This window comes from Microcoleus sp. Pol12B5 (assembly GCF_036701335.1).
Taxonomy (GTDB): domain Bacteria; phylum Cyanobacteriota; class Cyanobacteriia; order Cyanobacteriales; family Microcoleaceae; genus Microcoleus.
On record NZ_JAUBQQ010000012.1, the window covers coordinates 1 to 57,671 of the forward strand.

43 protein-coding genes and 1 tRNA gene (1 of these 44 running past the window's edge) are annotated in these 57,671 nt (G+C 46.1%); 21 read left to right on the forward strand and 23 right to left on the reverse strand.

Annotated elements, in window-relative coordinates; all coding sequences use genetic code 11:
* Positions 1 to 420: 420 nt before the first annotated feature.
* The 4 genes from dxs (at position 421) to QUA24_RS08890 (ending at position 4,351) form a co-directional block, all read left to right on the forward strand.
* Positions 421 to 2,328: a 1-deoxy-D-xylulose-5-phosphate synthase gene (gene dxs, locus QUA24_RS08875; RefSeq protein ID WP_333228916.1), complete on the forward strand. Its 1,908-nt coding sequence runs from the start codon at positions 421 to 423 to the stop codon at positions 2,326 to 2,328.
* A 73-nt stretch (positions 2,329 to 2,401) separates the two neighbouring features.
* Complete coding sequence (locus tag QUA24_RS08880) at positions 2,402 to 2,758, forward strand: hypothetical protein (RefSeq protein WP_445242589.1); 357 nt, start codon at positions 2,402 to 2,404, stop codon at positions 2,756 to 2,758.
* A complete protein-coding gene (locus tag QUA24_RS08885; RefSeq protein ID WP_333228918.1) occupies positions 2,755 to 3,123 on the forward strand; it encodes an aspartyl protease in 369 nt (122 codons plus the stop codon). Before QUA24_RS08880 ends, QUA24_RS08885 begins: the two co-directional genes overlap by 4 nt.
* A 7-nt stretch (positions 3,124 to 3,130) precedes the next feature.
* Positions 3,131 to 4,351, forward strand: coding sequence for an NAD(P)/FAD-dependent oxidoreductase (locus tag QUA24_RS08890; RefSeq protein WP_333228920.1), 1,221 nt, complete (start codon positions 3,131 to 3,133; stop codon positions 4,349 to 4,351).
* A 58-nt stretch (positions 4,352 to 4,409) separates the two neighbouring features.
* Here the strand turns inward: QUA24_RS08890 and QUA24_RS08895 are convergent, their stop codons facing one another.
* The 7 genes from QUA24_RS08895 to QUA24_RS08925 form a co-directional block, all read right to left on the reverse strand.
* Positions 4,410 to 6,827: a sulfotransferase gene (locus tag QUA24_RS08895; protein WP_333228921.1), complete on the reverse strand. Its 2,418-nt coding sequence runs from the start codon at positions 6,825 to 6,827 to the stop codon at positions 4,410 to 4,412.
* 78 nt (positions 6,828 to 6,905) lie between these two features.
* Positions 6,906 to 8,978, reverse strand: coding sequence for an ATP-binding cassette domain-containing protein (locus tag QUA24_RS08900; RefSeq protein ID WP_333228923.1), 2,073 nt, complete (start codon positions 8,976 to 8,978; stop codon positions 6,906 to 6,908).
* Positions 8,979 to 9,770, reverse strand: coding sequence for an ABC transporter permease (locus tag QUA24_RS08905; protein WP_333208862.1), 792 nt, complete (start codon positions 9,768 to 9,770; stop codon positions 8,979 to 8,981).
* Entirely contained in the window at positions 9,767 to 11,017 is a 1,251-nt protein-coding gene (locus QUA24_RS08910; RefSeq protein ID WP_333228926.1) for a glycosyltransferase, read from the reverse strand. The genes QUA24_RS08905 and QUA24_RS08910 overlap by 4 nt, the downstream gene beginning before the upstream one ends.
* A gap of 257 nt (positions 11,018 to 11,274) precedes the next feature.
* Positions 11,275 to 12,591 carry a glycosyltransferase family 2 protein gene (locus QUA24_RS08915; protein ID WP_333228928.1) on the reverse strand — a complete coding sequence of 439 codons (1,317 nt, stop codon included), beginning with the start codon at positions 12,589 to 12,591 and terminating at the stop codon, positions 11,275 to 11,277.
* A 295-nt stretch (positions 12,592 to 12,886) separates the two neighbouring features.
* A complete protein-coding gene (locus tag QUA24_RS08920) occupies positions 12,887 to 14,083 on the reverse strand; it encodes a glycosyltransferase (protein ID WP_333228930.1) in 1,197 nt (398 codons plus the stop codon).
* Between the two features lie 1,029 nt (positions 14,084 to 15,112).
* On the reverse strand, positions 15,113 to 16,309 hold the full coding sequence (locus QUA24_RS08925; RefSeq protein WP_333228932.1) for a glycosyltransferase: 1,197 nt from the start codon (positions 16,307 to 16,309) through the stop codon (positions 15,113 to 15,115).
* Between the two features lie 1,604 nt (positions 16,310 to 17,913).
* On the opposite strand from QUA24_RS08925, the gene QUA24_RS08930 reads away from it, so the two are divergent.
* Entirely contained in the window at positions 17,914 to 19,551 is a 1,638-nt protein-coding gene (locus tag QUA24_RS08930; RefSeq protein ID WP_333229044.1) for an MBL fold metallo-hydrolase, read from the forward strand.
* Between the two features lie 331 nt (positions 19,552 to 19,882).
* Here QUA24_RS08930 and QUA24_RS08935 read toward each other — a convergent pair whose 3' ends face one another.
* Complete coding sequence (locus QUA24_RS08935) at positions 19,883 to 20,194, reverse strand: DUF6679 family protein (RefSeq protein WP_006633466.1); 312 nt, start codon at positions 20,192 to 20,194, stop codon at positions 19,883 to 19,885.
* Positions 20,195 to 20,819: 625 nt separating this feature from the next.
* On the opposite strand from QUA24_RS08935, the gene QUA24_RS08940 reads away from it, so the two are divergent.
* From QUA24_RS08940 to fba, 5 genes are all read left to right on the forward strand, one after another.
* Positions 20,820 to 20,975 carry a hypothetical protein gene (locus tag QUA24_RS08940; protein WP_333228934.1) on the forward strand — a complete coding sequence of 52 codons (156 nt, stop codon included), beginning with the start codon at positions 20,820 to 20,822 and terminating at the stop codon, positions 20,973 to 20,975.
* 12 nt (positions 20,976 to 20,987) lie between these two features.
* The gene (locus tag QUA24_RS08945) at positions 20,988 to 23,066 is read left to right on the forward strand and encodes a CapA family protein (RefSeq protein ID WP_333228936.1); all 2,079 of its coding nucleotides are present in this window, start codon (positions 20,988 to 20,990) and stop codon (positions 23,064 to 23,066) included.
* A 134-nt stretch (positions 23,067 to 23,200) separates the two neighbouring features.
* Positions 23,201 to 24,070 (forward strand): aldose epimerase family protein, encoded by an 870-nt coding sequence (locus QUA24_RS08950; RefSeq protein ID WP_445242591.1) that lies wholly within the window; start codon positions 23,201 to 23,203, stop codon positions 24,068 to 24,070.
* A 67-nt stretch (positions 24,071 to 24,137) separates the two neighbouring features.
* Positions 24,138 to 24,209 (forward strand) — tRNA-Lys (locus tag QUA24_RS08955).
* A gap of 192 nt (positions 24,210 to 24,401) precedes the next feature.
* Positions 24,402 to 25,481 (forward strand): class II fructose-bisphosphate aldolase, encoded by a 1,080-nt coding sequence (fba, locus tag QUA24_RS08960; RefSeq protein ID WP_006633469.1) that lies wholly within the window; start codon positions 24,402 to 24,404, stop codon positions 25,479 to 25,481.
* 169 nt (positions 25,482 to 25,650) lie between these two features.
* Here fba and QUA24_RS08965 read toward each other — a convergent pair whose 3' ends face one another.
* Positions 25,651 to 27,042, reverse strand: coding sequence for an NB-ARC domain-containing protein (locus tag QUA24_RS08965; protein ID WP_333229046.1), 1,392 nt, complete (start codon positions 27,040 to 27,042; stop codon positions 25,651 to 25,653).
* A gap of 195 nt (positions 27,043 to 27,237) precedes the next feature.
* On the opposite strand from QUA24_RS08965, the gene QUA24_RS08970 reads away from it, so the two are divergent.
* Together QUA24_RS08970 and QUA24_RS08975 are read left to right on the forward strand one after the other, a co-directional pair.
* Positions 27,238 to 27,996, forward strand: coding sequence for a hypothetical protein (locus tag QUA24_RS08970; protein WP_333228940.1), 759 nt, complete (start codon positions 27,238 to 27,240; stop codon positions 27,994 to 27,996).
* Between the two features lie 141 nt (positions 27,997 to 28,137).
* On the forward strand, positions 28,138 to 29,145 hold the full coding sequence (locus tag QUA24_RS08975; RefSeq protein ID WP_333228942.1) for a hypothetical protein: 1,008 nt from the start codon (positions 28,138 to 28,140) through the stop codon (positions 29,143 to 29,145).
* A 49-nt stretch (positions 29,146 to 29,194) separates the two neighbouring features.
* Here QUA24_RS08975 and QUA24_RS08980 read toward each other — a convergent pair whose 3' ends face one another.
* On the reverse strand, positions 29,195 to 29,476 hold the full coding sequence (locus tag QUA24_RS08980; RefSeq protein ID WP_333228944.1) for a hypothetical protein: 282 nt from the start codon (positions 29,474 to 29,476) through the stop codon (positions 29,195 to 29,197).
* A gap of 236 nt (positions 29,477 to 29,712) precedes the next feature.
* On the reverse strand, positions 29,713 to 30,414 hold the full coding sequence (locus tag QUA24_RS08985) for an alpha/beta fold hydrolase (protein WP_333228946.1): 702 nt from the start codon (positions 30,412 to 30,414) through the stop codon (positions 29,713 to 29,715).
* 152 nt (positions 30,415 to 30,566) lie between these two features.
* Between QUA24_RS08985 and QUA24_RS08990 the strand changes: the two genes are divergently transcribed.
* On the forward strand, positions 30,567 to 31,046 hold the full coding sequence (locus tag QUA24_RS08990; protein ID WP_190662957.1) for an NUDIX domain-containing protein: 480 nt from the start codon (positions 30,567 to 30,569) through the stop codon (positions 31,044 to 31,046).
* 657 nt (positions 31,047 to 31,703) lie between these two features.
* Complete coding sequence (locus tag QUA24_RS08995; RefSeq protein WP_333228948.1) at positions 31,704 to 33,404, forward strand: hypothetical protein; 1,701 nt, start codon at positions 31,704 to 31,706, stop codon at positions 33,402 to 33,404.
* 246 nt (positions 33,405 to 33,650) lie between these two features.
* Here the strand turns inward: QUA24_RS08995 and QUA24_RS09000 are convergent, their stop codons facing one another.
* Positions 33,651 to 34,388 carry a class I SAM-dependent methyltransferase gene (locus QUA24_RS09000; protein WP_333228950.1) on the reverse strand — a complete coding sequence of 246 codons (738 nt, stop codon included), beginning with the start codon at positions 34,386 to 34,388 and terminating at the stop codon, positions 33,651 to 33,653.
* A gap of 7 nt (positions 34,389 to 34,395) precedes the next feature.
* Entirely contained in the window at positions 34,396 to 34,593 is a 198-nt protein-coding gene (locus QUA24_RS09005) for a hypothetical protein (protein ID WP_333030091.1), read from the reverse strand.
* Between the two features lie 577 nt (positions 34,594 to 35,170).
* Between QUA24_RS09005 and QUA24_RS09010 the strand changes: the two genes are divergently transcribed.
* Positions 35,171 to 37,714, forward strand: a complete 2,544-nt coding sequence (locus QUA24_RS09010; RefSeq protein WP_333228952.1) for a mannose-1-phosphate guanyltransferase — start codon at positions 35,171 to 35,173, stop codon at positions 37,712 to 37,714.
* 189 nt (positions 37,715 to 37,903) lie between these two features.
* Positions 37,904 to 38,461 (forward strand): single-stranded DNA-binding protein, encoded by a 558-nt coding sequence (locus QUA24_RS09015; protein WP_333208824.1) that lies wholly within the window; start codon positions 37,904 to 37,906, stop codon positions 38,459 to 38,461.
* 192 nt (positions 38,462 to 38,653) lie between these two features.
* On the opposite strand, the gene QUA24_RS09020 is transcribed toward QUA24_RS09015, so the two are convergent.
* Both QUA24_RS09020 and QUA24_RS09025 read right to left on the reverse strand, forming a co-directional pair.
* Entirely contained in the window at positions 38,654 to 38,998 is a 345-nt protein-coding gene (locus tag QUA24_RS09020) for a hypothetical protein (RefSeq protein WP_333228954.1), read from the reverse strand.
* 739 nt (positions 38,999 to 39,737) lie between these two features.
* A complete protein-coding gene (locus QUA24_RS09025; protein WP_333228956.1) occupies positions 39,738 to 39,971 on the reverse strand; it encodes a hypothetical protein in 234 nt (77 codons plus the stop codon).
* A gap of 220 nt (positions 39,972 to 40,191) precedes the next feature.
* On the opposite strand from QUA24_RS09025, the gene QUA24_RS09030 reads away from it, so the two are divergent.
* Positions 40,192 to 40,416: a helix-turn-helix domain-containing protein gene (locus QUA24_RS09030; protein WP_333107432.1), complete on the forward strand. Its 225-nt coding sequence runs from the start codon at positions 40,192 to 40,194 to the stop codon at positions 40,414 to 40,416.
* Positions 40,417 to 40,479: 63 nt separating this feature from the next.
* Here QUA24_RS09030 and lipB read toward each other — a convergent pair whose 3' ends face one another.
* Positions 40,480 to 41,163, reverse strand: a complete 684-nt coding sequence (gene lipB, locus QUA24_RS09035; RefSeq protein WP_333228959.1) for a lipoyl(octanoyl) transferase LipB — start codon at positions 41,161 to 41,163, stop codon at positions 40,480 to 40,482.
* A 151-nt stretch (positions 41,164 to 41,314) separates the two neighbouring features.
* On the opposite strand from lipB, the gene hpf reads away from it, so the two are divergent.
* Complete coding sequence (gene hpf, locus QUA24_RS09040) at positions 41,315 to 41,968, forward strand: ribosome hibernation-promoting factor, HPF/YfiA family (RefSeq protein WP_333208818.1); 654 nt, start codon at positions 41,315 to 41,317, stop codon at positions 41,966 to 41,968.
* Positions 41,969 to 42,422: 454 nt separating this feature from the next.
* Positions 42,423 to 42,854 carry a hypothetical protein gene (locus tag QUA24_RS09045; protein WP_333228961.1) on the forward strand — a complete coding sequence of 144 codons (432 nt, stop codon included), beginning with the start codon at positions 42,423 to 42,425 and terminating at the stop codon, positions 42,852 to 42,854.
* Positions 42,855 to 43,176: 322 nt separating this feature from the next.
* On the opposite strand, the gene QUA24_RS09050 is transcribed toward QUA24_RS09045, so the two are convergent.
* From QUA24_RS09050 to QUA24_RS09060, 3 genes are all read right to left on the reverse strand, one after another.
* A complete protein-coding gene (locus QUA24_RS09050; protein ID WP_333208814.1) occupies positions 43,177 to 43,635 on the reverse strand; it encodes a peroxiredoxin in 459 nt (152 codons plus the stop codon).
* A 421-nt stretch (positions 43,636 to 44,056) separates the two neighbouring features.
* A complete protein-coding gene (locus QUA24_RS09055) occupies positions 44,057 to 44,953 on the reverse strand; it encodes a metal ABC transporter permease (protein WP_333208812.1) in 897 nt (298 codons plus the stop codon).
* A 271-nt stretch (positions 44,954 to 45,224) separates the two neighbouring features.
* Entirely contained in the window at positions 45,225 to 46,034 is an 810-nt protein-coding gene (locus QUA24_RS09060) for a metal ABC transporter ATP-binding protein (RefSeq protein ID WP_333208810.1), read from the reverse strand.
* A gap of 102 nt (positions 46,035 to 46,136) precedes the next feature.
* On the opposite strand from QUA24_RS09060, the gene QUA24_RS09065 reads away from it, so the two are divergent.
* On the forward strand, positions 46,137 to 47,372 hold the full coding sequence (locus QUA24_RS09065) for a metal ABC transporter substrate-binding protein (RefSeq protein ID WP_445242590.1): 1,236 nt from the start codon (positions 46,137 to 46,139) through the stop codon (positions 47,370 to 47,372).
* Positions 47,373 to 47,549: 177 nt separating this feature from the next.
* Here the strand turns inward: QUA24_RS09065 and QUA24_RS09070 are convergent, their stop codons facing one another.
* Genes QUA24_RS09070 through QUA24_RS09080 form a run of 3 tightly spaced genes read right to left on the reverse strand, consistent with a single transcriptional unit; the run spans position 47,550 to position 54,526 of the window.
* Positions 47,550 to 51,215, reverse strand: a complete 3,666-nt coding sequence (locus QUA24_RS09070) for an ATP-binding protein (protein ID WP_333228963.1) — start codon at positions 51,213 to 51,215, stop codon at positions 47,550 to 47,552.
* Entirely contained in the window at positions 51,205 to 54,243 is a 3,039-nt protein-coding gene (locus QUA24_RS09075) for a hypothetical protein (RefSeq protein ID WP_333228966.1), read from the reverse strand. Before QUA24_RS09075 ends, QUA24_RS09070 begins: the two co-directional genes overlap by 11 nt.
* 13 nt (positions 54,244 to 54,256) lie before the next feature.
* The gene (locus tag QUA24_RS09080; protein WP_190741349.1) at positions 54,257 to 54,526 is read right to left on the reverse strand and encodes a YciI family protein; all 270 of its coding nucleotides are present in this window, start codon (positions 54,524 to 54,526) and stop codon (positions 54,257 to 54,259) included.
* A gap of 160 nt (positions 54,527 to 54,686) precedes the next feature.
* Here QUA24_RS09080 and QUA24_RS09085 point away from each other — a divergent pair, with 160 nt between their 5' ends.
* A complete protein-coding gene (locus QUA24_RS09085; RefSeq protein WP_333228968.1) occupies positions 54,687 to 55,259 on the forward strand; it encodes a Uma2 family endonuclease in 573 nt (190 codons plus the stop codon).
* Between the two features lie 65 nt (positions 55,260 to 55,324).
* Here the strand turns inward: QUA24_RS09085 and pheT are convergent, their stop codons facing one another.
* On the reverse strand, positions 55,325 to 57,671 hold the 3' portion of the coding sequence (gene pheT / locus QUA24_RS09090) for a phenylalanine--tRNA ligase subunit beta (RefSeq protein ID WP_333228970.1). The gene runs 98 nt beyond the window's last position; 2,347 of the gene's 2,445 nt are visible here — the last part of the coding sequence; the start codon falls outside the window, past its right edge — the gene reads right to left on this strand; the stop codon is at positions 55,325 to 55,327.

Consider the following 57,671-nt stretch of genomic DNA (forward strand, 5'->3'; position numbering starts at 1 on the left):
GCCGAGAGTTCAGCCTTGTGGCTGGAAACGCTATGTACGGACTGATTACCGTGATTCACGTTTCAACGAATCGCACTGAAATCCTCCATCACAGTTAATGATTTTGTATCATAGTCCGCTTGCAGAAACAAGATGCCTAAAAAGTCAGCCATCGCTACAAAAAGCAGTTTAAAATTCCTAAGAATTCCAGTTCAACTAACAATTAGCGATTAGCAACTAACAACATAAGCTTTTTTTATATTGACGGCGCACAATTTATTAACTATAATTACCAGGTCAAAAATAACAAAAATCTTACGCCTAACAGTTTTTCTCAAATAACCGTTAAACTATTCTAACGTTTGCCCGTACCCAACGTCGCAGGCTCAACCTATATCTGTTAAGGATTCGTCCTGATTCACAGGAGCAAGATTTTAAAATATGCATCTCAGCGAACTGACTCACCCAAACCAATTACACGGCCTCTCGATTCATCAACTCGAACAAATTGCCCGACAAATTCGAGAAAAGCATTTAGAAACTGTAGCCGCTAGCGGCGGCCACCTCGGCCCAGGATTGGGTGTAGTCGAACTGACCTTAGCACTCTACCAAACACTCGACCTCGATCGCGACAAAGTTACTTGGGATGTCGGCCACCAAGCTTATCCTCACAAATTGATAACCGGCCGCTACAACCACTTCCACACCCTGCGCCAAAAAGACGGCGTTGCAGGCTATCTCAAGCGCTGCGAGAGCAAATTCGACCACTTCGGCGCAGGTCACGCTTCCACAAGCATTTCCGCAGCGTTAGGAATGGCGATGGCGCGCGACCTCAAGGGGGAAAACTTTAAAACTGTAGCAGTTATCGGCGACGGCGCATTGACTGGCGGCATGGCACTCGAAGCCATCAACCACGCGGGCCATATGCCGAAAACCAATTTGTTAGTTGTGCTCAACGACAACGAGATGTCAATCTCGCCCAACGTCGGCGCAATTACCCGCTATTTGAACAAGATGCGATTGTCGCCACCAGTGCAGTTTCTCAAAGATAACTTAGAGGAACAATTCAAGCACATTCCCTTTGTCGGCGAAACTTTTACTCCAGAAATGGAACGCCTCAAAGAAGGGATGAAACGCTTAGCAGTCTCGAAAGTTGGAGCAGTAATTGAAGAATTGGGCTTTACTTACATGGGCCCGGTAGATGGACACAATTTGGAAGAGTTAATTACCACTTTCAAACAAGCTCATACTATCCAAGGGCCAGTGTTGGTTCACGTTGTGACGGTGAAGGGCAAAGGATATGCGATCGCCGAAAAAGACCAAGTAGGATATCACGCCCAAAATCCCTTTAACTTAGCTACCGGCAAAGGCATTCCCTCCACTAAACCCAAGCCTCCAGCTTACTCGAAAGTCTTTGCCCACGCCCTGGTCAAGCTAGCAGAAGATAATCCCAAAATTGTCGGCATTACCGCTGCGATGGCAACCGGAACAGGCCTGGATAAACTTCATGAAAAATTGCCGAAACAGTACATTGATGTCGGGATTGCCGAACAGCACGCCGTGACTTTATCCGCTGGTTTAGCCTGCGAAGGAATGCGCCCGGTTGTGGCAATTTACTCGACATTTGTGCAGCGAGGCTATGACCAAATAATTCACGATGTTTGCATCCAAAATTTGCCAGTTTTCTTCTGTTTGGATCGCGCCGGCATTGTCGGTGCTGACGGCCCCACTCACCAAGGAATGTACGACATTGCCTTCTTGCGCTGCCTGCCAAATATGGTAGTTATGGCACCAAAAGATGAGGCAGAATTGCAGCGGATGATAGTCACGGGAATCAACCACACCAGCGGCCCGATCACGATGCGTTACCCGCGTGGCAACGGTTACGGCGTACCTTTGATGGAGGAAGGTTGGGAAGAATTGCCGATCGGCAAAGCGGAAATTCTCCGCAACGGCGACGATGTGCTGATCTTGGGTTACGGTTCAATGGTTTATCCGGCAATGCAAACTGCCGAGATGCTGAGCGAACACGGTATTGAAGCAACTGTGATCAATGCGCGTTTTGTCAAGCCTTTGGACACTGAATTAATCTTGCCTTTAGCACAGCGAATCGGCAAAGTTGTCACAATGGAAGAAGGCTGTTTGATGGGTGGCTTCGGTTCCGCAGTTGCTGAATCTTTGCTCGACAATAATGTTCTCGTGCCACTGATGCGGCTGGGCGTACCGGATACATTAGTAGATCATGCAACGCCAGAGCAATCATTTGCAAGTTTAGGATTAACTCCATCGCAAATGTGCGATCGTATCTTAGCAACATTCAGCCGCAAACAGGCTCCTGTTAGCGTGTAAATAGCTAGAATTGTAGGGTGTGCCTAGCGCACCTTACTCTTCGACATCCGATCTATGACAGTGAAAGAGGAGCATGATTGAAGGAAGATTTGAGGATAAGGGAGAAAAAACAATGACTAACGTGAAACCAAATCGTACCGTGCGGCGGGGAAGATTGTTCCCCGAAATTCAGTGGTCAGAAGAAAAAAAAGCCCAGTGGCGAGCTGAAAGAGAAGCATTTTATCAGCGCTGCAAACCAATTTTCGATCGCCTCAAACCAGAATTGATTAAAACCCACTACAACTGGTACATGGCGGTTGAACCTGATAGCGGGGAATATTTTATCGACAAGGATGATATGCAAGTTGCAAACATAGCCCATGAAAAATACCCGAAAGCTAAATTGCAGGTTTTTCGGATCAATGAAACCGGAGTTTGTGGCACAATATGATTCAAGGAAAATTTGGTGATGAGGACGAGCTATTTTTTGAAATTGAACTGATTGCTGATAACGGCTTAGAATTACCTGTTGATGCTCTGCTTGATACAGGTTTTTCTGGCTGGTTAGCAATGGACAGTCAGGATTTAGATGGACTGGATTGGACATATGTGAAACAAGAAAAAATGCGAACAGCTAAGGGAGAATTTGATTTTGAACTTTATGTAGGAAAAGTGCGTATTGATTACCTAGAATTTGACATTCCCGTTCATGTGGGTGACGGAGTACCGGAAATTTTAATAGGTCGCCAGTGGCTGAAAACTCGGCGGTTAGTAGTTGATATGCCTGCGGGTATTTTGACATTGGAAGCGAGTTAAAAGCAAAATGAATTTAAAAAGTTTTGACATAGTAATAGTCGGAGCAGGCCCAGCAGGCGGTCACTGCGCGAGAATCCTAGCCCAATCCGGTCACAAAGTCTTGCTGGCAGAGCAAAACGACAATTTTTATAAAAATGACTTTTCTAGCGCCGCTACACCTCTAGAAACTCTCTCTAAATTCGATTTACCTGAATCCGTTATCGGCAGTTTTTGGCACAAACTTACTATTGAAACTAGCAAAGTCAGTCAAACTTGGGAGTCTCCCGAAAGCTTGGGAGTTGTTCTCAATTTTGCTAAATTTAGAGCATTTTTGGCCAGCGAAGTTGAGCGATTTGGCAGTGAAGTTTGGCTTGGTTATCGCTACACCAGACATTCACAAAGCAAGAGCGAAACAACAGTCGAGTTTAAACAGTTATCCAACGGTCAACTTATCAAAGTTAGCACTAAAGTATTGGTTGATGCTACTGGCTTTGCTAGGGCGATTATGTACGAAAAAGAGAATGATAAGCCTGATTTTTTGTCGGGAACCGGAATCGAATATTTGATTGAAGTAGAGCCAGAAGTTTACAATAAATACAGCGGTGATTTAATCTTATTTGTGGGCGATAAATGGATGCCTAAAGGTTATTCTTGGATATTTCCCATGGAACGAAATAGGCTGAAAGTTGGTGCTGCCCGCATTTTTTTAGAGCAGAAAACACTGAGGCATTTGTCACCGCTGAAAGAATATATTGATTTACTGATTGATGAATATCTAAAGTCTAAAAATTATAAAATTATTGACAAACACGGTTCCATGCTGAAGTATAGTCGTGGTTTGAAGGATATTTATTGCAAGCATAATATAATTGCGATCGGCGATAGTGTTTCGACAGTAAATTTTTTGGGTGGCGAAGGGATTAGACACGGGATGGATGGTGCCCAAATCGCGGGGAAATATATTCAAAGGTATTTGGAGGGGAAAATCTCAGATTTTCGGGATTATGAGACGGAAATGCACCGCAAGTTTGATCGGAAATGGCATATTTCGGAAAGGTTGGCGGTGAGAAAGTATATCGATGATGTTAATGATGAGCTGACCGATAAAATAATTTATTATTTAAAGTATATGAAAACTGAAGATGTGATGGATATTTTATTTTATTATAAATTTGAGAAAATTTCCAGAGGGTTAGGCGGTTATTTACAGAGAAAAATCAAGGAATTGATTAAGAAATTTCACTTGTAAGGTGCGTCCGGTGAGAGATGTTAGTTGAGGAAAAAATCTCGCTGATTGACGCACATTACTAAGCTAATTTTAAGGCATTTTCGGCGGTAACTTGAATGCGCGGCAGCGACAATAAAGAATCTTCAAAACTGCTCAAGTTTAATGTATATGATACACCAAAAGTATATCCACTCGCTCCAATTAAATGCGCTACAATTGGATCGACATCGCCGTAAGGATAGGCAAAACATTTAACAGGTTTCTCTAATTCCCGTTCCAAGATAGCACGGGATTTGCCTGCCTCCCGCACAATTTCTATCGGCGACAATGCAGTCAAAGGTTGATGAGTGGCAGACATAGAACCGAATTCAATCCCTGCATCCCTCAGTTGCAAAATTTGCGACCATCCCATTAACGGCACTTCTTCAAATTCGGCTTTTTCCCAACTATTGGTCTTTCCTATTGACTCCGCTACGAGAAAAACAGTTGCTGTAAAATCAAACCGTTTTAGCAGAGGCCAAGCATATTGGAAAAAGTCGAGATAGCCGCCGTCAAATGTCATCAATACAGCTTTACCGGGTAAAGGAGTTTTAGCCAGTTTCGCGCTTCGCCAATTTTCCCAACTCGCACTGTAATAACCCAGATTTTTGAGATTGTGTAACTGTTGTTCAAAAACTTGGGGAGTAACTGCGTCTAAACCGTCAGGAGAAATGCGGCGGTAGGAGAGAATCGGGAGTTTTTGTGTAACGCTATGGTTGTCCAAAAGTTGAGGTTTCACGGAGTGAGAAACTTCCCGATAAGAAGATTTTGAGCCAATGATTTCCGGTGCGTAAAATACTTGCTTTGGAAACTTATTTTCTTGGGGAATTTGCATTGTCGGTTCCCCAGCGATTGCTGCGGCTGACTCGATTTCCGGCAGCGCCGCCGCCGGGAGTGAGGCGCGGCGGCTGACACTCGTCCCGATCGCACCCGATCGCCTGCCGAACATCACCGCATTTTGGGGGTAAATGCCCCCAGCACCCGGTGCATTCAACCATTCGGGCAAATTAGACCTTTGTTGAGCACAAGAGGCTAAGCGCGATCTTAGCCATTGCTTGCCGTTGAGTGGTTTTCCCAGCAAAGCTTCTCGCACGGCGGCGATGCACAACTCAAAACCCATATTTCGATTAATTGTCGATCGCAATTTTTGAGCCGAAACAAAATTATTTTCCACCGCAACAGTGACAATACCGACAGCAACGCCGCCTACTTTCACCAGCACATTTATTTCAGAAAGCTCAACTTTTATATTAGCAAATTCCTCGCTAACTTCTACAGAAATCCAATCTTTTTCGAGGGTAATTGTTGGGACTTTCTCAGCTATTTCAGGCTTGTAGAAATCCTCCAAATGCCAATGCGGACGCCCCCATAATTCTTGCATAAATAGCGTCCAGTCATGTTTAGGGTGCAATGGTTCCAGCAAATTTTCCCACAATTTATTGCCTTTTTCGCAGCGATTGCGTTGAAAGAAGCGATCGAGAATTTGCCAAGCAAACTGGGCTGCAACCGCATCCGCCAAAACCGCAGCCGCCACCATGCCATCGCAAATAGGCAATTCAATAATACCGAGTTGAATTCCTTCTAGTTGGATCGTACAGCACAGGCGATCGCATATTTGCAAAGCGTAAATATCCGAAATTGGTTCGCTCACTTCCACCGTAACTTTCCAGGCAATTTCACCCTGGACTCGCTGAATTTTATCTAAAATATATCTAATTTCATTTCGAGTGAAAATTTTATGATATTTATGAACGTTACTACTTTTGACATCTCTCTCAATTCCTTTATGCCAAGGTAGATTTAAACTAAGATTCGCGGCTTTTTCTTGATAATTAACGAGCATTGTGTCGTCATATTCAATGCCCATAAAATGACAAATTTTTCCTAGGACTTGTATTTTGTTATCTAAAAGCTCCTCATATTTAACTAATATATGATTGGATTTATTAATGTATTTGTGGCTAGTTAACATCGCGTGTTCCCAGCGATAGATACAGTGGTTTAAATCCCAACCAGCGCCCCACAATTCGTTAAAACTCCTAGTAGCATCATACATAGAAGCTATTGTATCCATACCGTTTCGCAAAATATGTATAAATTTCGCATCCGGCAAAAAGCGCTCTATGTCATCAATAAAATATATGTGTTCCGGCGTTTTTTCCAACCAAATGCTTTTTTTTTGTTCAGCAGCCAAACCATCCAAAACTCTCACAAACCAACTAGCTTTAGCTTCCACAGTTTGGCTGTCATCAAAATCTTTCAAAAGTTCAGGACGTTTAATCTCATCCTTAAAAAAAGCTTCCATTCTACCTGGCAACTTTCCCGCAAACTGATCGTATAGCAAATAGTGAAAAAACTTAGATTCTGGAAAAGAAATAACTTCGGGATGAGCAGCTAATAAGCTTTGAAGAATTGTCGTGCCACTGCGAGGCGAGCCTAGGAGAAATATGCGTTTCATAACATTTTGCAATTATTATAATTAACTCTAGATTTTGAGGTGGGTTGGGTTTCGTTCTCGGAACCCAACCTGCCAATTCTAACTCCAAGTAAAATCCTGTTTTAACAAATCAGATAGTTCCTGATTATAAGGCTTGAAATAATCTGTCAGTTGTTGTTCGATTGCTGCTGGTATTTTGCTGTACTCCTCGATCGCATTAATCTCATATTGTTTACTTGCGATCGCACTAATATCCAAGAAATCTAACACTTCCGAAAAAACTTTATCGGTATTTGCCTCAAAATCTTCGCTTTTGAGAATTAGCAACTGTTCCCTCGGAAAATAATCAAGCCAATTCCTGATTTGTTCAACATAAATTCCTCGCGACAAATACGAATAATGTTGGTGGTTGAAACTGTAATAACTTTGATCGGTTTTAATTTTTTCAATTTCACCTTTTAGGCGATCGGGTTCGGAAGCGATCGCCTTTTCAAAATCCAGCTTTTCGCAGCCGATCGCCACTTCTAAATGATAGTGCAGCCAAGCTCGTTTGACCGGGTTTCGCAGCATTACAATCAGCTTAACATCCGGGAAACATTTGTAAACCCGCTCTGCCACCAACGGATGATAAATATAGTAAGGAGTCATTTCCCATAGCAACACCTTTTCATCCGCCACAGTGCGCGTCAACTGCTTGCTGTACCAATCAACGCCCCGCTCAAAATTCAAATCAAAAAAGTGAATGTTGCGGGAACCATCTTTGATAATTTGCAAGTGATTTGCGAGATAGCCGGATAGAGGTTCCGTGCCGCACTTTTGAGCGCCAATAATTAAAAAGTCTGGTTCCTGCTTATTTTTCAACTGAGTTGAAATCTTGGCATAGGCGGGATTATCCTTATTCAATGCGTGAACTTTCTCGGCTGGTTCTGGTAAATCCGCAACCTGCATTTTGCCATCAAATTCCCAGCGGTAGGGCGGACAAAGAATCGTTTTTTGGTTGACAGTCGATCGCACGTACAGCGGATAAGTGTGCCAATGATAATCGTAGGCATAAGCCAAACTCTTCTCGTAAACCCCAGGATTCACGTAATACTGACCGTTTCCTAAATCAAGCCTGTCTACGTGCAGGCGGATTGTGCCTTTCCCTTCCGCCAGTGGCAGCAATCTGCCCATTTGATTAGTATTAGTTTCAAAACAACTTTGACCGTCTTCCCGGCTAATTGTCACGCCAAAAATAGCAGCCGAAATTGGCTTCGGTACAGAATAATGAATTTCCACAGTAATAGAATCGCCACTGTTTATCTCATCATCCGGCAACACTTTAACATCCGTAATTTCTACTTCCAAAGAACCGAAGCGATTGTCATTTATTCGCAGTTGTGAACCCATACTCGTCACTTCAGGAGGACGCATGGGAGTGCGTTGTTCGGTTGCTGGGCGCATTTCCGACAAATACTGACCGACTACCACTTCCGGTTCCCCGTAAGCCACGATTTCACCTGATTTCAGCCACAAAGCCCGATCGCACAGTTTATGAATTTGCGCCGCGTTGTGAGAAATCAAAACAATCGCACATCCTTGATTCTTAAACTCGGTGATTCTGTTCAAACATTTATTTTGAAAAGCCACATCACCAACCGACAAATGTTCATCAACTAACAGCACTTCTGGATCGGTGTGAACCGCCACCGAAAAAGCCAGCCGCATTTGCATCCCGGTACTGTAAGTCCGCATCGGACTATCAATAAACTGTTGCAATTCCGCAAATTCAACAATATCATCAAACCGGCGCGCAGCTTCCCGACGAGTCAAACCGGCCACCACTGCACCCACAAACACATTTTCTCTGCCCGTTAAATCCGAGTGAAAACCCGCACCCAAATCCAACAAACCGCCAATTCTGCCATTAACTTCAATAGTTCCTTCTTGAGCATGGCCGATACCGCCAACAAGTTGCAGCAGCGTCGATTTTCCCGCGCCATTCTTGCCGAGAATTCCCAGCATTTCGCCGGGAGAAACAGTGAAATTGATATCCCGCAGTGCCCAAAAACGCGCCTGCGGTTTCATCTGCCGAAAACCCGCCAAAGCGGCCTGCATAATCGTATAAGGTCGATCGGCAGAGTAGCGGTTGAAACGTTTCCCCAAACCCTTGACAACAATAGCTTGACGCATTTACAATTCCTCCACAAAAGTATTGCTTTGCCGTCTAAAAATTCCCAGTCCGATCGGCAAAAGAGCAGCCACAACCAAGCTAACAATTAACAGCGCCAGCCAATCCGGCTGCGTACCTTTGAGCAGTATGGCGCGGTAAGCTCCAAGCAGTGGCACCATAGGATTTAACTGATACAAAGGCTGAAATTGTTTCGGGACGCTGTTGAGGTCGTAGAAAATCGGAGTCAGGTAAAACAGCATCTGCAAAACTACACCCAAAGTATGCTGAGTATCGCGAAAAGTGACATTCAAAGCGGCGAGGGGATAAGCCAAACTGACTGTCAAAATAAACTGAATAACCATCAGCAGCGGCAACACAAACAGCACAGCACTCGGCTGAACGCCATCAATTGCCAGAAAGATAATTAACACCGGCAAAGCTAACAGAAAGTGAATTAGCCCAGTCATAGTAGTGACTACCGGCAAAATTGCCGTGGGAAAATTAGGCTGTCTGATTAGCGCTTTATTGTTGGTAATTAATCCCGTTGCTTGAAATAATGCGGTTTGAGACCAACTCCAGATTAACAAACCGCTGAAAGCAAAGGAAGAAAATTGCGGAATGTTAATCGGTATAACAGAACGAAACACAAAGGAAAATACAGCTAACTGCAACAGCGGATTGATTAAAGTCCAAGCAATCCCCAAAGCCGATCGCTTGTAAAGTAATTTCATATCGCGATCGACCAACACCCGCAGCAAATCGAAGAAATGAGCAATTTTGCGCCTGTCAATCAGCTTTGGAACACTTCTCATCGCACACCTCCGGCAACTTCCTGCGGTTCAGATTGTAGTTGCTCTTCCGGCTCAATCTCAGCTAACTGCTGCGCCTGCAACTGCGCTTTTCTGTAAGCAAAAGGACTGTCGAGAGCTCCCAGCAACTCGCTGACTACCAACTTGCGCGGCAGCCAACCCGGAGACCCCAAGCGGCGCACCAGCCACCAACCAAGCCACTGAAACATAGCAAATTTCCAAATTTCCCAGCGTGGCACAGTGCGGTTGCGATAGCACGTGAGTACATAAGCCCCAAAACCGCGCCCGTTATCCTGCAACTGTCGGCTCAAAGCCTCGGCGCTGCGTCGGTGCAAGTGCCACACAAAAGCTCTCGGCTCATAAAAAGTCGAGTATCCCTTAGCCAAAACGCGATGAAACATCTCAATATCCCCACCACCGCGAGTCGCAGTCCCCACATCGAGAGCAACATCAAAATTGCCCACAGCCTCGAAAACTTGCCGCCGGAAAGCCATATTCGCCCCCACCCCGTATTTGCTCGCCCACAGCAACTCCCGCACAGAAAGTTTGCTACCGTCGGTTTTGTGGTGGTCGAGGTGTTGCAGCATTCCGCCATATATCAGTTCAAATTGCTGTTGCGGCAAGGTTTCCAGTTCGGCTGCAGCCACTAAACCGCTCACGGCCATAATTTCTGGGTCAGCAAACGCCGAAGCAATACCCCGCAGCCAACCGCGATCGGGCCGCACGTCGTCGTCAGTAAAAGCAATAATCTCATGTCGCGCTTCCGCGATCCCGCGATTGCGTGCCCAGTCCAATCCTGGCCGTTCTTCCTTGACGTAGCGTACCGGCAATCGCGCGACTAATTCAGCGGTGCTGCTGCTTGCAGGAGCGTTGTCTATAACGATAATTTCGCGGTGCGGATAGTCGAGGGCGAGCAGAGCTTCCAGAGCGCCTTTGAGCAAATCTGTGCGATCGCGCGTGCAGATGACAACGCTAATTGGCGGCAGGTCGCGATCCGCCACTGCTTCAGAAACAGCGCCGAACTGCTCTCCTAAAGTCGATCGCACCAACTCTTTTCCTAACTGATCCACAATTGTTTGTCGCACTCGCTCAGCGGAAATTGTTTGTTCCCAGGGATTGTTACTAACATAAGCCCAGCCCAGAGGCCGTCCCCGGTAGCGAACTAAAATCCGAACTCCTTCGTATTGTTCGAGTTGCCTAATCGGATTAATCTGTTCGGCAAACTCAATCTCCATAACTTTTATTGCCATAACTTGCTCCTAAAAATTTTGCAGCGGGCACTAGATAGAAAAGTTTTGACTTGGGGCTTTTAAGTTTGGGGTGGCAATTTTCCAATTTCCCAGCTTTTGAGGTTTGAGTTTTTGGTTTAACTTCCCCGAATTCAGTAGATATGCACGAAAAAAAATATCTTCTAGGGGCTAGTTTAGCTAAGCATAACGAGATATAAGCGAGAAGATGAAGGCACTCACCTGCCCAAATCCTGTAATCTTTATTTGCACCTATTTACTTAGCTATTAATGGCTAACTCGTAAGTTTCAAAAGCAACTAAAGGCTTTTCTTCAAGCGTTTCAGCACTGTGGGGTAAACCGTTAACCGCGATCGCCCCAGCCAGCGGTTGAGCAAAGTGAAGCGCCAGAATCGATCGCAAGTGAGCGCCCCGCAGCGGTTCCGCCCCCGCTTCCGGAAAAATATGCCCGATTGCCAGTTGGTCGTAATACAGGTAAACCCCAGCCGGTCGTTCCGCGTCCAGCAGACTTTCTGCCGCTTCCCAACCTTGCTGCAAATCAATGTTAATTTCATGTCCGCCCAAATCAGAACGGGCCGGGCCCCCTTGCATAAAACTAGAAATAGCAGAGCGACTTTTTAGCTCATCAATCACACCCCGCAAATACCAATAACCGCGCAATTTTGCCCGCAACCACCGCCAAGTTTCCCGCATCCCCAAGCTTTCGAGCAAATCCAGAGATTTCCTGCCTCCCACAGCCAGCCAATCCATAACCGCCGGCCAGAAAAACGTGAGCGTCACCACAATCTTGTCTACCAAAAAATAAGGAGTTTCGTAGTCTTTTATGTGCAGCGTCGGTCTGAGTTCCGGGTGTCGGCGGCCGATCAAAACATCCGATCGCCCTTCTTGACGAGACCGGCGAAAAGAGCGATCGAGATTGTTTGTTTCGTGTTCGTAATGATAGCCCACAGCATCCTCCGCTAAAGCAAAAGGTACATCAGCTTTCAGCAAACGCAGTCCAAACTCGTAATCTTCCCCGCCGCAGTTCCCGAAAGCCGAATCAAAGCCTTCGAGACGAGCAAACAGTTCTGCATCCAAAGAAATGTTGCCGCTGAGCAAATCTTGATAAGTAAATCGGTGATCGGGTTGACTCATCTGGTAAAACTTCTCTTCCCACCACGAGCGCACTTCCACGTCAAAAAACCTAGTTCCTCCGTGCAACTTAGGCGGATAGGGCCCCATGACAGCCGCTCCCGGACGCTCTCGGTGAACCCGCGCGTGGCTTTCCACCAAAGGTGGCAGCGCTTCAATGTCGTCGTCGAGAAACAGCAGCAATTTCCCGGTAGCCGAAGCCGCTCCTGTATTGCGGGCGATGGCAGCACTTCGGCAATTTACCTCGATCACCTGCAGTTTAAACGGAGGTTTGTAGTCTTGTAGCATTGCCAAAGTATCGTCAATGCAGCTATCTGCCACTACAATAACTTCCAGCAGGTCGAGCGGATAAGTCTGCGAGTGCACAGCATCAAGAGCGCGCCGCAGCGAAGAACTGCGATTGTGGCTCGGAATAATTATGCTAATTGTTGGATTTTCCCTATTCATATCAGATTGGTATTTGGTAATTGGTAGTTGTTATTTGGGATTGGGAAATTAATATTTGGCATTGGGTATTTGGGGATTTATAAGTGGCAATTAAAAGTTTCAACACTTTTACTTCTTCGCTGTCCCCTCAATATCCACCTGTTAAATCCCTTAAATCCCTTACACCATCCGTTGCCGAACTTCCCTGTTCCTCCTGACTAATGACTAATGACTCATGACTAATGACTAATCCAAAAAGCTTAGACCTTAGTTTCATTTCCCAGATTCATTTGTGAGTAAATCTAAAATCTAAAATCTAAAATCGATTAACTTCCCCTTTAACTTCCTGCAACCGCTTGCGAGAAGAAAAATAAGCCCTCGGCCCGCTAATGCACCCCCGCATTTGAGCCAAAAGTAAATCACTAGGAATACAGCCCGGTTGCTTTCGCAAAGAAGCAAATAATTCAGGAATTTGCTTGTAATACAGCCATCCCCAAGCTAATAGAGGCACACTAAATTCTTTGTTGATTACAAACATCCGCGTCCAGAAAGCATAGACTCCGATGCCGTAGCATCGCAGCAAGTTGCGTAGTTCTTCCCACGTGCGTCGATGGCGGTGCCAACTCAAGGCCCTCGGTTCGTAGACAATGCGGTAGCCCGATCGCAAAATGCGGGCAAACTGTGCGCTGTCTGAACCGGCCTTAGCAGGCGTACCCACGCCCAAAGCTTCGTCAAACAGCCCGATGCAGTCGATCAAACTTTTCCGCAAAGCCATACTCCCCGAAACCCCCAGTGGAGCTACAATCAGCGGATTGCAGTGCGCCCCGTCAAAAACTCGGCGCTCGAAGCCCTGCCCGTAGGGGCTGTAGAACTCAAACAATTCTTGCGCTTCGGTTTCCAGTTCTAGGGGCATCAGTAGCCCCGTGACACACATAACTCGCGGATCTCTGAAATTTCGCAACAGCGATCGCAGCCAGTTCGGATCGGGCGCAGCATCGTCATCTGTAAATGCTACGAATTCATGTTTAGCTTCGCGTAAAGCTCGGTTGCGGGCGGCGCTTTCGCCTGCTACATCTTCGCGCACATAGCGGATTTTTGGGTAATTTTTGACCAATTCACTGCTGGCCTCCGTGGCGGGACAATTGTCAATTACCAGGTATTCCTGACCATCATCAGGCAGCAGCATCAGCGCGTCTAGACAGCGGCGCAAATCTTCCGGGCGATCGCGCGTGCAAACTGCTACTGTGGCCAGTGGCAATGTCTCCACCGGCCCCCGCTCATCCCATTCTAGAGTGTCGTAGAGCCAGTTTTTCCACAAGTTGTCACCCGCAGCATTCATCAGTTTTTCCCGTAATTCGTCACCGCCAAAGCGGCCTCCGACTACGGGCAAAAGAGCTTGGCCGATCGGTTTTCCGTGCAGTCGAATTAAAATCAAGGCTTTACTGTAACGCTCCTCAACCGTAATTTCTGGCGGGAGTTTGGATATTTCCAGGTCAAGAATAGCTGTTGCCATTTTAGATTTTAGATTTTAGATTGGGAAAAAATCCTAGATACTCCCTATATTACCGGAGGTATTTTAGCAGAAATTGTTTTAGGGGATAGCAACTTCTCAATGCCCTACTTGCCGATTGCTGATCGCGAATCACAGATAAAGCCTCATTGTTTTTATTGCTTTTATTTATTTTTACTTTCAATTACCCGCTGATGTCAAGTTTTTTCCGAACACAACTTTTACCACCGGCAACGATCTCTCATAGAGGCTTGTGTCAATTGCAGGTGTTATTGGCAGCATACCGCCACCAAGCCTCGCCATTATTAATGCCACCTCTAAAAATCAGATTTTTTGACAAAACCCGGTTTGTGCGATCGTTCCTCATTTCCGCTTTAATTGCGATCGGGTACTATTCAAGGGAAATATACCAAACCATTAAGCACTCTCGCAATTCCAACTTTTGCAATTAGGTAGTTATACAGCAATCCCAAACCCCTTGTGAGAATAGAGACCAAGCCCATGAAATACTCTTTTTTGACAATCAAGCCCAATGCTAAGTATAACGGCACAAAAAACCATAATATCTTGTAGGGTCTTGTAGGGGCCACTTGAGCTAAGAATCACTCCTATAAGTAACCCCACAAAATTAATTACATAAAGATTCCTTGCTAGGTAATGGTTTCAGTAGAAATATTGTGTAATTAATTCTGAACTACTACTTACAACCCACTTTATGAGTGATCTCACCCGCCTGACCCACATTTTCGCGATTGCCCAAATCAGCACGCGCCAGGCCTCCGTGCATAAAATTGAGATGCACCCTTGCTATTTGGTATTTGGTAATTTATAACGGGTGATTAAAATTTCAAACACTCTTACTTCTTCCTTGTCCCCTCAATATCCATCTGTTAAATCCATTAAATTTATTACACCATCCGTTGCCGAACCTCTTTGTTCCTCCTGACTAATGACTAATCCAAGAAGCTTTAGACCTTAGTTTAATTTCCTCGATTCATCTGTGGAGTAAATCTAAAATCTAAAATCTAAAATCTAAAATCTATTGACTTCCCCCTTAACTTCCCGCAACCGCTTGCGAGAAGAAAAATAAGCCATCGGCCCGCTAATGCACCCCCGCAGTTGAGCCAAAAGTAAATCACTAGGAATACAGCCCGGTTGCTTTCGCCAAGAAGCAATTAATTCAGGAATTTGCTTATACCGCAGCCATCCCCAAGCTAATAGAGGCACACTGAATTCTCTGTTGATTACAAACATCCGCGTCCAGAAAGCATAGACTCCGATGCCGTAGCCTTGGAGCGTTTTTCGCAATTCTTCCCAAGTGCGCCGATGGCGGTGCCAGCTCAATGCTCTCGGCTCGTAGACAATGCAGTAGCCCGCGCGCAAAATGCGGGCAAATAGTTCACAGTCTTCGCCGCCCACCGTGGGTGTTCCCGCCCCCAAAGCTTCATCAAACAGGCCAATGTAGTCGATCGAACTTTTCCGCAAAGCCATACTCGCCGAAACTCCCACCAGATGCACAATCAGGGGATTGCAGTGCGCCCCGTCAACAACTCGGCGCTCAAATCCCCGCCCGTGGGGGCTGTAACACTCAAACCATTCTTGCGCTTCGGTTTCCAGTTCCAAGGGCATCACCAGCCCTGTAACGCACATCACTCGGGGATCGCTGAAATTTCGCAAGAGCGATCGCAGCCAGTTCGGATCGGGCGCAGCATCGTCATCTGTAAACGCTACGAATTCATGTTTAGCTTCGCATAAAGCTCGGTTACGGGCAGCGCTGGAGCCTGCTAAGTCTTCGCGCACATAGCGGACTTGTGGATAATTTTTGACCAGTTCCTTGGTAGCGCCCGTGGCGGGACAATTGTCAATTACTAAGTATTCCTGACCATCATCAGGCAGCAGCATCAGCGCGTCTAGACAGCGCCGCAAATCTTCCGGGCGATCGCGCGTGCAAACGGCTACTGTGGCGAGTGGCAATACCTCAACCGACCCCCGCTCATCCCATTCTAGAGTGTCGTAGAGCAAGTTTTTCCACAAGTTGTCACCAGCACAATTCCTCAGTGTTTTCCGTAATTCGTCACCGCCAATGTGCCCTCCGACTACGTGAAAAAGAGCTTGACCGATCGGTTTTCCGTGCAGTCGAATTAAAATCAAGGCTTTGCTGTAACGCTCCTCAACCGTAATTTCTGGCGGGAGTTTGGATATTTCCAGCTCAAGAATAGCTGTTGCCATTTTAGATTTTAGATTTTAGATTGGGAAAAAATCCTAGATACTCCGTATATTACCGGATGTATTTTAGCAGAAATTGTTTTAGGGGGTAGCAACTTTTCAATGCCATACTTGCCGAGCGCGAATCAAACATAAAGCCTCATTTTGTTAGGGCTATTATTTATTTTTACTTTCAATTACGTGCTGATGTCAAGTTTTTTTGCTACATCATAATATTTTTTATCAAAAACCTTCGCACCTCCAGGCAGGTGTCAATTGCAGGTGTTATTGGCGGTCGGCGCGCTCCCCAGTCTCCCCCTTAATACCAAATCTAAAAACCAGATTTTTTGATCAAACCGGGTTTGTGCGATCGCTCCTCATTTCAGCTTTAATTGCGCTCTGATAATATTCAAGGGCAACATACCAAACAATTAAACGCTCTCGCCCTTCAAACTTTCGCGATTAAGCCGCGCACGGATTATGTGAAAAACACTCCCAAACTCAACCCTAAATCAGACCTAGCAATGATAAAAAAACAGGAGATTACAGGCTGGTTGGAGACTCATCGAGCTAAGATTACTTCTGGCAAGTTAGTGGTATTTTTACAGGATGAATATCATCTATTGTCTGGGAATTTATGTGACTATGTTTGAGGTTCAACAAAAAAACGCATCGTTTTGCCCCCTAGTCAATGAGGGGAGTAAACAGACCTATTATGGGGCAGTCAGTCGATTTGAGATTTGAGACTTCGGCGAGCTCTCAGCCGAGCCGTCTCGCCGCGCTCAGGCGTTTGGCGAGCACTCAGCCGAGTCGGGTTGAGTCGAACGATTTGAGATTTACTTCATAGATGAATCTGGAGCTTGAACAAGAGTCTAAAACTTTAGGCGGCAGGCGATGTTTGTCGGAAACTTATATCCGTTTTTGGGTGGGGTCAAAAAGCCATTGACACTCTCTCCTCGATAGCCACAAAGTTTGCTTAGAAGAATGTATCAAACTTTTACAAAGAAACCGAGCAAACTCATAAAGTCTCTCTCTGCCCTGACAAAAGCAGTTAGCTAGCACGATGCTGGTTCTCCGTTTTTCAGATTGGACTATACACGACCCTCAAAACCCTAAAAATGAAGAATTGTAAAGTTTTATCAAGATGTTGGGTCATCTGAATTAAAATCTCCTCATAAAAAAGATTACCTTTTAGCAGGCGCAAATTGTGGAAAAAGATTTAAAACTCAGAATATGAGATCGAGCTCGCTGCTCTTACACGGTGCAATAAAATGTAACTTTTGATGCAAGAACCAGTAGCCTGAACTTTGTCCAAGACCGAATGCCCGTCAGGCCAATGCCTTCGGAAAATCGCTTTCTGGGCGCTGCATCAAATCTTAAGTGCAATTACTTTTTTTGCACGAGAGCCGGAGCCTTCGAGCAAACATTTAACTCCAGGGCTTACGCACCACAACTTTAGATAAACCGGGTTTTTTTACCGGGATCGAGGACGGCAACAAACTGTTTTCGTCCATCAAATCCGGTTTCTGCGTCCGAGACTGAACTTGATCGAATGAATGCAGTCGCAACCAATGTTTAAATGTGGCGATACTGCAAGTTGCGTGCAAAGCAGGGAGCTAACCGCAGTGATGGATCTCGATTGTTTACCTTACGGCGCAGGCCACGCACAGGAAGGGGTCTGTCTGCTAGTCCGAATGGGGCCGCACCGCATTTTACTCGACTGCGGTATAGAGGATATTGAACCGCTGTCAGCAACACTAAATCGATCGCTGCCAGCCGATTTTGTGGTGTGTACCCACGCCCACTCTGATCATGCCAGAGGTTTGCTAGCACTCCATCAATCTTTCCCCCACTTGCCAATTTATGCCAGCGAAGTGACAGCCCGACTGCTACCGCTCAACTGGCCACAACTGGCTCAGCAGCCAGAGTCACGGTTCTGTCATGGACTGCCCTGGCAGTCGCCGCTCGAAGTGCGCCCAGGACTGAGCGTGCAGTTGTTCCCGTCGGGTCATTTGCCCGGAGCAGCGACTGTGCTGCTGACTTATGCAGCCCCGCACCGCACCTACACCGTGGTTTACACCGGCGACTTTTTCCTGTCTAATTCTCGTTTGGTGGAAGGTTTGCCCCTGGGAGAACTCAGGGGCATGAAGCCGGATGTATTAATTTTGGAAGGCAGTTACGGCACGGCGCGCCACCCTCACCGCCGACAACTAGAAAATCAGTTAGCCGATCGCATCCACCGCGCCATCGCCGACGGTTACTCGGTACTGCTGCCCTCGCCGGCCCTTGGTTTGGGGCAAGAAATGCTGATGCTGCTCCGCAGTCACCACTACTTTACTGGCCGCGACTTGGATATTTGGGTAGACGGCACTGTCGCCGACGGATGCGACGCTTATCTGGAACTGTTACCCCAATTTCCCACCGCCGTCCAAAATTTTGCTCTGCACCAACCTTTGTTTTGGGACGAAAGGGTGAAACCCCGCGTCCGCCGGCTGTCTGCAGAACAACGCCCCGGATTGGGAGCCACGCCCTGTATTGTAATTACAGACAAGTTAGCTGATTTGGCTTTGTATGTTGCCGATGGCACACATCCTTGGATTTTGCTCGCCCCTCAAAAACCAGGATATCCCGTCAGTGACTGGCTGGGCAACAGGCCCGAATCAGGAGTCACAAGTGTCGAAACTTATCTGCTAGCCGAACACTGCGACGGGCCCGGGACTACCCAACTCATCCACAATTTGCGTCCCCAGCACGTAATTTTGATCCACGGTTCCCCTGCATATTTGGCTGACTTGGCTAACTTGGACGAGCTGCGAAACCGCTACCAGTTGCACACTCCGGCGGCCGGAACACTTGTCGAACTGCCGATCGGGGAAATGTTTTTGCAGCCCGCTATCCCGGAAACTAACTATGAGGGAGAACTCAGCGAATTGGGGACAGAGGTAGCAATTAGCTTGCCGAGTCCGATTACAGCCGATCCCCGGTGGGCCAATTTTGCCGATACCGGTTTGGTAGAAGCGCGCTGGCAAGGCGAAGAACTGGTACTGCGCGGCATCTCCCAGCGGGAACTCCTTTTTCAAGGCAGCGCCGTTCAGGCCAACCTTGAATGCTGTGGCAATTGCCAGCACTACCGCAGCCAGCGCTGTTGGAACCAATCCAGTGCTTTGTTTGGCTTTAAAGTAACCCCCGACGGTTTCTGTCCGGTGTTTAAAGCGATACCGGAGTCCGAACTTTTCCTAGAAGATGGGGAAACAGACGGCGAATAAGCTGTCGGGAACCTCGAAACCAGCCCGCAGGCAAAGAAAACAAAAGAACATTCCTGGACGCACCCAGACAAAAAACCCGGTTTCAGCAGGGGTAAGCTGTCGCGTATTGAATTTTTAAACTACTGTGTACTTACGCTGTTGTGGGGAGTAGGGGTTGGGCAGGAGAGCCCGCCATCAAGCTTAAATTTAAAGGCAAAATAGCTTATGTGGTCACAAACCAGAATATTTTTGGCCTCAACCGGGTTTTTTGCATAATTTCTCCACAAAAAAGGGAGAAAAGTCGTTTTCTTTTCCCCCAAGTTTTCCTTCTGCCTCAAGCGCGAGCTCAAAACTATTCCAAATTCGAGTCTGGGTAGTGATTGCGAATTTGTTCGGCTTCGGGACAATCATCAGAAACTAGGGGTTCGCAGTTAGTTCGGGATACCGAAGCCAACTTCTGGGACACAGCTCCAATACTTTCGAGACGCACCATTTCTTCCCAGGAGCTGATTTCGTCTTCTTCGTCGGTTTCGTAGCGCAGCGTGACTAGATCCCCTTCAATATCTAGGATACGAGCGCGCTCTATCCAACGTTGCTGATCTCGAAGAAAAATAGAAACCTCACGACCATCACAACAGAGTTGATAGATTTTGCGCTGTAGCATTTGTCAGTTCTCCTGCGCAGTGTAACTTGCTTAAAATATGGTCTGTTTACCGTAACGTACTTTGGGTTTTACATCGGAAGGCACAGCCGTATGGACTGGCCAGTTTCACGTTTTCCGCAACTTTGGTACCGATGGGAGTTACCAAATTTGATTTTACCACCAAATCTATCTAGTACGCCATTTATCCAATTACAGGTTGTGCAGCCGGTGGCATCCCTCGTGAGAGGCATTTGCCAGCATAGATCGAAGCATTAGGACTGGACAACGGCACGCGATTAACAGCGACAATAACAACAGACTCTGCCTCAAAAATCTCGCTCTCTTTTGCCTCAAGTCCCCCAGAAACCTCTTGTTTCGACGTTTGTTTGATCGCCCACTAACGCCGTCAAGGCTCAATCTCAAATCTCAAATCTCAAAGCCAAAGCTCTAAAGCGACACTCAAACAGCGACAATAAAAACAGACTCTGCCTCAGAAATCTTCCTCTCTTCTGTTTCAAGTCCCCCAGAAACCTCTGGTTTCGACTTTTGTTCGATCGCCCACAGTACCGCCTCTTTCCTCAATCTAAAACCTAAAACCTAAAATCTAAAATCTAAAATCTAAAATCTAAAATCGATTGACTGGAGTGTGATAAAAATCACTGACAGCAGGCAGCCCCTAAATGTAGAAAATGGTGGCGACCAACAACTAGCTTCAAAACGGGCAGCGGAACCTGTGGCGGTTAAGCTAAAAGAATTGCGGTTCCGTTCAACACAAATTGGAGTCATTGCTCGTGCGTATTAAGGAGGCTAATTGATGGTGTACGCAGAAAATTGGTCGCAGCCGTCTATCTTGGAGCTAGCGCGATCGGGCAACTTTCAAGCCCTGAATTACTGGATTGACAGCTTGCTGCGCCCCGAAGGGATTTATGCCCGCGTCGAACAGGCTCAGGCCGGCTGCGTCCAAATCCTCGTAGAATTCCAGCGCGAATTTGCGTCAGATACTACATTACTCGGGAGCACTCTCCGGGAAGGCTTAGTCAAATTTATTTGCCACCAACTCTGGAGACTCAACTCGCCAGCAGTAGAAGGAGTGCGAATTCACGCGCGCTTGGCTGGGGATGCAGACATTCTCTGGAAACAGTCAGTGCGAATTGTCACTCCGGCAAACCGCCAGCGACGGCGTTACCGTTCCCTACCGATCGTCGATTGGGTTAAATTTAAAACGTATCGTTCTCTGCTGCTAGTGGGATCGGCACTTGCCTCATTTATTTTAGGGTGTTGGGTCAGCTACCACGAGGCTGTGACCTTGCAGTTAGGCTCTCCAGTATCCCGCTACCAGCAAGCTGCTCTAATTTCGGGGCCGCCTCCAAAACGTGCGGATACGGTGCAAGCGGCATTAGAAGTGGTACCAGTAGTACAGCAAAAGCAAGTTGCTAATCCTTACGACCCAACAGTAACGCTGATGTTCGGAGGAAATGTGAATCTATCGGATGCGCTCGGAGCATCTGCTGCCAACGATCACCAATGGGCTTTCGCCAATATGGACGAGTATCGGCAAGCAGATGTGGCGATGGTTAACCTAGAAAACTCTTTGACTCGCTCTACATTGGGCTCTGCTAAAAAACAATTAAATTTTAAAGCCGATCCAGAATCGGTGAAAGTATTAACAGCCGGAGGAGTGGATATTGTCAATCTGGCAAATAGCCGCGCTATGGATTACGAGGAACCGGGGCTGGTGGAGACTATGAATACTCTAGATAATAGTGGGATTCAACACCTGGGAGCCGGCAGAGATATTAAAGAAGCGAGGCGTCCAGATATTATTGAAGTTAAGGGTCAGCGAATTGCCTACCTCGGTTATTACGATGCCGAGCTTAACATCGCCGACCAAGGGAAAGCCGGAACTAACCCCCGCCGCAACAATCGCGTGGCGGAGGATATTCGAGCTCTTAGGGGTAAGGTAGACTGGATTATTGTTAATTACCACTGGGGAGTTGAATTGGCAGATTATCCAGGGGACTGGCAGATTGATTTGGCTCGGTTCACGATCGACCAAGGAGCTGATTTGGTAGTGGGACACCATCCCCAGGTACTGCAAGGTGCAGAAATTTACAAGGGCCGCCCGATAGTTTACTCGCTGGGTAATTTTATATTCGGCGGGAATGCTCGCAGGGATTACGATACCGCAGTCCTGAAAGTATCGCTCAAAGACAGGAATATGAAGGTAGAGTTTCTGCCTGTGGAGGTGAAAAAGTTGCAGCCGAAGGTGGTGAAGGGAGCCTCAGCCGATCGCATCCTCAAACGCGTCGAGCAAATTTCTAGTATTTTCGATCGACCGATGGGATCTTCTGTAGTTCTCGATTCCCTAGTCCAGCCAGGAGCGACATCAAAAACTCCAAATTATCCATTGCCCGGAGCAGCAAAGAGCGGTACATACCAGCCGGGGCGAGGTTCCGGGGGAACCTCCGGTGAAAGCAATCAGCAAGGCCCCGGACAACCCAAACCTACTTTGATTTTGCCGGCTTTGCCGGCTGCGCCCCAACAGCCGGACAACTCCTCATTTTTCCCGAACGGGACAGGGCCTGCAATTGAATCAAACCCATCTCCGAATCAAAATTTGCCGCCGCGCATCTACCCCACTCAACCTCAAAATCCCAGCCGGGAACCAGAGCCGTTTACAAAAGAGCCATTCATCAAAGAGCCGTTTATTTCGCCCCCGTCTCCCAATCAAGGAGCAGTGCCGAGTCCCCAAAGCTATCTTCCACGCACTCGGGGTGTATCTTTTGAAGTCGCACTCAAAGAGCAGCCGGCCTCCGCGATCGTTCCAGCTAACAGCAGCAACCGCTCCAAGCACCGGATCGCCCTGCCTCCTATAGCTAGAAGCATTGGTTAGCCGGTGGGGGCCGGAGCGAGGATGCAGGGGGAGGATAGGGGCGGTAATGGGTGAACATCAAGATAATAGCGACCAATTATTAACGATCAATTTACTGACAACCAATGATCAATGACCTACTACCGATGACAAATGTGTTTGCGATCGCGCTCAAGCAAAAGCAGTACAAAACCTATATCCTCTCCGACGAAACGGCTAACTCTACTCTAGAAGTTGTGCCGGAACGGGGCGGTATTGCCACTAGCTGGCTGGTTGAAGGCAAAGAAATCTTCTATTTGGACGCGGAACGGTTCGCCAATCCCGATCTAACTGTACGTGGCGGGATTCCCATCCTGTTTCCCATCTGCAGCAATCTCCCCGACAATACTTACACGCACAAGGGAGTGGAGCGTCAGCTCAAACAGCACGGCTTTGCTCGATACTTGCCTTGGACAGTAGGCGAACAAGTTACGGAGGGTTGCGCGGCTCTTACGCTAATTCTCAATAGCTGCGACAAGACGCTGGCTGTTTATCCCTTTGATTTCCAACTAGCCTTCACTTATCAGATTAAAGGCAATTCTTTGGAAATTTTTCAGCGATACACCAATCTGTCTGCTGAACCCATGCCGTTTTCTAGTGGTTTGCACCCCTACTTTTTGGCTACGGACAAATCTAAGCTCCGCTTTGAGATTCCGGGGATGCAGTACAGAGATCAGAACACCCACCAAAAGGGTTACTTCACAGGGGTTTTTGACGAGACGCTGGATGAAATTGATGTTTCCTTTGACGAGCTCACTGGTCTTGCTGCTACTGTCACTGACGCGGCGAGCGGCTTGCGGCTCACCCTCAGTTACAACTCCAGCTATGGGAAGTTGGTTTTCTGGATGGTGAAGGGCAAGGATTTTTATTGTTTAGAACCTTGGACTGCTCCTCGAAATGCCCTCAACACTGGCGAACACTTGATTTATTTGCAGCCGGGAGCGACTTGCGAGATGCTGGTTCGGATGACTGCAAATTTTATTTAAAAAACACTTGCTATTTCAAATGAGGGGTGCTACTATTAGAAATTGTGTGCGGTAACAATGTTTTCGCGGGTCGCTAGCTCAGCGGTAGAGCATTCGGCTTTTAACCGATTGGTCTCGGGTTCAAATCCCGGGCGACCCATAAAAATTTGTGAGTTAAGAATTTTGAGTTTTGAGCTGAATGCTCGGAACTCAAAATTTTGTTTTTTGAACTTTTAAGTAAATCTGGAAAGATAGTGCGCGATCGGTGGCAAATTGTCTTAATATTATCGTAAGAATTGAGCTTGTTCAAAATTCACTGCCCAAAAATCACAAATAATTAGGAGGAATATCTATGGCGCTTGTACCTATGCGATTGCTGCTCGACCACGCGGCTGAAAATGGTTACGGCCTACCGGCTTACAACGTCAACAATATGGAGCAAATCCAAGCGATCATGCGCGCTGCTGACGAAACCAACAGCCCTGTGATTCTGCAAGCTTCTCGCGGCGCTCGCTCCTACGCTGGCGAAAATTTCCTGCGCCACTTGATTTTGGCAGCAGTTGAAACCTATCCTCACATTCCCATTTCCATGCACCAAGACCACGGCAATGCCCCCGGCACTTGCTATTCTGCCATGCGCCAAGGTTTCACCAGCGTGATGATGGACGGTTCTCTGGAAGCAGATGCTAAGACTCCCGCCAGCTACGAGTACAATGTTCAAGTTACTCGCGACGTGGTGAATGTTGCTCATTCGATCGGCGTTAGCGTTGAAGGCGAACTGGGTTGCTTGGGTTCTCTGGAAACAGGAATGGGCGAAGCAGAAGATGGCCACGGCTTTGAAGGTGCGCTTTCTCACGATCAGTTGCTGACAGATCCTGAACAAGCTGTGGATTTCGTTGAGCAAACCGGCGTTGATGCTCTAGCAGTCGCGATCGGCACTTCTCACGGCGCTTACAAGTTCACTCGCAAGCCGACTGGCGAAATTTTGGCAATCAGCCGCATTGAAGAAATTCACCGCCGCTTGCCGAATACTCACTTGGTAATGCACGGTTCTTCTTCTGTGCCCCAAGAATTGCTGGAAATCATCAACAGCAACGGCGGCAAAATCCGCGAAACCTACGGCGTACCTGTGGAAGAAATCCAAAAGGGCATCAAGTGCGGCGTTCGCAAGATCAATATCGATACTGACAACCGTTTGGCGATTACCGCTGCGGTGCGCGAAGCTTTGTTTGCCAAGCCCGACGAGTTTGACCCCCGCCACTTCTTGAAGCCGTCGATCAAGTATATGCAGAAGGTTTGTAGCGATCGTTACAACTCTTTCGGTTGCGCCGGTCACGGTACAAAGATTAAGCAAGTGTCTTTGGACGATTTTGCAGCTAAGTATGCTAAGGGCGAATTGAGCTCCTCTGCTAAGAAGACTGTCGCTGTTTAAGAATTTTAGGTTTTAGATTTTAGATTTGTCTGAAGTCTAAAGTTAGGATTGCCGGGTAGCTTTGAAGTTGCCCGGTTTTTGTTTGTGCGATTTTATTTATTTAGTTACTGGGCGATTGAAATCGCTACTATACAAACTAAGTCTGCCTCCGCAGACTAAGAGATATCAATTACACCGCAGAGGCGATCGCATATTGCCTCAGCACAGGTGAAATCGTGTAAAAATTTGTTTGTTGTTCTATCAAGCAGCGCCGCGATAGAGATTGCAGGGCATTTAGCAAATCTGAAGCCGGAATTATGTCATTTTCTAGCAATTTTGCCCGGTTGATTGGCTGGCTTTCTTTGGCTAACAAGGAGATTACTTGTTTTTCTAGTTCGGATAGGCGATCGAACTGCTGCTGTAAAACATCTTTCAAATCTTCCGGCAACAATATAGTATCATTTGGTAATAACTCTGTCACGCCTCCACCCAAGTCTTGAATCAGATTCGCCACGCTTTTTAACCATAGGGGGTTGCCTTGGTAACGATGAATGAGTGCTTCACTGTTCTCGCTTTCTTCTAACCCATAATCTCTGAGAATTTCCCGTGCGGCGGCGATGCCTAAACCTTTGAGTTGCAAGGTACGAATAGAAGTATTTTGGCTTTTAACTTGAGTCACTTCTCTCGGTTGTTCCCAACCGATTAACAGAAAGCAGCTTTGATGGGATAATTTTTCTATTTGTTTGAATAAAGAGCGATATTCTTCGGATTCTGGTTTATATTTTCCTGCCAATTTGCCGCTACAGAAAAGGTTGTGAACGTCATCTAAGACGATTAAACAGCGATGGTTTTGTAAATACTTAATCAGCGGTAAGCGTTTTTGGTTTGTTGGGGATGAATCTTGTTTTTCGGAATGGGAAAAAAGCTGTATTAGGTTAGATTGAAATTTATCTATGGTGGGGAATTCGTCTAGAGTGTACCAAACTGCGTACTCAAACTCGTCTTTAATTTGTTGTACGAGTTGTACTGCAAGGGTGGTTTTGCCGATACCGCTGATGCCGGTGAGGGTGATGAGGCGACAGCGTTGTTGTAGAATCCAGGTGGTGAGGGTTTGGAGTTCAGGAGTGCGATCGAAGAAATCACCCAACTCCGGCATTTCGCTTAAATCTTGATGTGAGATTGGAGATTGTTTTCTGTTAGATGTTTCTTGATTGGGTGGGTGTGAGTTTGGGATATTTGGTGGGTGTCTTCCTTCTGCACAGATGTTGAAACTACCACTGATGTATTGTTCGCTGACGTTTTGTGCAAAGTTTGAAGAATTAGAGACTTGGAACCTCTCCATTGTGGAGCGAAAATTTGTTTTACTGACATCTTCCCCTAACTCCTCTGAAAGTATCTGCCATAATTCCGATCCGATTTCCCTGATGCGACTTTCAGAACAGTCAAAATCTTTCGCTATTGCTTTGTATGTCTCGCGTTGTAGAGTTCCCCGCAGTACCGCTGCTTGTAAATCGTTAAGGTGCTGACCCGTTTTGGCAAATACTATCTCATCAGCAAATTTTAACATTTCTTTAAGATTTATCGGGGCTGGGAGAGGCGATCGTTTTGTGTATTGTATCATATTTTCCAGCATTTTCGTACATTTTCGTACAAAAGTAGATAAAATGGAGCGAAAACATGAGAAAGTTTTTGGCAAAATAGAACATTTTTTGACTAGACAAAGCTTTGTTTTCTAAGGAATGATTGGAGAAGTATCACAGCAAAAGGATAATTTTTTGTGATTAAAAATATTGCGTTTGAAGCGAGACTTTCCGCTCTTGATTTGACACCGATTATCAATAAATTGACTGATGAAAGAGAAGACATCTGCTGGAGTAGCGAGCGTGTGCTCCGTGTAGCGGAATCATATCGTCAATACTTGAGTTTAAAATTCTACTTTCCCTCGGAAACAATTGTTCCAACAAAAGAAGTTGATACTTTTTGGCACACTCATATCTTGGATACCAGAAAATATGCCAAAGATTGCGACTCCCTGTTCGGATCTTTCTTGCACCACTTTCCCTATTTTGGTAGCAGAGGAGTTGAGGACAGACGTAATCTAGAGCAGGCGTTTTCACAAACTCGTGAGCTGTATCGGTTGTGCTTTAACTCCGATCCAGGACTCCTCAGAAATGATCTAGATTCTTGGGCTGCTGGCTGCAATCCTGACGAAATTCGGGCTGCTGGCTGCAATCCTGACGAAATTCGGGCTGCTGGCTGCAATCCTGACGAAATTCGGGCTGCTGGCTGCAATCCTGACGAAATTCGGGCTGCTGGCTGCAATCCTGACGAAATTCGGGCTGCTGGCTGCAATCCTGACGAAATTCGGGCCGCTGGCTGCAATCCTGACGAGATTCGGGCTGCTGGCTGCAATCCTGACGAAATTCGGGCTGCTGGCTGCAATCCTGACGAGATTAAGTTCCAGCCAAATTCTTTTGGCATGAATTTAAAAATTCTGAATCTTGTCTGTCGCAAAGTTACGGAATGTGCAAATTAAAGTCTACCCTTATTGCCTAACCTCTTCTCCCAGAGAAGAAGGGGTTAGGCAACCGAGCCTAGCTTTAGCCCTTCTCCCAGAACGGGAGAGGGATTAGGGTGAGGATAGTTCAGGAAAGTTCACATCCCGTAAAGTTTTAGTATGACAGACACCCATAACTTTATTAGATATATAAACAGCGAGGCTTTGATTGAGTGTGGTGTCTATGAAATAGATTTAGCTGTAGAGTCTACAAAATATTCGTTCTTGATGCATGGTCACCAAGAGTGTGTGTTGCCACCGAAAACAATATTTGCACTTCCGCTAAGTCAAAGCCCAATTGATCGCATGGCAGTGCTGCCTGCTTATGTTGGCGGCACTGTTAATTTTTGTGGAGTTAAGTGGTTGGGCAGTAGTTCGCGCAACGAAAATTTAGGTCTTCCAAGAGCAAGTGCAACTATATTGTTAAACTGCCCTCTAACTGGTCGGCTAATTGCAATACTTGAAGGTAGTACAATTAGTGCTATGCGTACTGCTGCTGTTGCCTGTATAGCAGTAGAGTATACTCGTCCAAATCCATATTCTCTTGGCTGTATTGGAATAGGAAAGATAGGACAATTGACTGTTGACTCTCTTCTTTGTAAATTTCCGACCATAAAAGATGTGAACATATACGGCAGAAGTAAAGAGAAGCTTAACGCTGTAACCAAGATACTTAGAGAAAAACATCCCCGTTGTGTATTTAGTCAATCCACAGAGATTAAAAGCATTACACTTCAATCCGAAGTCTTAATACTTTCCAGCACTTCCGCCAAGCCAATTATTAAGATAGATTCAATCCCTGACGATGTTTTGATATTGAATCTATCTTTAAGGGATGCGGATGAGTCAGTATTTCTAAATTGCGATTACATCATTATTGATGACTGGCAAGAGTGCTGCCGGAGAGGAAAGGTAATTTACGCACTGGTGAAAAATGGGTTGCTCTCCAAATCCGACATATATTCAGATTTAGGAAGATTGGTTGCTGGTATTGATGCAATTCCTTCTAAAAGACCTTCTCGTACTATGGTTTTTGCGGCAGGACTATCAATCCATGACATTGCATTTGCTTCGCTGCTTTACCAGCGTTCTATTGATAAGAATATTGGAACTTTGCTTGAGTTATAATGATTGTCTTAAAAGTTAATATCCTGTTTGGAAAAAAGTAATCAGCTTGTCAGGTAATGATTGCCCAATTACTGTGATGAAAAGCCTCAGACGGGGTTGGAGCGGAGAGCCGAGAGATTTTGGTGCTGAGTTCAGCAGTGCGATACTTGCACAGATAGCGATCGCCCCTCGCACCAAATACCAAACACTGCGATGATTGTACACAGTGCGATCGCACATAATCATCATCCCTAATTTGCGATCGACCTCCAGCACCAATTCTCCACAAAGCATCCGGCTGAAATTCATTATCAGCGTCCAAGCGCAAAGTAGCATTGTCGCCCAATTCCACCCCAGCCAACCTCTAATTTGATTGTGTGGTTCGCCGTGACTTCGGAATCTTACCGATAATGCCACATAAAATATTTTTCAATCTATTCAGTTAGCTATAAAAATTCAAGCAAACATAGCATCGCGGGGGCGAGTTTTGCCGCACTAAACTCGCTCCTAATATAAATATTTAACTAAATCCTTCCCTTAAACCTTCTGCTTCTTCCTTCGCGTCCTTCGCGTCTTCGCGGTTCGTTTCTAACACAAATACCCAATCCAAGCCGGCAAAACCTCCGGCGAACCGTACCACTTCCCCGGAGAACGAGGCGAATGCCAAACTCCCTCCAACACCAGATTTTCGGCCCCGTCCAAAAGAGCAGCTTCCACCGGCGTAATTCCATCTCCCCAAGTTTCGCCCTTCCCCACAGTCAACTCGTAACTTTTATAAGCCAGCCAAGTTCCTAAACCGCGCTTGCCAAAAACAGCCTTCCCAGCAGCGCACACGTAGCGCACCTGTGGGTGAAAAGCCCCCGGATAGTGAATTTTGACAAAATCTAGATTTTTGCGCGTCCAGCGCTCTTGAGAGACGTGCGGCGTGCCTAAAGTAATTAAAGTATTCACATAAGGGTGAGCTTCCCACAAACCCGCGTCCTCAAGCACGTCGCCGTGAATCGTGTAAGGCTTTTCGCCCAAATAGATGCGAGAAATCCAGCCGCCGGCGGAATGACCGACGAGATTGATCTGGGGAACGCCGTATTGCTGTAACATTTGTTTGACTGTGCGATCGAGCTGTCGCAAAATTGGCACCATCGACCGCCCACCAAAAGTCGGCAACCAATCTCCCTTGCCCAGAGGCACTGTTACTGTTGGGAAACCTCGATCGACCAGAGATTTTTCTAATTCGCGATAGTCGGAAGCAGCAGCAAAATATCCTGGTAAAATCACGGTTGGTAATGGCATTGTCAATTTTAGATTTTAAATTTTAGATTTTAGATTTTGCAGCCGGAGTGCTACGATCTGTTTTTCAAGTTCAAAGACACTTGCCAAAGCATCCTTTGGATTGCTAACATCTGCCGCTCGTTAAACCTTTTGCTTAGGGAATATCTACTTCTATGGCTCGCGAGCCGATTCAAACATGGTATTTTACCCTAGTTGTCGTTCACTTAGAAGACCGTTTTCTACTGGTACAAGAGCGCAAGTACGAGCAGCAGTGGTATCTCCCAGCAGGGCGAGTGGAAAAAGGGGAGACTTTGCTCGAAGCTGCTATGCGTAATACCCTTGAGGAAGCGGGCATTTCCATCATCATTGAGGGAATTCTCCGGGTAGAGCACACAGTGATGCCTAAGGGTAATGTGCGCCTCCGAGTCATTTTTGTGGCTCGTCCACAAGATAAGACGCCACCCAAGAGTAAGCCGGATGAGCATACTTTGTGCGCGGGCTGGTATTCTCTCAAGGAATTAGACCAGTTGTCGTTGCGGGGAGAGGAAGTTCGAGAAATGTTTCAATATATGGCAAGCGGCGCTCCAATTTATCCCATCGACTTGCTCACCATCGAGGGAGCTCCTTTTAAAAATTACCGCTATCGCTGGTGAATCCATCGATTTGGGATTTGGGATTTTCGATTGAATAATTACTTCCACGGATGAATCCGGTTGTGTAACCGAATTGGAAACAGGGGTCGATCGAACGGATCGATCGTGTTTAATGAATAAGTGGCGCTCCAGATCCCGGAGAAAGACGGTATAGCAGCGGTGCAGTCTGTTTTTTAGATCGCGCCAGTCCTGCCCGCCTGAGGCCCGCTGACCATTCTCAACAATACCTGAGAAACCGTGTATAGGATTTGGCTAAAGGCATTCGGCAAGGAAAACAATGGTTTGAGCAATTAACAACCTCCCCACCCTATTTGCGGTTGCTATACAAGCGTGGAAGCAGGCAAAAAACCGGGTTTCTAGGCTTGAGTGCTGGATGTGAGGATCGCGAAATCTCAATAAAAGTCGATCGGGCAATTTCGAGGGCGATCGTGCTAAAATTATACCTTTAAATTCCCAACCTCTCCTCATTAAAACGAATTCACACTCAATCACAACCACAACAATATAAATTACCAATCCCCCAATCACTCAATCCCCCAATCCCCCAATCTAAAATCTAAAATCTAACCATCTCCCACTCCCCCAATCTAAAATCTAAAATCTAACCATCTCCCACTCCCCCAATCTAAAATCTAAAATCTAAAATCTAAAATTTAAATGACTGACTCTTCCTCCCTCGCCAACACCCTTTCCGAACCGCTGCGCCAGCCTTATTGGTGGGCAGCCCTAGCTTCTGTCAGCCTTCACGGAGTGTTCGGAGTCACTGCCCCGACGCTCTCAAACATAATTTATGGTGGGAATTCCTCAAAAAATATCCCCGGTTCTGTCGGCTTAGTAGAACTAACTCCCGCAGAAGCCGGCCGCCTGCCACAAACCCTACCACCGAGACCGTCTAATACGCGATTTACGCCATTTTCGATCGCACCAGTTCCCCTTCGGCCAGCGCCAAAGTTAGCCCCGCCCTTGCCCCCCCCACCTGATACCATCAACTTGCCCGCCATGCCACCGGGAATGCCCCCTCCTGGATTCTTTTCCCCTCTGCCTCCTTCCCCTCTCCCGCCCTTCACTGCCCCAACAGCCCCGCCACCTCCCAAGACTCCATCCCCAACAGTCAGAGCCCCCTCCCAGCCAATACCCACTTTCGTCCCACCCGTACCTCCCAGCGGTTTCCTTTTCCCTCCCTTACCAGGTAATTTTGATCGCAATATCCCGCCACCACCATCGCTGCCAGAAGCGCCGCAGTTTCCCGGCGGCGGCTCGGAAGATGAAGCAGAGGCGCTCAAAAAGATCATAGCCAGTAGAGGCGGACTTCCACTATTTCCAGACGGAGCTCCAGTCTTTACCCCAGAATTCCCAATTGCCGGCAGGAATGTGGGGCCCGATGGAGTACCAAAATTGACTCAAAAAGATCCCAATAAAAGGAATCTCATCGCAGAAACTCCCGAAGAAAGAATCAGGAGGCAACAATTTGAAGAAGGACAGCGACAGCTAGGACAGCTCGGACAACCCGGTTCAAACTCATCCACCGACACAGGGGCACAGCAAACTGCGTTTGTAACTAACTATCGTGCTTTGTTTGACAGATTCCAAAAGGCTTATCCTGACTTGCAAATGACGGGATCGACTCCTGTGAATGTCCCTTATCCCGTAACAGCTTGCTCGCAAAAACTCCAAGGAACTGCAGTTTTTGGAGCAGTTGTCAGCCCTCAAGGCTTGCTCAAGGCAGAGCCTCAGCCGATCGTCCCCACGGGTTACGGTATTCTCGATAATGCGGCTAAAATTGCGATTATTAGCCCTTCTCTAACATTTGAAGCAGCCACCACGCACAAGCTTTACCAACTGGCTGTCGAGTTTAAGTACGACGAAAAAGTTTGCAGTGGCATTCCTGTCACCCCAACCAGGCCCAACCCACCAGGCCAGCAGCAGCCAGCGCCCGCCCCCACAGCGCCCAGCAGACCAACAGGCCAGCCGCCCTCCCCGGCGCCTACAGAAGTGAAACCGCAGTTTGAGAAGCCGCCGGCCCCCTCAAACAAACCGCAGCCAGGGGCTCAACCGTCGCCGCCCGCACCCAAGCCTGCGGCTCAACCTTCGCCCTCGCCTGAACCGAAGCCAGCCGCGGAACAGTCGCCTTCTCCTCAACCGCAGCCCGCCGAAGAGTCCCCGCAGCCCGAAGCAGCGCCATCTCCCGCCGCCGAAGAGTCTCCGCAGCCCGAAGCAGCGCCATCTCCCGCCGAAGAGTCCCCGCAGCCGGAATCTGCACCATCTCCGGCCCCGGAAGTGTCGCCATCTCCTGCAGCCGAAGTGTCGCCGTCACCATCGCCGGAAGCTGCGCCATCTCCTGCGGCTACCGAAAATTAATTGGGCGTCGGTAATTGGTAATCCGGTATGGGAATAGGTAATATCCAATCTGCTTGCTTCACTATTGTGAGTTAGTAGTTAGTAGGGTGCGTTAGCTTGAATATTTGTTGCTTTTCAAACTAATCTGTACTTGCTGACTTACCCTACTTTCTCCACTAAGAATGAAGTAGTTTTTTGTCCGGCAGAGCAAGCTTTGGATGATTGAATTTTTGAGTAAAAAGCTAATTACCTCTTCCCCTTAACCTCTCAATTGTATTGAACTTTATACATTTGAAATAAGTCGCCACTTTGCTTTTTTATTACCTTAGCGCCCGCAGCTTTAATCATTTTTTCCCAATCTTCTATTGTCTCTAAAAATACTTCGCCGGCTCGATAAGTTTCCAAAATTGCCCAATCTTCTGCTAGAGGAGCATTGGGGTTGAGGACATCAAAAACAAAATGACCGCCCGGTTTTAGTACCCGCTTTACTTCTCCCATGACAATACTCCAATAGTCTATGGGATAGTAACAGCTAAAGCCTGTAGCAAGGCATAAATCGAACAGAGCCTCCTCGTAATTTAATTGGTGAGCGGGAGCCCATTCTACCCCTTTGAACAGCTTAGAATTGAGCTGAGGGCCGCGAGCGTTTAAGGCGTCTCGCGCTGCGCTGCTGATTTCTTGACCGTAAAAATATGCCTCCCAATCCCGCCAAGGGTAGATCAGAAAGCTGACTCCGCAGCCAATGTCTAAACAGCGCTGATTTTTTTGAGGTTTGGCAATTTTCCAGAAGGGAGAAACTGTTTTTGCTTGGAGAGTTCCTGCAACAGATTCTAGGAAAATCGGCATTGCTTCGACTTCTTCGGGTAAAGCGAAACCTTCTCCTCGGTATTCGCGATCGAACCGAGAAGCCACTTGCGACAGTAAAACTTGCCAGCTATCTGATTTTCCTTTAGCAAACCAAGTTTGCTCCTGACCCGCTACTGGGCGCTCGGACTTTTTAGACATTCTTGAATTACCTTTTAGAAGCTTTGAGAGCTTTTGTAAAGTTTTGGCGGTAAGGCTTATTAAAAATTAACGCCGGCCAGAGCAGCGACAGCTTCAGGCGATTTGCAAAACTTCTGTCGAAGTTAGTGCGATCGAAACCATTCCAAAATTTCCAAATACCGCCGCCGTAAGCGATCAGCAATGCCAAGCTAATTAATGTACTCATTTAAAAAACCCCTAAGCAATGGATAGGATTTTGGGTCAGCTAGTCAAAGCGTTACCCTTAATCTATCATTTATCAGATGCCAAAGCGCCCCGATAGCCCTAGCAATTCCACCTTCAGAAAGAGACTTAAAAATCCCCGTTGGCCACAAACTTAAAAATAACACCCCCGAAATAGCTTTCACCGAGTAAGCAAGAAGGGACTTCTGTCAAAAGTCGAGGATTCTGAAGAATTATACCATTTTAGATGCAAGAATTGAAGAATTAAAGCATTGGTAATGACTGATGACAGAAGGGTTTCGAGTACGGGCATACAGTTGCATTCTGTTTTTTAACTGGTATCACCCAACATCCCCTACAAATCCGAGTTCGACCGGGGGATTGGTGTGATGCCGGAAGTTCTAATTCGGTTGAAATCGGTTGCTGCTGGGGGACAGCGTAGCCGAACGGGATTGCCCTGATGTGTAACTACTCGAAGATATTTTACTAAGAACTGATTGCTGGTGGCCAACGAATTACAGCAGGCAAACTTTTTCTAGCGGACAATAGCGGTAGAGAGCTTTCTAAGCAAGGAGGATTTTATGCGTGCAGTGCTGATGGCTGGGGGGTCGGGAACGAGGCTCAGACCCCTGACGTGCGATTTGCCCAAACCGATGGTGCCGATTCTCAATCGCCCGATCGCAGAACACATTATTAATTTGCTAAAAAGACATCAGATCACGGAAATTATTGCAACGCTGCACTACCTTCCCGATGTCATGCGCGAATATTTTACTGACGGGGCAGAGTTTGGCGTTCAAATGACTTACGCTGTGGAGGAAGACCAACCGCTGGGTACGGCTGGTTGCGTCAAAAATATTGCTGAACTGCTCGATCGAACTTTTCTGGTCATCAGCGGCGACAGCATCACAGACTTCGACTTAACCGCAGCGATCAAATTTCACCGCAGTCAGCAATCCAAAGCCACGTTAATTTTAACTCGCGTTCCCAACCCGATGGAATTCGGGGTCGTGATTACTGAGGAAAATTACCGCATCAGTCGCTTTCTGGAAAAGCCTTCTAGCAGCGAAATTTTCTCCGATACTATCAATACCGGCATTTATATTTTAGAACCCGAAGTCTTGGATTACCTGCCGGTAAATCAGGAGTGCGACTTCTCGAAAGACTTGTTTCCCCTGCTACTGGAAAAAAACGAGCCGATGTACGGCTACATCGCCGAGGGTTACTGGTGCGATGTCGGCCAGCTAGATGTTTACCGGGAATCTCAGTACGACGCACTGCGGGGAAAGGTAAAACTGGATTTGAGCTATTATAACCAAGTTCGATCGGGACTTTGGGTAGGTCAGAATACTTTTATTGACGATAGCGCGATCATCGAAGTACCGGCGATGATCGGCAACAATTGCCGAATTGGAGCCCGAGTTAAAATCGATGCCGGTACAGTGCTCGGAGATAACGTGACTGTCGGGGCGGACGCCAATCTCAAACGTCCCATCGTGTGGAACGGAGCAATTGTCGGTGAAGACGCTCATCTTAGGGCCTGCGTGATTTGCCGGAGCACCCGCGTAGACAGGCGCGCTCACGTCCTCGAAGGTGCTGTCGTCGGTTCAATGTCCATCGTGGGAGAAGAAGCACAAGTGGGGCCAAGCGTGCGCGTCTGGCCGAGCAAAAATATTGAATCCGGCGCTCTGTTAAATCAAAATTTAATTTGGGGAGAACAAGCTAAGCGGAATTTGTTCGGTCAGCGTGGCGTTCAAGGACTGGCAAATGTGGATGTTACTCCGGAATTTGCAGTGAAATTGGGCGCGGCTTATGGCTCGACTTTGAAACCGGGGACTGCGGTATCGGTTTCTCGTGACCAGCGGAGCATTTCGCGGATGGTTTCGAGGTCTTTGATTGCGGGTTTGATGTCGGTGGGAATTAATGTGGTCAATTTGGAATCGACGGCAATTCCGATCGCGCGCACGGTTTCGTCTACGCTGTCGATTGCTGGCGGCATTCACGTTCGCATTTCGCCCGATCGCTCCGACCACATTTTAATTGAATTCTTCGATATCAAAGGCATCAATATTACTAAAGGAGCTGAGAAAAAAATCGAGGGGGCTTATTTTAAGGAAGATTTGCGGCGAGCTCTAATTCCCGAAATTGGAGAGATGACGTACTTTAACCAAGCTCTCGATGTTTACAACCGCATTTTTGAGCGGCAGATGAATGTTGAGGCAATACGCTACAGCAATTCTAAGGTGGTAATCGATTACGTTTACGCGGTTTCTGGAGCAATTCTGCCCCAAATGCTTGCCAAGTTCGGTTGCGATGCGGTGGTGCTCAATGCCAGTCTCAAGCAGACTTCTCTAAGCAACGGGGAACGGGAATATTTGCTCGACCAACTCGGCCGTGTGGTGAAAGCACTCAGCGCTAATTTTGGAGTGCAGGTATCGGCTAACGGCGAACAGCTCATTTTGGTAGATGAGTCTGGGATAGCGATTCGTGGGGAAATGCTGACGGCGTTGATGGTAAATTTGATGCTGACTTCTCATCCCAAAGGTACAGTAGTAGTGCCGGTGCACGCGTCTTCTGCGGTGGAGGCGATCGCCCGACGCTATCAAAGCAAGGTAATCCGCACGAAGGCGAACCCAACTGCTTTGATGGAAGCCGCTAACAGGAACCCGAATGTGGTTTTGGGCGGCAGCGGCCTTATGGGTTTTATTTTCCCGCAGTTGCATCCCGGATTTGACGGAATGTTCTGCATTGCTAAAGTGATAGAAATGATGACGATTCAGGAGCGATCGCTCGGACAGATCAAGGCGGAGCTTCCCCGCATCACCCACCGCAGTTACAGCGTCCGCTGTCCTTGGACTATCAAGGGTTCGCTGATGCGACATTTAGTAGAAACTCATTCGCCCGATCGTTTAGAATTATTAGATGGAGTGAAGATTTTTAACTACAGCGACGACAATTGGGTATTAGTTTTACCCGATGCTAGTGAACCGACGGTTCATATCTTCGCCAACAGTGAGGATCGAGATTGGGTATCTGAAACGTTGAAGGAGTACCGTGCCCTCGTTCACGATTTTGTCACTCAAGCCGAGGCGGCGGTTCTCCAAGATAAATTTGGTAACGTGTAATCCGTAATCGGTGACAAGTAATAGCGAATAGCGCCTAAAAATCAGTAATCACCAATTACCAATTTGCAGGCAATTCCCAAAAGCAAGACGCACAAGTCATCGGTACACGGATAGCTATTTTTTCCTTCTTCCTTCTTCTTTCTTCCTTCTTTCTTCAACATCCAATTCCCAATTACGCACAGATAACAGATGAATAGCTGCATTTTGATGGCGGAAATAATTCAACAACCGCAACTACGTTATACTCCTGACAATCAACTTCAAATCGCTGAGATGTTGGTGCAGTTTCCCGGCCCAAAACCCGAAGATCCACCCGAACATTTGAAAGTGATAGGATGGGGAAATTTTGCTCAAGAAATTCACGAGAAATATCACGAGGGCGATCGCGTGATTATTGAAGGACGGCTGAGCATGAATACGATCGAAAGAGATGGTATTAAAGAAAAGCGCGCTGAACTGACAGCTCAAAGGATTTACAGTGTCGGCGCCGATGCCATGAGTTCGGCTCCCGCAGGTAGAACCGCCCCCGAACCTGCTCAAATTCGCGACAGCGCCCCGGCTAATGTGCCTAGCAATGTAGTACCTTTAGGCTCGCGGAACCGCAGTTCTAACAGCGCTCCAAGCGGCCCTAACCGCACGTCTAGTTCGGATTGGAACTCGCATCAGTCTTCAAGTTCTGAGTCCGATCGCCCGTCGGGTTCGTCTAACGAACCGGAAAATCCCGATTACGATCCGATTCCATTTTAAAAATTAGGGTGCATCACTTTACGAGCGATCGCAAAACTGCGCCGTTCGATCAAAAGTGACGCACCTTCATTTAAGAGCGATTCCCTACGGGATAACTTCGCACGCGCGTACTTCATTCAGGAAAAAAAGGGCGATCCTCTTCGAGGGCTGCGCTAACGAATTTGGCCCAACTACGAGCTCTCATTGCAAATTTTACAGCTTGATCGTCACAACTTTTTTCTTGCTTTTTTCGTCGCGCAGCACGACGGTATTGTAGGGTGATGTATCCGTCCCCAGCGGAATTGGCAGCTTAAAGCTGCTGCTTTTATGCTTAACTTCGCCTAAATCAATGCTTTTCGTTATATTGCCATCTGTTGCCAGATAAGCGGTAAGTTCGCCTTTATAATCTTCAATCAAAAAGTCTCTGAAGAAAACGACTTCCCCAGCCTCGGCATCGATAGCAAGGATGACCGTACCGCTAAACGTTGCGCCTTTTTCTTCTTCATCAACCGTCGCCATTTTAATTTCCGAGGGGTCTTGACCGGACATATCTGGCATAAATTTTTTCTCCTGAGCAAAGCGCAATAATTACAGCGGATTCCAGGTTTATGAAGTACACCCCAGAAACCCGGTTTCTTCTGGATTTCTCGCCAGAAATCGGTTTTATTCAAGAAACCTGGTTTCTCTGTACTTCACTTACCTGGAAAGTGCTGTAACAAGAAGCTTACCTCACGCTAGGGGCGATCGCAAAACTCTTAGGACGTATTTGTGCATCGGTCTTGCTTCTCTCTAAGGTTAGAGAAGCCCGCGATCGCGCATTAAGCTGTGGAGCATTTAAACCAGTAACGAGGCTAGTAGGGTGCGTCAGCTAGAACCCTTACGCTGAAACGGAAAACCTTAGATGCTGACGCACCTTACGCAAGTCCTTTAAATGCCGAACAGCTTATACCACCAATTATCTCAATTCTTGAATCAGTAAGGAATGAGAATTAAATAACTTCCACTCTTGAAAGTGGGATGGGCCTAAGATCCCGTCCTTTTTGGACGGGATCTTAGGCCCATCCCACAATAACAATTAAAATTGTAAGTTATTTAATTCGCGCTTCTAAGTACAGACTGTTAAAATTATCTCTAGAATACCCCCAAGTCTCGCAGACACCGCCGCGTTAATTCGATTCGATATTTAGCATCCTTACGGTTGAGTTTTTAAGTGATTGGGTGGAGAATTAAGCCTGATGTTTTTGAGAATTTAAGAGCGATCGCACTTTGCTCAATAAAGGGCGATCGCCCTAAAAAATTATTCTTTCCAGTAACGGGTTAAAATCCGCATTACTTCACCTGCTAGAGGGGACTGTAAAGGCGGGCTCCATTCACCAAATTCTGCAAAACCCAAAACGTGCAGCAGATTGATGATGCTTTCTACTCCTTTGGGAATCCCGCAAATCAACAATCGGATCGGTTGCTTTCCGATGGGTGCGTCGGGAATGTCTTCGCGAAGGATTTCGGGAACTGACTTTGGCTGTGATATCATGAGTTTTAACTACAAAATAGTCGGATAGCGATCGCCCTTGAGTTTTCGAGGCAAAGGGGCGATCGCTTTTCCGTTTGTACATCCTCAGCATAGTTCATTTTCTGAATTAGTCAACTGCCAAGCTCAAATAATTTACCGTAGCGGTTAATTAAAGGATAGTGAAGGTTGCGGGATGGTAACATCAGCTTGCAAAGTCCAGGCTATTAATTGAGCATCAACAGTGGTCATCCGTTGGAAATTGGCAGTTGTAATGGCCGAGCGAAATATCAGCAACAAAGAGTTGGCTGCTTTGGTGGGGATGCACCCAACTTCGTTTTCGAGACTCAAAACCCGCCGTCGCCTCACGAGAATTGACGAATCCACTCTCAATGCTCTGTGCAAAGCGCTAAACTGCCAACCGGGCGATTTAATGGTGTATGAGGAAGACGAGCCCGATCGCACTTAAAAAACCGACTGCGATAGTTAGTAGTGTTGACAGCGACGCACCCTACACATTCGTGAAGCGAAGCTATCCCGTAGGGAATCGCACAATTTCCACTGCAAAAACGCGAGCAAACTCAGCGACAAGGATCGATCGCACTCGATCGACCTCAATTCCGGGAATAAACTGCTCTAAACTGCCAACAGGTCGATCGGGAATCCCGCAAGGTACAATTTGGCCAAAACCGGCGAGATCCGGACAAACATTTAAAGCAAAACCGTGCATCGTAATCCAGCGGCTGACTTTAATGCCGATCGCACCTAGCTTGCACCCATCCACCCAAACCCCAGTCATACCGGGAACCCGCGAACCCTTCAACCCCAAAACTTCCAGCACCCCCAGCAGCACTTCCTCCAACTGCCGCAAATACCAGTGCAAATCTTGTTGGTGACGGCGCAAATTTAAAATCGGATAGCCAACCAATTGACCCGGACAGTGGTAAGTCACCTCGCCGCCCCGCTCAACTCGGTGCAGTTCTGGCTGAGTTTGGCTTGGGTCAAATTTCAGAAATTCCAGCTTTGATCCCAGTCCCAAAGTGTAAACCGGCGGATGTTCCAGCAAAATCAGGACATCTGGCAAATCTGGCCTGTCGCGCCGTTCTTGCACGAGTTTTTGCTGGATTTCCCAAGCTTGGGAGTAGGGAACTTGTCCCCAATCGAGGAGCAAGCAGGGTTGTGCATTTAGTGGTTGATGGATTAGAGGAGAAACCATGCAAAAAATCAATAGTATTTTTACGGAATATTGGCCCAGCTTAAATCAAGAATTGTCAACATATAATAAAAGATTTGGAAGATAAGTGTTTTCGAGAATACATAGTGCTACTGTATAAAATATACCGAAGTTACAGAAGGGAGGGAGCTCTATGAAGCTTGTTATCCAGGGTAAAAATATAGAAATCACCGATGCGATTCGCGAGTACGTCAATCAAAAGGTGGAAAAGGCAGTTAGCCATTTTCAAACTTTGACGACTGAAGTGGACATACATCTATCGGTGGCTCGTAACCCCAGGATCAATCCTAAGCAGACTGCTGAGGTGACAATTTATGCTAACGGCAGCGTGATTCGGGCTGAGGAAAGCACGGAAAGCCTATATGCAAGCATAGATTTGGTTGCCGACAAGATAGCTCGTCAACTGCGGAAATTTAAGGAAAAACGTCACGACAACAAAATCCAGAGTAGTGCCAAAACGGTTACGGTAGTTGATGAACATCCTGTAGTAGCGGATCTGATTGGCGATCGAACTCCCGAACTTCCTGCTGAGGTTGTACGGACTAAGTATTTTGCTATGCCTCCAATGACTGTGCAACAAGCTTTGGAACAATTGCAGATTATCGATCACGATTTCTATATGTTCCGTAATGCGGAAACAGACGAAATTAACGTACTCTACGAACGCAAGACTCACGGTGGCTATGGAGTTATCCAACCCCGCCACAGCAACGGTAACGGTAATAGCAAAAATGGCAAAACTGCCGAAAGCGCTACATCTGAAAAATCGAGTGTTGCAAAAAGCTAGATAATTGCTGAGTGCTAATTGTTAATGGCTGCAAGTCGTTAGCAAAAAAGGACTAAAGTCCTTACTACGAACCACGAGTTTTTAGTAAGGACTTTAGTCCTTTCTTGGTTTTTTAGAGAATCATGACTGAGGTGTTCACTACCAACAACTGGTAAAATCTGTCTTTACCAGCTAGCTGTATCTCGCGACTAAATCTTTCGCTGCTTGTCGGTGTTTTTCTACCAAACTCGGCGGGGAAAGCACTTGGGGGCTATCCATATATCTTTGCACCCACACACTGAATTCGTTCAGGGAGGGATGGGGCAAATTTATCTAATAATTAACATACAGCAGCTTGCCAAAACTGTCCCTCGGCCCTTCCTTAATTTTTTGTCGCGGGTGTCGCCGATCTCCCTCTAGACTCCTTGCGCTGTCTGGGGTGTAGAATGGAGGTGAAACTAATTGAATGGAATGTATGCGGAAGTTAGTTTTCTCAGATACAGAAATGTTTTATCGTGAGCTAAAGACAGCCTTGGAGCAAAGTGAGCAAGTTGAAGTTATTACAGACTACGAGCGATATTCAGACCTTCCAGAGAAGTTAAAAACCATTTTTGAGTTACACAAGAACAAATCGGGAGAGTGGGTAAATATAGCTACAGGTGCATTCATCCCTTCTTCTGCTGGGGTTACTACAATTAACTACTCTGCCCTCTATATTTTTGCTGGTGCAGGTGCAGGTGCTATTCTTGGATTTATAGTTGGTGGCCCTGTTGGAGCAGCAGTTGGCGGTGGTATCGGAGCCATAGTTGGAACTCTTGCTGTTGTGACATCAAGCGGAAGGCATCATGTAGATATAGAAATTGATGCGAAGGGTAAACTCCGGCTTAAGATTAGCCCAATCCATTGAACAACGCGACACTCCCCACTGGCTGGGGAAACTAATTGAATGGGAAGTTTGTTAACTCTGGGGTCAAGTTTGATAATCTGTGTTGGTGCTCCCCACTGGCTGGGGAAACTAATTGAATGGAAACTGACCTGCATCGGCGCAAGGGTCGCACCAAATTTGTTGGCCCAACTCCCCACTCGCTGGCGAAACTAATTGAATGGAAACGCGCGGCCTGCACTGCGATTTTCGCGCCAATATCACAGAAACCGGGTTTTTTAGCTAATCTGCTAGATAGCAAATCATTTTCGTAAAAAACCCCGGTTTCTGGCCACCCGCGCGCCATCTAACTTTTGATGGTTTCTAAAGTTTTGAGTGCTTCTGCAACGTGTGCTTTAAAGTCTAACATGGAGTCAAAAATATGCTTGACAACGCCTTCTTTGTCAATGACATAAGTTACTCTACCGGGCATAATCCACAGGGTAGCTGGAACTCCATATAATTGCCGAACTTTGTTGCCAGTATCGCTCAGCAGTGTAAAGGGTAGCTGATATTTGGTGGCAAATTGTTGGTGCGATTGTTGGGTATCTTCGCTAATTCCTATGACTTCTGCGCCTGCGTCTTTGAAGACTTCGTAGCTATCTCGAAAAGCGCAAGCTTGGGTGGTGCATCCGGGTGTGTCGTCTTTGGGGTAAAAGTAGACTATGACGTTTTTTTTACCTTTAAAATCTTTGAGGCTGACTGATGTGCCAGTTTGAGATGGTAAGGTAAAATCGGGGGCGGTGTCTCCTACTTTGACGGTCATGTTTTTTTAACTTAGTAGATGTGTTGGCGTGAAATTTTAACTTTTGTTATTGTACAGTTTTTTGTGACCAATAGTTCGTAGTTGCGATCGCCCGATTCGGTATCATCCCATTTTTGCTTTCTCGCAATCCTAAAAACAACCGTTTTTACCAAATCTCGATGCAGCCGACCATTCGCAGTTATGGGTATTAATTGAAGAGGCTTGTTTGAACCGCACATCCACGGGGATTAACGAAGATTCTGATTAACAATGGGAGGCGCGGCGCAGAAGCCTTGCTACTGAGATGTTGCACCATTCTCTATAAGCCTTTTATGAACAGGCTTTCCGGCCTGTTCCACAAGAAAATTCACTCTGTGTGGAACAGGCCGGAAAGCCTGTTCTTGAGAATGGTGCAAGATGTGAGTTACTACAAACTTAATTGTTATCGGCCTTTAGTTAAATTTTTTAATTCCCGCCATATTGGAGGAATTTGACCGGAGTGTGTGCGGGGCTGGGTGAGGATTCCTTGAGTGGGACTGAAGAGCAATGATAGCACAAATAACCCCGATGCAACTAAAACTATTGCGGGGCCGGATGGCAAGTTATAGAAGTAGCTGAGATACATTCCGCTAATGCTGGAAATAACTCCGATTATTGCGCCTAAAATCATTACTTGGTGCAGGCGAGTTACTAGGAGATAGGCGGTACTTGCGGGTGTAATTAATAGGGACAAGACTAGCACTACGCCAACGGCTTTGAGGCTGGCAACTATTGTGAGGGCGATGAGTACCATCAGTCCGAAGTTGAGCAGGTTTACTGGTAAACCTGTGGCTTGCGCTCCTAATGGATCGAATGTATAAAATAGCAGTTCTTTGTAAAAGACTACTACAACTAATAAGACTACGGCGACTATGACGGCTGTGTCGATCGCATCTTCGACAGTAACCCCCAGGATGTTGCCGAAAAGAAAGTGGTTGAGGTCGATTTTGTTGTCTTTTTGGACGATCGTAATTAGGGTGATGCCGAGGGCGAAGAATGCCGAAAATACGATGCCCATTGCCGCGTCTTCTTTAATTGTCGATCGAGCTTTGATCCAAGCTATGATTACTGTACTCAAAACTCCGGCAATGAAAGCGCCGATAAAAATGTTTGCTCCGAGGATAAATGCGATCGCCAATCCGGGCAAAACCGAGTGGCTGATGGCGTCTCCGAGCAAGGCCAGCCGCTGTACCATTAAGTAGCTGCCGACGATCGCGCAGACGATGCCGACGAGAATGGCAATTATGAGCGATCGCTGCATGAATCCGTACTGCAACGGCTCAATTAAGGTTTGGATCATAAAATTATCAAATCACAGTTAACTAATGACTAACAACCAAAGCAACCCGGTTTTATCTGAGATGTTGTACCATTCTCAATAAGCTTTTTAGGAACAGGCTTTCCGGCCTGTTCCACAAACAGTGAATTTTATTGTGGAACAGGCCGGAAAGCCTGTTCTTGAGAATGGTGCAAGATGTGAGTTCGATCCGAGATTTATCGTTGCCCAATTCAATATTATCCAAGAAACCGGGTTCAAGAGTGTAACTCCTAGATTAATGACTGCTGGCTAATTAAGCTGCTTGTCCGGCAAAGAACATTACTTGTCCGCCGTAGGCGCGGTAAAGGTTTTCTTGGGTTAGCACTTCTTGGCGGGAACCAGCGGCAATCAATTCTGTATTCAGCAAAATTAAATCATCAAAATTGGTGATTGATTCGCCTAAGTCGTGGTTGACTACTAAGACGATTTTTCCGGCATTTGCTAGCTCGTGGAAGATGTCAAAAATGATATTTTGAGTTTTTTGGTCAACGCCTACAAATGGCTCGTCAAAGCAGAAAATAGCGGCTTCTTGGGCTAATGCTCTAGCTAGAAATACTCGCTGTTGCTGTCCGCCGGAAAGTTGTCCGATCGGTCTGTCTTTGTAAGCACTCATACCTACTCTTTCTAAGGCATCGGCAGCGGTGCGGCGGCTAGCTGCCGAAAAGCGGCGAAACCATCCGGCTTTTCTGACTCTTCCCATCATCACGACATCCCAAACGGTGGCGGGATAGTTCCAGTCAATTTGCGATCGCTGGGGCACGTAGGCTACTGTTTCGAGTCGATCGGCGATCGCTTCTTCGCCCCAGGTAACAGTGCCGCGATTTGCCGGAATTAAGCCCAACATTGCTTTGATCAGCGTGCTTTTGCCGGCACCGTTGGGGCCAATAATACCCGTCAGCCTTCCCGGTTTGACGGAAAGATTGATATCTCTGAGTGCCTCTACCGTGCGGTAGTTTACTGCTAAGTGCTTAACAGCGATAATTTCAGTGTCGGTAGCGCTGTCTTTGAGGTGGCAAACCATTTCAGACCAAGGATTCTCGTTGGGGAAGGCGGCGGTATTCATTGCGGTGACTCTATCTCCTTTTTATTAAGTTTACTGTAAAAATGAAAAGAATATGAAATCATCGGTAAATAGGAATAATCGGGAACGCACCAGAGGTAGATAATGCGACAGTCCAAGCTGGAAACCCCTCAAACTATAGGTTTGGCGGCGAAAATCTCAAGTCGGTTAAAACTCATATCTTCCACAATTCTCAATAACAGGCAAGATGCCTGTTCCACAAAGAGTGAGTTTTCTGGTGGGGTGGGCATCCTGCCCGCCCAGACAAGGGTTATTGAGAATGGTGTCAGATGTGAATTAAAAGCGAGAGCAATTGTGAAGCAATCCTATAAAGGGGAGTTTAGCAGTGAGTCGGCGATTGAAACCTCCCGCCATGGATTGAACAAGTCCAAAGTATTTTTTATCAGAACTATTGCCTGCGGCATTTTGACTTTGGGCTTATTTAGTTGTACTCAAACCCAGGGTGATCGCCTCTCTCCAGAGGCAGATGCTAAACCCAAGGTAGTTGCTACCAGCACAATTATTGAGGATTTGACCGATCGAGTAGCGGGTGGCGAAATTCAGCTAACAGGAATTTTGCAGCCGGGAACCGATCCTCACGTTTACGAACCTGTGCCAAAAGATTCTCAAGCTTTAGAACAAGCTAACTTAATTTTGTATAACGGTTACAATTTGGAACCGGGATTAATTAGGATGATGAATGCGGCCGGAATTAAGGCGCGGAAATTAGCAGTGGGGGAAGTTGTCAAGCCTTTGCTACTGAATAAAGAAGGCAATACAGTACCCGATCCGCACGTTTGGGGAAATGTGGAAAATGTAGTTCAAATGGTGGAAGCAATTCGGGATGCGCTAATTGACCTGTCGCCGGAAGATCGGGAGAAGTTTACGCAGAATGCTGTGAAACTTACTGCAGAGTTAAAACGTTTGGATAGTTGGATCGAACAAGAGATTAAAACTATTCCCGAAAATAAGCGCGAATTAGTAACAACCCACGATGCTTTTCAATATTACAGCCGCGCCTACGGATTGGGAAGTGCTGGCAGTTTGATCGGGATTAGTACGGAGGAACAGCCCAGCGCTCAAACGGTGCAAAAGTTAGTAGAATCCGTGAAAGCTGCGGGAGTTCCTGCTATTTTTGCCGAGACTACAATTAACCCGCAACTGATTAGAACAGTGGCGGAGGAAGCGGGGGTGAAATTGGCGGCGCAGCAACTTTATTCGGATTCGATTGGGGCGCCCGGAAGCGAGGGCGATTCTTATGTGAAAATGATGTCTGCTAATACTCGCGCCATCGTCGAAGCTTTGGGGGGGAAATACACGCCGTTTGAAGTTAGCAAGTAGCAAGTATGGTGCGTCAGAATAGTTTTATTTTCTGTGCGGATAGGGTGACAGCTAACTGATAGCCGTTTCCAACAAGAATGCAACCGTAGGTAATATCTAAACCCCAATAGTCATCCTTGATTCCCAATCTAAAATCTAAAATCTAAAATCTAAAATAGTCTGACGCACCTACAAGTTTCAGTTTACCTGCTTCGACAAAATTAAATTGAGCACGTTCAATTCGTTGGAACTTAAAAGATATTTATCTGTAAAAATCTTTTCTCGGCTTTGTTCTAAACTGTAGCTTCTAAACACGATAAATGGAAAGTCTTGATACTTGTGCCCGATCGGCATTACACTATCTACAGGGTAGATCGATCGCACATAAGCCGACAAAATATCCCGAAACCTCCTGTCTTCCGGTTCTTCCAGCCTGCTGTCAGCAAAATACTCTTTCATTTCCTCAGCGCTGACAAAAGCAAACAAGGGTATAGCATAATAGCGATCGAACTGCTGACTCTGCTCTTCAAAATACTGAGTTTTCTCCAAATCGCCGTTAAGAAACTGCAAAAGCTCGATCGCACCTCCTCTTATAGCCGATATTACATTCTCCGGGGACGAATCGCTATCCCTAATTAGACGCATTTTGTGCAGCAACTTCTTCTCTAGACATTCCTTAATTTCTCGATGCAGCGACATCTGGTATGTTTCTACCAAATTTTGCTTAGCTAGAGGTACGAGCAACAAACTACCGCAAACATGACCGAGTTCTAAATTATCATAGCTCAACAAACCATCAAGAGGATTGCACTTTTCCAAAAATTTACGATTAAAATCGTCCCGCATTTCCAGATAGGAATCGCCCTTTTGACGCGACTTATCAGAATTTGTCAAAACAAACTCCCCGCGACCCAAAAGCTGTTCCAGGCTCGTATAAACCTCCTTAAACAACATATTTCCTCGCTGGCTCTCGCTCTTTAATGTCTTAATTAGAGCCGCCATTTTGCTGCTAAAAGTATCCCCGACTGCGGAAACCGACTTACCGCCAATCGGAATCATCAAAAACTTATCCCTACCCAAATATCCATATCCCACAATCCGCGTCATCACCGCAGTCTTGAGAATTAGCAGTAAATTCAACAAACTCAACTTGCTTTCTTGTAAAGAAAGTTCCGCATCATCAGCGTAATAAACTGCTGTATCAGACAGATAAAAAACCAATTCCTTATCTTCACCATCAAGGGTTTTACCGTTGTCATATTCTCCGCGTCCCCGATAAATTACCTGTATCACTTCCATGAGATTTTTCTCAATCTGAAAGCGGGGAATATCTACTAAAATATGCTTAGTTTTTGGGAAAGATAAGCCGCGACTTCCCGATGCAGTCATAAAAATTACTTTAGCTGTATTTTTGCACTTTTGTATTTGCTCCTTCTCCTCTTCCGAGATATTCGCGTGGACTTCCAGATAATCGGTATAGCGATTAAATTCTCGCTCATTTTGGATTTTATCAATTAACTCCGCCAATCTTCGCTTATCCTGAATGTAGACGATAATTTGTTCAACTCCCGGTATTGCTAACCGCTGATTGATATCCTCAATTATTTGAGACTGTACCCGTTTTACCAAATCATAATTTATTTTTAAAGAAATATCTTCAGTGAATTTAACAGCTTCTACAAACACCTTGTAAGTTATCTCTAAACTGCTAGCCGGATAGGAATTCGTATTGATAAGTTTAGCAGCTAATCGTTTAAATTCAAAAGGAATAACTTGTAAAGACGGGATTTGCTCAGAAGTTTTTGGGAGCTTTTTGAAATAGATTTTATCCGGTTCCGGCGAGGTATCATCGAGGTGTTGTTTAATCACGTCCGGGTCAACAATCGAAGCATCGGCTACAATAATTTTAGTATTAAAACCGTGTTTTGGGGTGTGCAAGTCATATTTGTTAAGCAGCCTACCAATTCCATGCAAAAACTCAACGCCGCCGTCGTCTCCAGTAATTTCATCTATCATAATAAAAATGTGTTTTATGCGGCTGGAGATTTCTTGCATTCTAGGAGAAATGACTGCTTTTTCCCCCTTGTTGTAAGCATCTTGAAATATTTTCTCTAAATGCTGGAGAGTATTTTTTCCGGTTTCTGTCACCTTTAAAGACTGAATGGAAACGGTAGCCACGATATTGTTCGATGTTTTACGATTGACGAGCGAATATATTCCCTCACAAATGCTATTTAGCACTCCATGCTTTTTGCCTATCCTAGGTTTGATTACTGTTTCTCCCTTCCTTTCAAGTTGCGGCTGGTGATATTCCTTCCGCTGCATTTCGGCCCTGTTGTTGATGAAGTGGACACTTTTTTCTTGAAAATTTTCGTGATGATTATTTGCGACGTAGTTGACGGTACATTGTCCAAAATTGCTGTCTATAGTATCGGAACTTGAGTTAATGCAAAATAAGCGATTGTCGCACAGCAAACCAGTCTTTTTGTCTCGAAATTTATCGATGATATCTAAGTTGACTTGCTTGCGGGGACTGACGTACAGGAATAAGAAACCGTCCTCGATATGGCTTTTGAGAAAATTGGCGATCGCAGTTGTTTTCCCAATTCCCGGATTCCCCGTCAAAAAGATATAAGTTTCATCAGATTGCAGTGCTTTGACAATCAATTGAGCGTGAGCATTTCTCAGATGTAATCCGCGATCGATTTGCAAATCATCGGCCAGTTTATCTGATATAATATCTATGGAATTAACAAAATTATCGATCCGCTCTGTATTACGTACAGGTGTAGAATTTTTGCCAAGCGTCAACAAATCGCTGACAAACTTTTTGCCATTTTGAAAACTGCGAGCTGCGTTGAGTTGAATCGTATCTAAAACATCGCCGCGAGCATCGTTAATCTCTTTATTTTTCGCTTCCTGCTGGTAGATTTTGGCACAATTCGCCAAGATGTCAATTTTATCACTGCGGAGGGAAATTGCGCTAATTGTGCGATCGCTATAACCGACAACATTCAACAACACCTCAGCACCATCAGGAATCATACCAGTCGTTTGCAGAAAACCGTAGAAGCTGTGAGCGTAGCTACCAGCCTGAATCAACTTAGCGCTTTCCTTATCCTTATACTTAAAAGCCGTAAAATAGCGGTTTAAACCCTCCGAAAAGTCAATACCTAAAGTGCTAGTATCGATTCGCAGATTAGAAAAAACACTTTTCGATCGCAAATAGCTAATTTCTCTGAGCAAAGACTTCCGCATCACCTCTATTTCGTTGAGATTATCGACTTTTTCCGAAGTCAACGGAGGAGTAAACACAGACAAATCAACGCACAGAATTCTAAAATCCTTACCATTTTGCAACAAAATCAGGGTATCAGCTTGCAAAAACTCGCCTTTTTTCTTGTAGCGGCGGATGTAGGAGTTAATCTCATCGTCTGATAAATTTGGTGGCGCTGTTTCAAACTGAGATAATACCTTCTTAAATGCTTTAAAAACTTCTGTCTCATCGTCATTCTGGGTTCTAATACTGTTAGCACAACTCAAACTGCACTGAAAATACAAGATTTGCGATAACCTTAAAGTCCATCCCGTAGATGTGAGGTACTCCCGGAAGAAATTCAACCCACCAATAAAGCCTTTTTGGACAAAAAATAGACTCCACTTCTCAACAATTTTAGCATCCAAACTACCGAGGAGATTAGCTTCCCTAGTTATTTCCGCCATCATCTTTGGCAATTCTAGTTTCTGCAAATCGAGACGGTAGGAATCTCCGAAATTGTGAGCTATATTTTCACGCTGAATATACGCCAGAATCCCAATATTAAATCCCACCTCAAACAGCCGTCCAAAATCTTCACCAATCATGATTAATACCTCCCTCATCCACATTCAAGACTTCTCTTACCTTATTCAAAAATGCCAGGGAATTAAAATCCGCACTACCGCCAGCATGACTAAATACAGACAAAGCACCCACCGATTCATCGCCAATAATGCGCTCGTAGGGGTCAAGTTTTAAACTAATATTGTGACGAGCTTCATACCGAGAAAAGTGGAATATTGTTAGATAATGTAGCAAAGTATTTTTGATTGCACCATCATAAATCAAACCTTCACGAATATCTTGATCGTCTAGGATACCTTGATAGATATTCAACAGTGTCGAGTAGGAAATCACACCGTTATAAAAGTTTTTTTCCTCCCTGACTCTAATTCCGTTAAACAAGTTGAAAAACATCACAGCTTGCTGACTGATATCTGCAAACAAGCTTTCAAGCTCCATTGCATCCTGAATGTAAAAGGATTTTCCCCTATCGCCTAGGAAACTGCGGACATAGTATTTATCAAAGAATATCGGATAAATTTTGATATCCCGCCTCTCTCCTTTCAAAGTTCGGAGCAATTTTTTTGACATGAAAGACAATTCCTCATCTTCCTCAGTCTGAGTAATATGCAGCGTACTCATGTAAGGTGCTTGCGAAATATATGCGAAATTCCGATATCCTTGCTGATAAAGCTGACTCATTGCATCTTCAAGGATTAACGGCTCAGAATAAAGACGGCTGACACTGTAATTCTCGGAAAGTGTTTTCAGCATTTCGACTTGAATTGTACTGTCATCTAGACGATTGATTCCGACAATTTCTCCGATTAAGCAGGCTTGTCTTTGGAAGCGGTTTTGATTGCTTCTTTTCGCATCACTATCCCGGCTGGAAACGACAATAATTGCCAATTTATCCAACTCAGGGGCTAGCTGTACATTATCATCGAATCGAAACTTTTTAGGAAGAATTGAATACAGGGAACTCAAACCGTTACGAATTGTGTAACCATTGGGCGTTTTTCTAATCCGAAATCCTTGAGAAGTTGAGCGTTGTTTTTCACTCAAAATATGAGACAATGTTTTAGAAAGGTTAGCCATAAATTTTTCTGATGGCGAAGGGTGTTTGTCGTCACCTTCGTGGAGCCTCACCATCGGAATAAACAAGTTGTCCGCAGTGTTTTCGAGCAATATCCTCAGACAGATATAGGACAGCAGCAACATGGTAAACTTATACACAAAAATTGCTGCGGGTTGTAAACCTTTATCGCCGCAGTCTAGTCGTCTATCGTCATAGGGAAACACAACTAATTTGGTCTGAAAATGTTTTTCGTAGATTTCTCTAGAGCGAGGGGCTTTAGGTGCAGAAAGTACAGGCAAAACATCGACACCTTTGATATTGTATTCCATGCTAAAATTTTGGCGTTCATCAGTTGGGAAATACCGGACATCTTCGATGCTGATATTGACGGGTAGCTGACAAATAGATTTTTCATCCACACTAGGTTCTTTGACTGTAATATAATGAAGCGTTTGCTTGTAATTTCGCTCCATAATGTCATTAAAAAATTTACCATTCGTCAAAATATTGTCAATATCTTCTACCAGACCTATTTTGAGGTTTACGTGTCGCGTTTCTGTGCGGGTTGGTAAAATTGTTTGACGCTCCAGAAAGCCTTTTAGCATTCTTCTCAGATGCGTAATTTTGTGTTTTATGTTAAACTGATTAAGCCCTTTAATAAAGTTGCGAAAAAGCTCTTTTTTTTGCTCATCGTTAGAACCTTGCAAAACGGGCAAGACTCTTTGTTCAAATAGGATTCTAGGCTGATGATTTAGTTCAGATTCCGGGTCGTAATTTTGTGCTAGTGGGTCATTGCGGGAAGCCAGCACAAAATAGTAGAGCAATGCTATTTTTAACAGTTTGCGGACGAAGGTTTCGGGATTAGAATCCTCATCAAATTCTGCTTGATGTTCTTCACTGTCGGGATTTAGCAGGTTCAGATAATACTCAAATACATCTTTTCCGCCGCGCGCTTGAACTGAGTTATCAAATTTGATTTTGAGGCCAAAGATAAACTTACGCTCGTTACGATAATTGTCCGTACTTTCTCCCAAGTAACCTGATACAATAGGAATAATGGGCAGTGCATCTAAAAATTCTGATCGGGCAAATATCTCTCTGTAATTAACTCGAACTCCAGCATAATTAACTTCGTAGTCACCATCAGAGTTCCCTGGATCGTTGATGTATTCTTCTATTAATCTGAGGCGGCGAATTAAGTCTTCTAAATAGATGATGCCTACAGTATCTGTGTTGCTCGCGCGGATGTGTTCTAGCAGATACTCTAAGTAAGTAATCTTAGCTTCTTTTTGAATTTTGCCGAGAGTTTCTTTGTCTACCAGTCGGATTAATTTGTGGAAATCCGAGTCAAGATTTTTAACCATCTCATCAAGACCGTGGTTAAGGTCTTCTTTCTCACTGCTAGTCTCGGCATTTTCATTGATATAGTTTTGCAAACCCTGCTTGAGTTCTTGTTCAAAAATATCAGTATTTCGGACGGTAACGGTCAATTTATGCAATTTTAAAGCTGCATGGCTTCCAGTACCTCGGCTTTCCAAAGTTAGCCTTTCTTTTTCTAAAGAAGGGTGGCGGATGCCAAAATCGTATTTAAAGCCTAACTCTTGGCCGCTTCCCCGAAAAGAGGGTGAGCATAAGGGACTAATCAAACTAGCGACAAAGCTTTCAATAGAAGTATTTTGTGGCAGTTTAAATTCTAATTGCTGCAGCAAAAACTGTTGAATCTGTCTAACTTGACTGCCAAAACGCTCCTCAATTTCCGGCGGTAAGTTAACAGTAGCAGAATGTGCTTGACGTTCCCCGGAACCCAGGGGTTGCCGCACTTGCTTGTTGGAAACATCCGCAGCAATGGTGTCAATATCAATTAGCAAGCGGCGGTTGTCTTCTGATACGCTAAACGGATTTTTCCCCTGCAAAACTTCTAAAATCTTGTCCAGCAAATCGCCATAATCTACTGGAACTAAATCGCTGTCATCCAATCTTAAGAGATTCACCCTGTTAACTCCTTCAAAAAGCTTGAATCCACTCTTTCACATCGTACTCAGTCCAAACCCCATTTACCCAATAAGGATCGGCTTCCACCAATTGTCGCACGGCCGCCTCATCTTCAGCTTCGTAAATTGCAAAAACTTTTGTTAAATCTTTCGTTGGCCCGATCGTACTTAACACACCCGATTCCTTCTGCTTAGCCAATCCGGCTAAATGAGCGTCTCGAAACGGAGCGCGTTTTTCAAGAACGTCTTCGCAGTAACTTCCCCACATCACATATTTGGTCACGGTTTTGAGCCTTAGATAAATTTGTTTAAAAGTTATTGTACAATAAGAGTAAGTGGATTTAACGAAAATTTTAACGATAAGATTAATGAACCGCAGAGGGCGCAGAGGGCGCAGAGAAAGAGGGGAAAAAGAGAGGTTTGTTAGATAGGAGAAGATTGCTATGACTTTATTAGACATTCGTTTGTTGACGGTTCAAGAGTATCATCGCATGGTCGAAATTGGGATTATTGACGAAGATGAACGAGTAGAATTACTGGCAGGACAAATAGTAAAGATGGCAGCCAAAGGAACAGCACACGGTGCAGCGTTGAAACGGACTGTAGAGCTATTACAGAACCTTTTATGGGGCTTGGTATTGCTAAGCATACAAGATCCTGTTCGCTTAAATAATTTCTCGGAACCGGAACCTAACATTGCTTTACTTGTGCGAGATCCACTTTACTATGAAGACCGCCATCCAACTCCGTCTGAAGTTTATCTGATTATTGAAGTTTCCGATACTACGCTGAGAACAGATTTGGGGATTAAAGCGACTATTTATGCTCAGTCTGGAATTGCAGATTATTGGGTTTTGGATGTTAATAATCGGCAACTTCACGTTTTTCGAGAACCGAGTCAGGATGGTTATCTAAGTCAAGTGATTCTGGCGGAGGATGGGAGTATTTGTCCTTTGCGATTTCCTGATATTTCCTTCGCTGTGCGGGATATGTTGCGGCCGTTGGTGTCAATTTAACGCTTTTCTCTGAGTCCGCCAGGGAATTCATTCCCTGGCGGTTTATTAGTGAGTAGGAGCCTATTTTAGCTTCTCAAACTAACGCCGAATTTCTCAACTAAAACATCGCGCACTTTTTGTTGGGCCGGTTCGACATCGGTTTCGCTTAATGTTCGATCGCCCGCGCGGTAAATTAACCGAAAAGCCAAACTCCGCTGTCCCGCCGGCACGTTGTCGCCCCGATATTCGTCGAACAATTCGACGGAATCCAGCAAACTACCGGCCGCCTTTTTCATCGCACTCTGCATCTCAACAACCGGAACTTCAACCGGTGCGAAAAATGCAATGTCTCTGTCAGAAGCGGGGAAACTCGAATAACCCGCGAATTTGCGAGTTAAGCTGCTCGATCGCCCTAATTCACCCAACAGCACCGCCAAATCTAATTGAAACACGTAAACCTGCTCAGGCAAATCCTTTTCCTGCTGCAATTGCGGGTGCAACTGTCCGAAAACTCCTAAATGTTTCCCGTTTAACGATAACGCAGCGGTGCGGCCCGGATGCAAGCGTGTATTCGAGGAATCGCTTTGATATTGCACCGCCAAACCCAACTCCTGAAACACGCTTTCCAAAACCCCCTTAGCCTCAAACCAAGTCAAAGGTCGATCGCGCCCTCCCTGCTGCCACTTCCACACAGTTGGATCGCCGCCGATAATCCCCGCAACTGCATCGGCTTCCTTCATTGCATCCCCATCTTTCCAGAAAATGCGGCCGACTTCAAAACCGTTTAGCGCCCCATTTCCCTGTTCCAAATTGTACTGGAAAGCATCAATCAAACCCGACAGCATTTCTGTCCGCAAAGCCGAATACTCCACAAACAGCGGATTCGCCAGCACCACCTGATTGTCTCCCTCAGTTTTCACTAAAGAATAGTGCATCAACTCCGTCAACCCTGCCGCCCGAAAAGCCGATCGCACATTCCGAATTGCCGCATATTCCGGCGACAGATAACCGGGTTCCGTTTTGCTGGGCAAAGTATCGCAGAAATTGTCATAACCGTGGAGTCTGGCAACTTCTTCAATTAAGTCAATTTCCCTTTCTAAATCGCGGTAACGGTAAGGAGGAACAGTTATCGCAAACACCCGTTCTTTTTCCGTCGCAACAACTTCGCATCCCAAGGCTATGAGAATATTTTTTACCTCTTCCGGTTCCAGATATTTAGAACCGCCGGTTTGTCCTCTTTTCAACTGCCCCAAAACCAGATTTACTCTGTCTAAACGCAATTCGAGCGATCGCGAAAAACTCAAATCATCGCCCGAACTCGCCGTTTTCTGTACCGTCGCAGCGCCTCCAGCTAACTCCAAAATTAGAGCTACAGCGCGGTTGCAAGCCGTCGTCAATGCCGCCTGATTCACCCCCCGTTCGTAGCGGATCGATGCCTCGCTCCGCAGGCCTTGAGCGCGGGCAGAACGGCGAATCGTTGCCTGGTCAAAAATCGCTGCTTCCAAGACTAAATTTTGCGTTCCTTCGTGAACTTCCGTATCTTCACCACCCATTACCCCAGCTAAGGCAACAGGTTTGTCGCTAGCAGTAATTAACAGATTTTGAGCTTGCAAATTGCGGTTTTGTCCGTCCAAAGTTTTGAAGGATTCGCCTGTTTTGGCAAAACGGACGCCGATGCTAATATCTTGAGTACCCGTGAAAGATTGCAGGCGATCGCGATCGAAAGCGTGCAGCGGCTGGCCCCATTCCAATAAAATGTAATTAGTCACGTCAACCACATTATTAATCGGCCGCACTCCCGCCGCCTTCAACCGCTGCTGCAACCAAGCTGGAGAAGCAGCAATTTTGACACCTTCAATTGCCGTGCCGATGTAAATCGGGCATCCTTGCGGTTCCGATATTTCTACTGCCAAACCAGGACTTTCTTTGCCCTCAATCGCCACACCATTCGCTTCGGGAATTCTCAAACTCGCCCCAGTCAGCGCCGCCACTTCCCGCGCCACGCCCACCATGCTCAAAGCGTCAGCACGGTTGGCAGTTGCTGTCAAATCTAAAATCACATCGTCTAAGCCCAAAAGTGGGCGAATATCGCTGCCCAATTCGGGATTTTCTAACTCAAAAATGTGAATGCCTGCTGACTCTTTAGATAGTCCCAATTCCGCCAGAGAGCAAATCATTCCTTCGGAAGGAACGCCCCGCAATTTAGCAGGTTTAATCTTTAAATCAATAGTCGATAAATAAGTGCCGACAACAGCGACAGGCACATAAATGTCTGCCCTAGCGTTGGGTGCGCCGCAAACAATATTCAGAGCTTCTGAAGAGTCGACATCCACTTGACAAACTCTCAATTTGTCTGCATTCGGATGCTGTTCGCAGGCGATGATTTTGCCCAAAACTACACCGCTTGCCCACGGGCGGCGGTCTTCAATTTCT

Coding starts and splice junctions, on each gene's coding strand:
- dxs (WP_333228916.1), top strand. CDS start 421: ATGCATCTCAGCGAACTGACTCACCCAAACCAATTACACGGCCTCTCG.
- QUA24_RS08880 (WP_445242589.1), top strand. CDS start 2,402: ATGATTGAAGGAAGATTTGAGGATAAGGGAGAAAAAACAATGACTAAC.
- QUA24_RS08885 (WP_333228918.1), top strand. CDS start 2,755: ATGATTCAAGGAAAATTTGGTGATGAGGACGAGCTATTTTTTGAAATT.
- QUA24_RS08890 (WP_333228920.1), top strand. CDS start 3,131: ATGAATTTAAAAAGTTTTGACATAGTAATAGTCGGAGCAGGCCCAGCA.
- QUA24_RS08895 (WP_333228921.1), bottom strand. CDS start 6,827: ATGAAACGCATATTTCTCCTAGGCTCGCCTCGCAGTGGCACGACAATT.
- QUA24_RS08900 (WP_333228923.1), bottom strand. CDS start 8,978: ATGCGTCAAGCTATTGTTGTCAAGGGTTTGGGGAAACGTTTCAACCGC.
- QUA24_RS08905 (WP_333208862.1), bottom strand. CDS start 9,770: ATGAGAAGTGTTCCAAAGCTGATTGACAGGCGCAAAATTGCTCATTTC.
- QUA24_RS08910 (WP_333228926.1), bottom strand. CDS start 11,017: ATGGCAATAAAAGTTATGGAGATTGAGTTTGCCGAACAGATTAATCCG.
- QUA24_RS08915 (WP_333228928.1), bottom strand. CDS start 12,591: ATGAATAGGGAAAATCCAACAATTAGCATAATTATTCCGAGCCACAAT.
- QUA24_RS08920 (WP_333228930.1), bottom strand. CDS start 14,083: ATGGCAACAGCTATTCTTGACCTGGAAATATCCAAACTCCCGCCAGAA.
- QUA24_RS08925 (WP_333228932.1), bottom strand. CDS start 16,309: ATGGCAACAGCTATTCTTGAGCTGGAAATATCCAAACTCCCGCCAGAA.
- QUA24_RS08930 (WP_333229044.1), top strand. CDS start 17,914: ATGGATCTCGATTGTTTACCTTACGGCGCAGGCCACGCACAGGAAGGG.
- QUA24_RS08935 (WP_006633466.1), bottom strand. CDS start 20,194: ATGCTACAGCGCAAAATCTATCAACTCTGTTGTGATGGTCGTGAGGTT.
- QUA24_RS08945 (WP_333228936.1), top strand. CDS start 20,988: ATGGTGTACGCAGAAAATTGGTCGCAGCCGTCTATCTTGGAGCTAGCG.
- fba (WP_006633469.1), top strand. CDS start 24,402: ATGGCGCTTGTACCTATGCGATTGCTGCTCGACCACGCGGCTGAAAAT.
- QUA24_RS08975 (WP_333228942.1), top strand. CDS start 28,138: ATGACAGACACCCATAACTTTATTAGATATATAAACAGCGAGGCTTTG.
- QUA24_RS08985 (WP_333228946.1), bottom strand. CDS start 30,414: ATGCCATTACCAACCGTGATTTTACCAGGATATTTTGCTGCTGCTTCC.
- QUA24_RS08990 (WP_190662957.1), top strand. CDS start 30,567: ATGGCTCGCGAGCCGATTCAAACATGGTATTTTACCCTAGTTGTCGTT.
- QUA24_RS08995 (WP_333228948.1), top strand. CDS start 31,704: ATGACTGACTCTTCCTCCCTCGCCAACACCCTTTCCGAACCGCTGCGC.
- QUA24_RS09000 (WP_333228950.1), bottom strand. CDS start 34,388: ATGTCTAAAAAGTCCGAGCGCCCAGTAGCGGGTCAGGAGCAAACTTGG.
- QUA24_RS09005 (WP_333030091.1), bottom strand. CDS start 34,593: ATGAGTACATTAATTAGCTTGGCATTGCTGATCGCTTACGGCGGCGGT.
- QUA24_RS09010 (WP_333228952.1), top strand. CDS start 35,171: ATGCGTGCAGTGCTGATGGCTGGGGGGTCGGGAACGAGGCTCAGACCC.
- QUA24_RS09015 (WP_333208824.1), top strand. CDS start 37,904: ATGAATAGCTGCATTTTGATGGCGGAAATAATTCAACAACCGCAACTA.
- QUA24_RS09020 (WP_333228954.1), bottom strand. CDS start 38,998: ATGCCAGATATGTCCGGTCAAGACCCCTCGGAAATTAAAATGGCGACG.
- QUA24_RS09025 (WP_333228956.1), bottom strand. CDS start 39,971: ATGATATCACAGCCAAAGTCAGTTCCCGAAATCCTTCGCGAAGACATT.
- lipB (WP_333228959.1), bottom strand. CDS start 41,163: ATGGTTTCTCCTCTAATCCATCAACCACTAAATGCACAACCCTGCTTG.
- hpf (WP_333208818.1), top strand. CDS start 41,315: ATGAAGCTTGTTATCCAGGGTAAAAATATAGAAATCACCGATGCGATT.
- QUA24_RS09045 (WP_333228961.1), top strand. CDS start 42,423: ATGCGGAAGTTAGTTTTCTCAGATACAGAAATGTTTTATCGTGAGCTA.
- QUA24_RS09050 (WP_333208814.1), bottom strand. CDS start 43,635: ATGACCGTCAAAGTAGGAGACACCGCCCCCGATTTTACCTTACCATCT.
- QUA24_RS09055 (WP_333208812.1), bottom strand. CDS start 44,953: ATGATCCAAACCTTAATTGAGCCGTTGCAGTACGGATTCATGCAGCGA.
- QUA24_RS09060 (WP_333208810.1), bottom strand. CDS start 46,034: ATGAATACCGCCGCCTTCCCCAACGAGAATCCTTGGTCTGAAATGGTT.
- QUA24_RS09065 (WP_445242590.1), top strand. CDS start 46,137: ATGCGACAGTCCAAGCTGGAAACCCCTCAAACTATAGGTTTGGCGGCG.
- QUA24_RS09070 (WP_333228963.1), bottom strand. CDS start 51,215: ATGATTGGTGAAGATTTTGGACGGCTGTTTGAGGTGGGATTTAATATT.
- QUA24_RS09085 (WP_333228968.1), top strand. CDS start 54,687: ATGACTTTATTAGACATTCGTTTGTTGACGGTTCAAGAGTATCATCGC.